Source organism: Phenylobacterium sp. (genome assembly GCF_037189685.1).
Taxonomy (GTDB): domain Bacteria; phylum Pseudomonadota; class Alphaproteobacteria; order Caulobacterales; family Caulobacteraceae; genus Phenylobacterium.
Genome location: NZ_JBBCIT010000007.1, coordinates 108,484 through 163,783, shown reverse-complemented (window position 1 = coordinate 163,783; position 55,300 = coordinate 108,484). Strand labels below are relative to the sequence as shown.

The window sequence follows — 55,300 nt, the reverse complement described above, 5'->3', positions numbered from 1 at the left end:
TCGCAGACGTGATCTCGGCCAACCTCCAGCGCTCGGGCCTGTTCCGGCCGCTGGACCCGGCCGGCTTCATCGAGCGCGACCTGTCGGCCAACGTCCAGCCGCGCTTCCCGGACTGGCGCGCGATCAACGCCCAGGCCCTGGTGAACGGCCAGGTGACGGTGGAGGGCGGCCGGCTGCGCGTGGATTTCCGCCTCTGGGACGTGTTCCGCGGCGAACAACTCCTCGGCCTTCAGTTCACCTCCAGCCCCGAGAACTGGCGGCGCGTGGCCCACAAGATCTCGGACGCGGTCTACGAGCGCCTGACCGGCGAGAAGGGCTATTTCGACACCCGCGTGGTGTTCGTGGCCGAGAGCGGCGCCCGCGGACAGGTGACCAAACGCCTGGCGATCATGGACCAGGACGGCGCCAACCCCAGCTACATCACCTCGGGCGACACGCTGGTGATGACGCCGCGGTTCTCGCCGACGAGCCAGGAGATCACCTACATGTCGCTGCGGCCGGACTCGGCCACGGTCTATCTGTTCAATCTGGAATCCGGCCGCCGCGAGAGCCTGGGCTCGTTCCAGGGCATGGCCTTCGCGCCGCGGTTCTCGCCCGACGGCGGGCGGGTGGCGTTCTCGGTCGAGCGCGGCGGCAACAGCGACATCTTCGTCATGAACCTGTCCAGCCGGTCCAGCACGCGGCTGACGTCCGACCCCGGCATCGACACCTCGGCCTCGTTCTCGCCCGACGGGGCGCGGATCGCCTTCAACTCGGACCGGTCCGGCTCGCCCCAGATCTACGTCATGGGCGCCGACGGCTCGGGCCAGCGGCGGGTCTCCTCGGGTGGCGGCAGCTACACCACGCCGGTGTGGAGCCCGACCGGCGAGTTCATCGCCTTCACCAAGCAGACCGGAGGCCAGTTCCACATCGGCGTCATGCGGCCGGACGGCACGGACGAACGCCTGCTCACGACCAGTTATATGGACGAAGGCCCCACCTGGGCGCCCAATGGGCGGGTCCTGATGTTCTCCCGCGAAACCCCTGGTGGGGCGCCGCGGTTATGGACGGTGGATGTGACGGGACGAATCCTCCAGCCGGTTCCCTATCCGGGAGCCGGATCGGATCCGGCCTGGTCGCCTTTGCTTAACTAATCTGACGCCCCAATCCCGCCCAATACCTCCCGATACTGATTCGCAACCTCGAAAAGCAGGAGAACCAGATGGTCGTACGCTTCACCGGCAGCACCGCACTGCGCCTCGCCCTTGTCGCGACGGCCGTTGCGTCGCTCGCGGCGTGCCAGAGCAAGCCCAAGCCGACGTACCCCACCGAAGCCCCGGCCCCCACCGCGCCGACGGCGCCGCCCGCCGCGCCAGGTCCGGTGACGGGCCAGCCGACCGCGCCGATCCCGGGTTCGGCCCAGGACTTCATCGTCAACGTGGGCGATCGCGTCTATTTCGACACTGACCGCCATGACGTCCGCGCCGACGCCGCGCCGATCCTCGACGCCCAGGCCGGCTGGCTCCGGACCTACGGCTCGGTTCGGGTCCGCATCGAAGGCAACGCCGACGAACGTGGCACGCGCGAGTACAACCTGGCCCTGGGCGCCCGCCGCGCCAATGCGATCCGCGACTACCTCGTGAACCGCGGGGTTTCGTCCGACCGGATCTCGACGATCTCGTTCGGCAAGGAACAGCCGATCGACACGGGCACGGGCGAGGAAGCCTGGCAGAAGAACCGCAACGGCCGCACGTCCATCGTCTCGGGCGCGCGATAGGCTCAGATGTTCCGACGACCGTTCCTGTTGGCCGCCGCCCTGGTCGTCCTTGCGACGGCCGGGCCGGCGGTGTCCCAGACGCCCCTGCCGCCGCAGGGGGCCGATCCGCTCGACGCCCGCGACGCGCGGCGGGTCGAGCGGATGGAGCGGGTGGTGCGCGAATTGCGCTCCATCGTCTTCCAGCTCCGGGATTCCGGGAAACCGGTCGTCGTCCAGCCAGCCGACACGGACGCCCGGATGGCCGAGATGGGCGAGCGGCTGGCCGACATGGAACAGACGCTGCGCGGCCTGAACAGCACGCTGGACAGCCTTACGCGCGACCTCGATCAGGCACGGCGCGAGAACATCACGCTGAAGGGCCAGGTCGATCGTCTCAACGAACGCCTGGCCTCCGCCGAGCAACAGGCCCCCGACGCGCCCAACATCACCGGCGGCCTCGGGGGCGGCCTCGGGGGCGGCCTTCCCAGCGGCGCCGGCGGCGCGGCGCCGGCCAGCGACCCGGCCGCCGACTTCGCCCAGGCCCGGCAGCTGATGCTGGCGGGCGACTACGACGCCGCCGAAGCGGCCTTCGCGGCCTATGTCCAGAACCATCCCGACGCCCAGAGGACACCCGAGGCCAACTACTGGTTGGGCAAGACGCTGGGCGTGCGCGGGGCCTACAACGACGCGGCGCGGGCCTATATCGGCGCCATCCGCGGCTGGCCACAGACGACCTGGGCGCCGGATGCGGTGGTCGAACTGTCACGGACCCTGATCGCGCTCAAGAAGCCGGCCGACGCCTGCCAGACCCTGGCCGAATTCTCCCGCCGCTACCCCAAGGCGCCCGCGCCGGTGGCCAGCCGCGCCGCCGCCGCCCGAACCCAGGCCAAGTGCGCGGCCTAGAGGCCGTCGCCGCCGAGGCGTTCGCCCGCCACCTGCGGCCGGAAGGATCCCGCCCCATCGCCGTCGCGCTTTCGGGCGGAGGCGATTCCCTGGCCTTGACGCTGATCGCCGACCGCTGGGCGCGGGCGCGGGCGCGTGACCTGCTGATCCTGACGGTCGACCACGGCCTGCGGGCCGAGAGCGCCGGCTGGACGGCGCGATGTGCGGCGATCGCCCATCGACTGGATCGCCCGTTCAAAGCCCTCGCCTGGATCGGCGACAAACCAGCGCGAGGCGCGCCCGCCGCCGCCCGGCGGGCGCGCCAGGCCCTGCTGGCCGACGCCGCCCGTGACGCCCGCGCGGCCGTCGTGCTGATGGGCCACACCGCCGATGACCTGGCCGAGGCCGCCGCCATGCGGACGGCAGGCTCGACCGTCCCGGCCCCGAAGGCCTGGGCGCCGTCCCCGGCCTGGCCCGAGGGCCGGGGGGTCTTCCTGCTGCGCCCGCTTCTGGACGCACGCCGGACGGACATCCGCGCCTGGCTGGAGGCCCGGGGCGAAACCTGGATCGACGACCCGAGCAACGAGGACCTCCGCTTCGCGCGCGCCCGTGCGCGGCGCACCCGGCCCGCACCCATCGCTCGTTCCGGGCCGACGCCGCTGGCTCTCGCCGACGAAGTGGTCGAACGGGCCGGGGTGTTCCACGTCCCGCGGAACGCTCTGCGAGCCGCCTCCCCGGAGGACGTGATGCGCCTGACAGGCCTGGCGGCGGTCTGCGCCGGCGGCGGGGCCCGGGCGCCCGCCCGCGAGCGGAACCATCGCCTCGCGACGGCGCTACGCACGACGGCGCCGGTCTTGGCCACCCTCGCAGGGGCTCGGATCGAGGCGGGGGACACGACCGTGGCCTTCATGCGCGAGGCTGGAGAGTTTCAGCGGGGAGGCCTGGCCGCGATCCAGGCGCCGGGCGTCTGGGACGGCCGCTTCGAGATCGACGGCGAAGGCGAGGTGCGGCGCCTGCACGGCGTCGCCAGCCGGCTGCCCCGCGACCAGAGGGCGGCGCTGCGCGAGATCCTTCCCGCGGCGCGAGGCGCCCTGCCCGCGCGTATCGGCCCCGACGGCGGCGTCACCTGTCCCGCGCTCACCGGGACTCCCAGCCTGGTCGGCGCGCGATTTCAAGCCGCCGCGGGACGGATTCAGCGCGAGCCGGCCTGAAGAACGAAATCCACGCCGCGAACGATGGCGTCGGCGTGGCGCGGCCCCAGCAGGTTGGCGTGCGAGGCCGGCGCGACATGCTCGATATGGCCGCGCCGGGCCTGCCTGGCGGCCTTCTCCTGGATGGCCTTCAGCGCCTCCCGGCCCCGATGAGGCCCGGCGGTTACCACGGCGACGGGCAGATCCTGGGGCATGTCCGCGGCGCCCGCCAACCGCGAGGTGTCGGGCCACGACATGACCTCGGCGGCGGCGGCATGGGCGTGCGAGGCCGAGGCGTGGATGCGGCGCTTCTCACGCGAAACCGGATGCGGCAGGCCGATCAGGTCGCCATTGATCATCGAGACGGGAACCATCACCCCGAACTTCGCGGCGTGGCTGGTCACCTGCAGCAGGCGGCCGAAGCCGCGGATCGCCTGGGAACCGCCGGGCAGGCTGAAGACGTCCGGCGTGACAGCGTCCACGAGCACCAGCCCCGACACCGGGAACGTGCGCTCGAGCACGAAGAGCCGAACCATCAGGCCGCCCATCGAATGGCCCGCCAGCACCACCGGCCCGGCGGCGTCCACGGCGGCCAGCAGAGCTTCGAGATCGTCGTTGATCGCGCGCCCGTCCCGCGGCGCTGGGCCCGGGTCGGAGTGGCCCAGGCCGGCCCGGTCGTAGGCCAGGCTGCGCAGCCCCCTGACGGCCAGCTTCTCCTGCACGACCGCCCAGTCCGAAGCGCACCCGAAGGCGCCATGCTCGCACACGATCAGGGGATGGGCGCTGTCTGTCGGCCCGGCGCGCACAACACGCAGGCGGCGGCCGCCGATATCGACCAGCTCGCCGCGGCAGGAAGCCGGAAGCGCCACCTAGAGGGCCAGTTGCGCCCGCGGCCGGCCGTCGGGGCCGATGGAGAGCGCGCGCAGGCCGTCGATCTTCTCGCCCTTGGCGGCGTCGCGCACCTGGCCTTCGAGATTGCGCTCGGCGGCGGCCAGGTCCTGGACGTCGGTGGTCTTGCGGCGCACGACGATCGTCCCGGCCTGGGGCGGCTCCATCAGGTGGCGCTTGCTCTCCGGAATGGAAGACACGTGGGCCATGCGGACGCGGCCCGAATAGCGCTTGGCCTTGTCCAGCGGCAGGTCGCCGGCTTCGGCGAAGGCCTTGCCCAGGAACATGGCCGGGTTCAGCGGCCGGCCCTGGGGGTCGCGGATCTCAAAATGCAGGTGCGGGCCGGTGGACACCCCGGTCGAACCGATGCGGCCGATCGGCTGGCCGGCGGCGACCGCCAGGCCCGGCTTCACCCCGGCCCCGATAGCCCCCAGATGGGCATAGAAGGTGGTCAGGCCCTCGGCGTGGCGCACGGCGACATAGCGGCCGTAGCCGCCCTTTTCCCCAGCTTCGACCACGACGCCCTCGGCGGCCGCGATCACGGGCACGCCGGAGTCGGCCGAGATATCCACGCCCTCGTGCAGGCGGCCGGAACCCTCCCAGGGAAGCTGGCGCAGGCCGAAGGGCGAGACCACGGCATGGCCGGGGACGGGCTCGCGGAAGGCGATGAGGATGTCGTCCTCCGCCTCGGCCACGACCGTGACCGGCGCCTTGGTGAGGGCGACGGCCTCCGGCTTCGCGACAGGCAGGGGCAGCAGGGAGGCGTGCGCGACGGCCACGGCGCTGAGGCCCGCGGTCGCGATGATCCCGGCTTCGGCCAACCGGCGCTGCATCGGCTTTTTCCGGCGTTCGGCCAAGGCGTCGCGCTCCCACGAAAATCCCGCCACCGCTCCCTTTGCGGGACCGGACGGCAGGCTGCCGGGCGTTCTAGGCAAAATCCGGGCCTGCGGCAAACCTGCGCGCCCAGGAGGCGAACCCGCGCATCTCGCCGAAAGCGGAGGACCGGCCGATCAGCCCCAGGATTCGACGGCGCCCTTGCGACGCACCGCGACAGGGCCGAGCGGACGCTCCACGCCGGGCAGGCGCGCCACCGGCTTCCCGAACAGCCAGCCCTGGCCGTAGTCCACGCCCAGCTCGCAGAGCCGCCGCGCCGCGTCCTCGGTCTCGACCATTTCGGCCACGGTCGTCATTCCCAGCTCCCGGCAAAGCGAGGCCAGCCGGTTGAGGATCACGGCGTCGCGGGGGCGGGCGGCCAAGGACTGGACGAAGCGCCCGTCGAACTTCACCACATCAACCTCGATCTCGCGCAGGTAGTCCATGGACGCTGCGCCGGCGCCGAAGTCGTCGAGGCAAACCAGATGGCCGCCACGCCGCAGCTTCTGGATCAGGGTGTTTGCGCGGGCGAGGTCGGCGATCTTGTGGCTTTCCGTGAGCTCCAGGTGGAGCCTCGGTCGCAGGCTGGGCGCGGCCTCGGTGACGGCCAGCAGGTCCTCCACGAAGCCGGAAGACTGGAGCGAATAGGCGCTGATGTTGGCCGCCACGCTGATGTCGGCGCGAGCCTCGGCCAGCACGGCCGCCACCGTGCGGACGACGGTCATGTCGAACTCCAGCACCAGGCCCAGCTCCTCGGCGAGCTGGATGGTGGCCGCCGGGCCTCCGCCGCCCTCGAACCTGGTCAGGGCCTCGTAGTGCCGCACCTCGCGCGAGGTCAGGGCGACGACCGGCTGGTAGACCAGCTCGAAGCGGCCGGCGCGCAGCATCTCCTTGAACCGCTCGGATTCCGTGACCGTCTGGCGCAGCGCCGCCTCGAAGCTGCGGGCGGCGGCCTGCGGCCCTTCGTCGATGCAGCGGTCCAGGGCGTAGCGGATCGCCCGCAGGCTCTCGCCGGGCGCATCGACGTCTAGGGTCAGCTCGCCGGACGAGACCTGCACCACGGGTCCGGCGTAGGCGCGCACCCGATCCAGCAACGCCGCATCGTCGCGCTGGCCGTCACGCAGGACCGCAAAACGCTCGTCGCCCAGGGCTGCGGCGGGCAGGCCGCCGTAGGACGCCGCCCGCAGGGTTCCGGCCAGCTTGCGACGCGCCGCCTCGGCGTCCGGCGCCGCCATCGCCTCCAGCGCCTCGGCCAGGCCGCCGAATTCCAGAAGGTCGACCCGGAGGGCCGCGCCGCTGCGCTCGGCCTCGCGCAGCATGACGGCCGCGGCGGCTTCGAAATCCTCGCGATTGGCCAGCCCGGTCTCGTCCACCGCCAGCCCGTTCACCGCCGGGGCGCAGAGGCTGAGCGCCGCCGCCGTGCAGCCTGGCCGCTGGGGCATCTGGAACAGCGAGAGGTTCACCGCCTGCCCACCGCCGGCCAGCTTCACCGTGAACGGGCCGCGCCGCTCGCCCGGCCGGAGGTCCGCCAGCGCGGCGTCCACCAGATCCACGTCCCCGTCCGCCAGCAGTTCCTGCCAGAGGTGGCCCGCCAGCGTCTCGGCGGTGCGCCCCAGCAGGCGGTGCACGGCGCCGGTCGCAAAGCCCACCCGCCCGCCGGGGCCGATCTCCAGGACCATGTCGGCGCTGGCGAAGACGAAGCCCACCAGCTGGCCCATCGTGGGACCCGCGGGAGCGGGACGGGCCTTGGCGATGGCGGTCTTGGGCGTGGTCGAAGTCTGCACTGAAGTCGGGGTTGAAGTGGGGGCGCTCACGGACGCCGTCTTCCTTGGTCTCGGGGAACCGCCGGCCGGTCCGCCAGCCGATCATTTTGCCGCACCGAGGTTGACCGACTGTTGATGCCACGCGCGCGCGCCGGGTCGCGAACCGACGCCTACTCGCCGCGTCCGGACGCCGTCCGCGCCATCCAGGCCAGGATTCCGCCGTTCAGCTCGCGCGGGAAGGCGTGGCTGAGGTCGTCCAGTTCGCGATAGGTCACGTCGGCGCCGGCGCGCGCCAAGGCGTCGGCGGCCTCGCGCGCCATGTCGACGGGAAACATCCAGTCGCGCGCACCGTGGGCGATGTGGATGGGCAGGCCCAGAAGCCGCTCCCGATCGGCGAAGGCCGCCATCATCGGGTGGAACGCGGCGGCGGCCGGCGCGAGGTGGGTGAAGGGCGAAGCCGGCTCCAGCCCGCTGACATAGCTGAACGTCCCCCCGTCGCTCATGCCCGACAGCAGCATCCGGGTCGGATCGATGGTCCATCGCGTCCGCACGACGTCCAGGATCGCCGCGAGGTTCGGCGTGTCGGCGTCGTCGCCCTGCAAGGCCCAGGTGCGGCCGACGGCGGTGGGCGCCACGACGATCGCGCCCCAGGTCCGCGCCTCGCGCAGCCAGCTCCAGAGGAAATCCCGGCCGTTTCCGCTGCCGCCATGCAGGGCGAAGACCACCGGCCAGGCCCGGTCGGGCGAATAGGTCTCGGGAACATAGGCCGACCAGCCGCCACGCGCGCCGGGCTCCCCACCCCCATGCAGGACACCCGTGTCGGGCGGGGGCGCGGCCCCCATCAGGGCGGCCGACAGTTCGGCATCGTCGCGCCGGGCGGGATCCAGGAAGAAGCGGCTGACGGGCGGCAGGGCGCGCGACAGGGGATACAGCGCCTCCAGCGCTCGCGGCTGTTCGCGCAACGCCCGGAACACCGGGGTCATCCCGTCGAGGTTGTCGGGCGCGGCGCGCAGGCCGGCGTAGGCCGCCAGCGTCGCATCGGCGGCCGTGGCGAGAGCGGCGCGGGCGTCGGCCAGGGGTTCCGGCCAGACGGCCAGCCTTGGGCGGAGAGCGGCCAGCGTCACCTCGGGCGCGCCGACCGCGGCCAGGAGTTCGCCGTAGTGCGCGGGATCGAAATACCGGGCCAGGAAGCCCAGGCGGTCCAGGGCCTGGAGCAGGGGCGGCAGGATCGCCACCACATCGTCGAGATACCGCTCGTCCATCGCGCCACCATAGGCCGCGCCGCCGCCCTGGCCACGGCCGATTGCCTCCACGCGCCGGGTTCGCGACAGTGATGGCAAGAACGAGGGAGGCGAGACATGCGGGCGACTTTGATCGCGATGGCGATCTGCGCGGGGTTGGGCGGCGCGGCGGCTCAGGCGGCCCCGATGGACTGGGATGTTCGCATCCGGCGTGACGAATGGGGCGTGCCACACATCAAGGGCAAGACCGACGCCGACGTCGCCTATGGCCTGGCCTGGGCCCATTCCGAGGACGATTTCGCCACGATGCAGGAGGCGGTGTTCACCGCCCGCGGCCGCCTTGCCGAGTTGAAGGGGCCGGAGGGGCTGGAGAGCGACGACCTCGTCCACCTGCAGGATGTGTGGGGCGCGGTGAACAAGGGCTACCCCGGCCTCCCCGCGCCGCTGCGCCGGGTGATGGAGGCCTATGCCGCGGGCCTCAACGACTACGCCGCGCGCCATCCCGACAAGGTCGCCTCCGGGCTGCTGCCGGTGACCGGCCGGGATCTCGTCGCCGGGACCACCTATCGCGGCCCGACGTTCTATGGGGCGGACGCCGTCTTCCGGCAGGCGATGCGCCCGAGCCCCCGCCCCGAGCCCAAGCCGGACGCGGCGAAGACCGCGTCCCTGGACCTGCCGATCGAGATCGGCTCGAACGGAGTCGCCGTGGGGCCGTCGCGCTCGGCCGACGGGGCGACGCGCCTGCTGGTCAATTCGCACCAGCCCTTCACCGGCCCGCTAGCCTGGTACGAGGCGGTGCTGGAGAGCGGCGAGGGCTGGCACGTGGCCGGCGGCTTCTTCCCGGGCTCCCCCTTCATGCTGCACGGCCACAACGCCCACCTGGGCTGGGCTTCGACGGTCAACAACCCCGACCTGGCCGACGTCTACGAACTGACGGTGAACCCGGCCGACCGCGACCAGTACCGCCTGGACGGTCGGTGGCGGCGTTTCGAGAGCCGCTGGGTCGAGATCAAGGTGAAGCGCCCCGACGGGACCTTCGAGACGGTGCGCCGCGAGGTGAGCCGCTCGGCGCATGGGCCGGTGGTGCGCTCGGACCGCGGCGTCTTCGCCATCCGCTTCGCGGGCCTGGGCGAGGTGCGCCAGAACGCCCAGTACTTCGCCATGAACAAGGCCCGCAGCGTGGCCGAGTGGAAGGCGGCCATGGCGATGGGCGTGCTGCCCTCGATCAACTACGTCTACGCCGACGCCAAAGGCAACGTGGGCTACGTCCACAACGGCCGCTATCCGGTGCGCAAGGACGGGTTCGACTGGTCCGGGACCGTGCCGGGCGACCGCTCCGACCTGATCTGGACCGCCCAGCTTCCGTTCGCCAAGGTCCCGCAGGTCTGGAACCCCAGGTCCGGCTGGACCTTCAACGCCAACAACACCCCGTTCCAGGCCACCGACCCGGACGACGACCTGAAGCCCGAGGCGTTCCCGCAGACGCTGGGTTTGCAGACGAACATGACCAACCGCGCCTGGCGGGCGCTGGAGACCTATGGCGCGGATACGTCGATCACCGACGCCAAGTTCGACGCCTACAAGTACGACCTGGCCTATAGCGAGAAGTCCGATCTGGCGAAGGGCCTGGCGCTGCTGCTCGCGCTCCCGGCCGATGGCGACGCCGACCTGGCCGCCGCCCAGGCGCTGTTCCGGGGCTGGGACCGCCGGACGAACGTGGAGAGCCGCGCCGCCGCGCTGGGCGTGCTGACGGTGCTGCGGCTCCAGCAGTCGCCCGACAGGCCGCCGGTCGAGGCGCTGAAGGCGGTGATGGCCGAGCTGAAGGCGAAGTTCGGCCGCATCGACCCGACCTGGGGCGAGGTCAACCGCATCCGCCGCGGCCAGGTCGACGTGGCGGTGGACGGCGGGCCCGACATCTTCCGCGCCATCTACGGCCGCCCCGACCCCGACGGGCGGCTGCGGGCGGTGGCCGGCGACACCTTCGTGATGTTCGTGACCTGGGACCGCGACGGCAAGCTCTCGTCGCGCAGCGTCCACCAGTTCGGCGCGGCCACCCTGGACGAGGCCTCGCCCCACTACGCCGACCAGACGCCGGTCTTCGCCGCCAGGAAGACCAAGCCGGTGAAGTTCACCGAGGCCGACCTGGCGGGGCACATCCGCCGCGATTACCGGCCGGGGGAGTGAGCCGGCGGGAGCAGCCGGGCCGCCTCAGGCCGCCGGGCGGAAGGCCAGGGTCTTGAGAGCGGTCCGGTCCTCGATGCGGAGCGCACGCTTCAGCTCGGCGATACGCGCCCGCTCCCCCGACAGGCCGATGTCGCCAGAGGCCAGGGCGTCCGCCAGCCCCCGATGGCCCATCCACACCCGGACGAAGGCTTCGAGGTCCGCGGCCACCACCACGTCGACGTCCCGCCCGGGGTCCTTGAGGCAGACCTCCACGTCGTCGACGCGCAGGATCATCCACCAGTAGCGGCGCGCGGCGTGGGCGCGGGGCAGGCCGCGGAACTCGAAACGCAGCACCACGTCGCGGCCGGGCAGTTCGCGCGGGTCGATCTGGCGCTTCATACCCCACATCAGGAGCGTGGGGTCCAGGTCCTCGTGGACGATGCGGCCCTGGCCGTGGCGCTGGCCCCAATCCGACATCAGGGCCACGAGTTCGCTCATCTGCTCGCCGGCCGGCGTCAGGCTGTAGAGCTTGCCCTGGGCGAGCGGCTCGGTGGCGACCACGCCCGCCGCCTCCAGTTCGGCCAGCCGCTGGACCAGCAGGGCGCGCGACATCAGCGGCACGCCCATGTGGATCTCGGTGAACCGGCGCGGCCCGAAGCAGAGCTCGCGGACGACCAGCGGCGTCCACCGCTGGGCGAAGACCTCGGCCGTCTTGGCGACCGGGCAGAACTGTCCATAGCCTTTCATGACGGCATGATGAGCGCCGGACACCGGCGTCCGACAAGTTCATTCTTCGAACTGGAGCGGCGGTGGCATCCTGGCCGATGAGGTCGTCCTCGATTTCCCGGAGGATGACCGATGACCATCAACGTGAAGGCGGAAGCCGTGGACTGGGTGCGCCGCGCCGAAGACCTGGGACCGCAGATCGCCGCCCGCGCCGCGGACGCCGACGCGGCCGACGCGTTCGTGGCCGACAACCTCGCGCTCCTGAAGGCGGAGGGGTTCCACGCCGCCGCCGTGCCGGCCGAACTGGGCGGCGGCGGCGCCAGCCACGCCGAGCTGTCGGCCGTGCTGCGGACGCTGGCCCGCCACTGCGGCTCGACGGCGCTGGCCTTCGCCATGCACACACACGCGGCGGCCCTGCCGGCCTGGCGGTGGCGGCGCACGCCCGAGGCGGTCGAAGGCCTCCTGAGGCGCATCGTGGCCGAGAAACTCACCCTGGTCTCGTCCGGCGGCTCGGACTGGCTGGACGGCTCATGCCGGGCGGTCCCGGCGGACGGCGGCTTCCGCGTGAACGGTCGCAAGGTGTTCGCCAGCGGCTGCCAGCAGGGTGACCTGCTCGTGACGATGGCGGTGCAGGACGGCCCCGAGGGACCGACGGTGCTGCACATGGCCATTCCCATGAAGGCCGAAGGCGTCGAGGTCCTCGACACCTGGCGGACGCTGGGCATGCGCGGCACCGGCTCGCACGACCTCGAGCTCACGGACGTCTTCGTGCCCGAGGCGGCGGTGACCGTGCGAAGGCCCGCGGGCAAGTGGCATCCGCTGATGCACATGGTGACCCTGATCGCCTTCCCGCTGATCTACAGCGCCTATGTGGGCCTGGCCGAGGCGGCGCGGGACAAGGCCGTGGAACTGACCCTCGCACGATCCCGCGGGCGGGCGCCCGTCGACACCGTCGCCGCGCTGGGCGAGGCCGAGACGCACCTGGCCGCGGCTCGCCTGGCGCTTGCCGACATGGTGGCCTGCGCGGCCACGGACGAGCCCGGGCCGGCGGCGACGAACCGGATCATGACCGGCCGGGTGCTCGCGGCGCGGTCGGCCATCGCGACGGTGGAACGCGCCCTGGCCGCCGCCGGCGGAGCCGGCTTCTACCGGGCGAACGGACTGGAGCGCATCTGGCGTGACGTCCAGGCGGCGCGATATCATCCGCTGCAGGAGCCCACGCAGGCGCGGCTGGCGGGACGCCTCGCCCTGGGACTGGACATCGACTGACCACCCCGGCGCGGCGGAGCAGGGTTCGCGTGGCGCGTGCGCTCGGTTTCCAGCGGCGCCGGCGCGACCCGAGGGCCTTCGCGCTCTATAGCATCTGCGGGATCACGCGATCGGGCGGTCGGTGGCCGTCCATCCAGGTCTTGATGTTGATGATGACCTTTTCGCCCATGTCGACGCGGGCCTCGACGGTGGCCGAGCCCATGTGCGGCAGCAGCACGGCGTTGGGCAGCTTCAGGAGCTTGGGGTTGATGCGCGGCTCCTGCTCGAACACGTCGAGGCCGGCCCCGGCGATCTTGCCGTCGTCCAGCAGGTCGGCCAGCGCCTGTTCGTCGATCAGGCTGCCGCGCGCCGTATTGATCACGATGGCGTGCGGCTGGAGCAGCTTCAGGCGGCGACCCGAAAGCAGATGGAAGCTGGCGGGCGTCGCGGGGGCGTGGACCGAGACGATGTCCACCCGCGCCAGCATCTGGTCCAGGCTGTCCCAGTAGGTGGCTTCCAGCTCGTCGGCCACCACCCGGCTGACGGGCTTGCGGTTGTGGTAGTGGATCTGAAGGCCGAAAGCCTTGGCCCGGCGGGCCACGGCCGAGCCGATGCGGCCCATGCCGACGATCCCCAGGCGCTTGCCGGTGATTCGCCGGCCCAGCATCCAGGTGGGCGCCCAGCCGGTGAATTCGCCGGCCCGGACCGCATTGGCGCCCTCGATCACCCGCCGCAGCGTGGCCATCATGAGGGTCAGCGTCAGGTCGGCGGTGTCCTCGGTCAGCACGCCCGGCGTGTTGGTGACGATGATCCCGCGGGCGTTGGCGGCGGCCACGTCGATGTGGTCGACGCCCGCGCCGAAATTGGCGATCAGCTTCAGGCCTTCGCCGGCCTTCTCGATCAGGCCGGCGTCGATCCTGTCGGTGATGGTCGAGGCCAGCACGTCGCAGCGGCCGACCGCCTCGATCAGCGCCTTGCGGCTGAGGGGCTCGTCCGTGAGGTTGAGCTCGGCGTCGAAGAGTTCGCGCATGCGGGTCTCGACCGAGTCCGGCAGTTTGCGCGTGACGATGACTTTCGGCTTGCGGGTGGGCATGCGCCTACGGGAGAAAGGGTCATGCGCCGCTCGGGCGCGTACGCGGATTTGCCGATTCCTTAGCAGGGGGGCCCGTCACGGCCAAGGCGACGCAGGGACAACACCGGCCGGCGGGCGCGACCGGACGGCGCGCGGAGCCGGACGGGGGACTGGCGGGTCGGCTGAGAGGTAGGGCGAAGGATTGAGTGTCCTGAAGCGAGGGGCGTACCGGCGGGCGGCCTTCCTGGCGACCCTGATCCTGGCTCTGCCGGCCACGGCGCAGGACGCCGGTCCGCGACAGGGGCCGTCGGGATATCCCGTTCCGCGCTACGTGACCCTGAAGTTCGGCGAGGTGAACGCCCGGGCGGGGCCTGGCGACGACCACCGCCTGCTGTGGATCTATCGCACGCGCGGCCTTCCGGTTCAGGTGGTGGCCGAGACCAGCGACTGGCGTCGGGTGTGCGATCCCGAGGGCGGAAAGGCCTGGGTGCACAAGCGCGTGACCGACGGCCGTCGGGCGGTGATCAACCTGGGGACACGGCCCCAGCCCCTGCTGCGCAAGCCCCGCGCAGGCGCCGAGACGGCGGCGTTCCTGGGCGCGCGGGCGCTGGCGTCGCTGGACCGCTGCGACAAGGGCTGGTGCCGCGTGAAAGCGGATCGCACGACCGGCTGGGTGCGCCAGGGCGCGCTCTGGGGCACGACGGACACCCCGCAATGCCGTTGAGGCTCCGTACGTCAACGTGCTAGGCCCGGCCCCTTCGGAATCTAAAGGCTCCTTCGAATGACCGACGCGGCGAACCGGCCCTCCAGCTTCACGCGCGACGAGCTCCTGGCCTGCGGGCGCGGCGAGATGTTCGGACCGGGCAACGCCCAGCTCCCGGCGCCGCCGATGCTGATGTTCGACCGTATCGTCGAGATCAACGCCACGGGCGGCGCGCACGGCAAGGGCCACGTCGAGGCCGAGCTGGATATCGCCCGCGACCTCTGGTTCTTCGACTGCCACTTCATCGGCGACCCGGTCATGCCGGGCTGCCTGGGCCTGGACGCCATGTGGCAGCTCGTGGGCTTCTTCCTGGGCTGGAGCGGCGCGCCGGGCCGCGGCCGCGCGCTGGGCGTGGGCGAGGTGAAGTTCACCGGCCAGGTGACGCCGGCCGTCCAGAAGGTGGTCTACAAGATCGACCTCAAGCGGGTGATCCTGCGCAAGCTGGTGATGGGCGTGGGCGACGGGGTTCTCCTCGCCGACGGCAAACCCATCTATGAGGCGAAGGACCTGCGCGTGGGCCTGTTCAAACCCGAAGACCTGGCGTGACGACGGCCAGGCGAGAGTTCGGAGGAGACTGACGGATGCGCCGCGTGGCCGTCACCGGGATGGGAATCGTCTCGTCCATCGGCAACAACACCAATGAGGTCCTGGCGTCCCTGCGCGAGGCGAAGTCTGGCGTCACCGCGGCGCCCGAGTACGCCGAGCTGGGCTTCCGCTGCCAGGTCCATGCGCCGCCGCGCCTGGACTGGGAGGCGATGGTCGACCGGCGCGCCGCCCGGTTCCTGGCCCAGGGCACGGCGTTCGGCCACATCGCGATGGAACAGGCGATCGCCGACTCCGGCCTGACCGAGTCCGAGGTCAGCCACGAGCGCACCGGCCTGATCGTGGGCTCGGGCGGGCCGTCGACCAAGGCCATCGTCGAGGCTGCGGCCATCGCCCGGGAGAAGGGGCCCAAGCGCGTCGGCCCGTTCGCGGTGCCCAAGGCCATGAGTTCAGGCGCCTCGGCCACGCTGGCCACCTGGTTCAAGATCCGCGGCCTGAACTTCTCGATCAGCTCGGCCTGCGCCACCTCGACCCACTGCATCGGCACGGCCTACGAGCAGATCCTGATGGGCAAGCAGGACGTGGTGTTCGCCGGCGGGACCGAGGAGCTGGACTGGACGCTGTCGGTCCTGTTCGACGCCATGGGCGCCATGAGCGCCAAGTTCAACGACCGGCCCGAGGTCGCCAGCCGCGCCTATGACGTCGACCGCGACGGCTTCGTCATCGCCGGCGGAGCCGGGATGCTCGTGCTGGAGGAGATGGAGCGGGCCCGGGCGCGCGGCGCGAAGATCTACGGCGAGATCGTGGGCTACGCGGCCAATTCCGACGGCTTCGACATGGTGGCCCCGTCCGGCGAGGGCGCGGCGCGCTGCATGCGCCTGGCCAATCCCGAGGGCCGCGCCATCGACTACCTGAACCCGCATGGCACCGGCACGCCGGTCGGCGACGTGAAGGAGATGGAGGCCGTGCGCGCCGTGTTCGGCGACAGGGCGCCGCTGATCTCGTCCACCAAGTCGCTGACCGGCCACAGCCTGGGCGCGGCGGGCGTGCAGGAGGCGATCTATTCGCTCCTGATGCTCAACAACGGCTTCGTCACCGAGAGCGCGCACATCGAGAACCTGGACCCGGCCTTCGCCGACATGCCGATCGTGCGCGAGCGGCTGGACCGTCCGCTTGAGACGGTGATGAGCAACAGCTTCGGGTTCGGCGGCACGAACGGCTGCCTGGTGATGGCGCGGGCCTGATGGCGGGGACCTGACCGTCGTGGCGGCCCCCGACCCGAAGATCCCGCGGCCGCCCGATCGGCCACAGGACTACGAGTGCTGCAAGCGCGGGTGCTGCCCCTGCATCTTCGACTACTACTACGACGCGCTGGAGCGCTGGGAGGCGCGTGTCGAGGCGATGGGTTTCGATCCGAAGGCGGTGCTGGCGCACCCTCCCGCCCCTTGATGGGGCGGGACAGGCGGGCGCAGCCGCCAGGGTGAAAGCGTGGGCCGGCGTGCGGAGGTCGGGGATGACCCCCGCTTCCCCACCCTGGCCGCTGGCGCGGCCTGTCCCTCCCCATTAAGGGGAGGGAGGAACAAGGGAGAACCGCCACGTGGCCGACGACTATCAGATGCCGACCGGAACCCTGATGAAGGGCAAGCGGGGCGTGGTGACCGGGGTCGCCAACCACCAGTCCATCGCCTGGGGCATCGCCAGCCAGCTCGCCGCGCAGGGGGCGGAAATGGCGTTCCTGCACCTTCCCGGGATGGAGCGGCGGGTGCAGCCGCTGGCCGAGAGCCTCGGGGTGAAGGTGCTGGCGCCCGTGGACGTGACCGACGACGCCTCGATGGACGCGGGCTTCAAGGCCGTCGAGGACGCGTTCGGCCAGATCGACTTCTTCGTCCACGCCATCGCCTTCGCCAACAAGGACGAGCTGAAGGGCAGCTTCGTGGACAACACCACCCGCGAGGGATTCCTGCGGGCGATGGACATCTCGGCGTTCAGCTTCGTGGACTGCGCGCGCCGCGCCGCGGCCCTGATGCCCGAGGCCGGCGGCTCGATCGTCACCCTGACCTACATGGGCTCCGAGCGGGCGATCCCCAACTACAACACCATGGGCGTGGCCAAGGCCGCGCTGGAGGCGTCGGTCCGCTACGCCGCGCGCGACCTGGGACCCAGGGGCGTCCGGGTGAACGCGATCTCGCCGGGCGCCATGAAGACGCTCTCGCTGGCGGGCATCTCGGGCGGCCGCGGCATGCTGGCCAAGGGCCGTTCGCTGTCGGCCATGAAGGAGGACACGGCGATGGAGGGGGTGGCGGGCTGCGCGCTGTGGCTGCTGTCGGACCTGGGCCTGTCGACCACCGGCGAATGCATCCATGTGGACGCCGGCTTCCACATCATGGGCTTCTCGGAGGACGAGGGCGGCGAGGGCTGAGCCTCCCCCGCCTACGGCGCGTAGGCCCGCAGGAAGCGATGGGCGGCTTCCCGCGCCAGCCGGTCGACGCGGAAGTCGTCGAGCGTGGTGTCGACGCCGAGCAGCGACGCCGTCTGGTACGAGCCCAGCACCATCCCGGCGAAGAACTCGGCCGCCTCCTGCGGGTCCGGGCAGTTCAGGCGGCCGGCCGCAGTCTCCAGCGCCAGGAACTGCGCCAGCTTGCGCCGGCTGGCCCGAGGCCCGGCCTCGAACACCGCCACCCCGAGGTCGGCCTGGCGCGTGGCGTCCAGCATCGCGGTGCGCATGAAAGCCGCCGCCCGGGGCGTCATGGCCGTCTCCAGCAGGATGCGGGCGAAGGCGGCCAGCGCCTCCCGCGGGTTCTCGACGGCGCCCGGCGTCTCGAGCGACGCGGTGATCTCATGCACCCGGCGCGCCATCAGGGCCCGGATGAGCTCGGCCTTCGAGCCGTAGTGATTGTAGACCGTCTGCTTCGAGACGCCGGCGCGGCGGGCGATCTCCTCCATCGAAGCGGCGACCCCGCGTTCGGTCAGCACCTCGACCGCGGCGTCCAGAATGGCCTCGTTCTTCGAGAGGTCGATCCGGCCGGCGACGCGGGGCATCAGCGCCCCCCGCCCGGCCGGCTCGCCGGGTTGGGAGCCGCGCCGGGCGCCTTCAGCCCGGCCGGCGCGGCGAAGAAGCCGATGGCCGCCGCAATCGCGGCGCCGACGGCCACCAGCGCGAAGGCGTCGATGTAGGCCAGCACCTGGGCGTCGCGCTGGATCATGAATCCCATCGCCTTGCGCGCGGCGCCGGCGGGATCGGCGACACCCAGCCCCTCCATCCGCGAGGTCATGCCCGCCAGGAAATCCTGGGCGCGCAGGCTCGCGCTGCTCACACCTTCGCTGAGGGCCTGGAGATGGGCGGCGCCCGTCTGGAAGAGGGTGGTGGAGATGATGGCGATGCCGAAGGCCCCGCCCACGTTGCGGATCAGGTTTATGAGGCCCGAGGCGTCCTTCATCATCGAGAGCGGCAGGGTGGCCACGCTCATCTGCGAAGCGGCGATCATGGCCACCATCGAGCCCAGGCCGCGGGCCGTCTGCATGCCGGCGAACTCCCAGAAGCCCCACTGATCGTTGACGTAGACCCCCTGCCACATGCCCCAGGCGGTGAGCGCCATGCCCAGCCCCAGCGAGAAGCGGAAATCCACCGCGCGAATGAACCGACCCAGCGCAGGCGTGGCGACGAACATCACCAGGCCGGAGACCAGCATCACATTGCCCACCTCCGCCGCGGAGTAGCCCCGGACGTGCGCCAGGAAGAGCGGCAGCAGGAACGTGCCCCCATAGAGCGCCGCGCCCGAGATGAAGGTGATCACGATGCCCAGGGTGAAGTTACGGTCCCGGAACGGCCCCAGCGACACGATCGGCTGGCGATAGACCAGCTGTCGCCAGATGAAGGCCACCCCGGAGATCACGGTCAGGACCGAGACCCAGAGCACGATGTCGTCCTGGAACCAGCTGTTCTCGGCGCCCTCCTCCAGCACGTACTGCATCGCGATCAGGAAGGTGGTCATCAGGCCCAGCCCCCACCAGTCGATGCCTTTGGCCATCCCGGGCTCCGGCCGGTCGAAGTCGAGGTAGCGGCCCACCAGGAAGAGGACCAGGAGGCCCGGGCCGATGTTGATGAAGAACAGCCAGCGCCAGCCCATCGCCTCCGCGATATGGCCGCCCATCGTGGGACCTATGGTGGGCGCCAGCGTCACGATCATGCTGACGATGACATTGGCCGAGAGCCGCTTCTCGATCGGGAAGACGGTCATGGCGATGGCGAAGGTGGCCGGGATCATGGCGCCAGCCGCCAGGCCCTGGAGCGCCCGCGCGAAGATCATCGTCTGGATATCGCCGGACAGGCCGACGGCGATCGAGGTGAGGATGAAGGCCACGGTGGTGACCATGTAGAACGGCCGCACCCCCCAGAGCTTCGACAGGTAGGCGCTGACCGGAATCGCGACCACCTCGGTCAGCAGATAGACGCTCTGGATCCACCCGATCTCGTCCGCCGTCGCGCCGATGCCGGCCTGAACCTCGGCCAGGGCGGCGGCCACGATCTGGATATCCAGCAGCGCCATGAACTGGCCCACGGCCAGACCCGAGAAGCCGAGGTAGACCTTGGTCCAGTCGACCGGTCGACCGTCGGCCCCCAGCGGTTGAGGACCGGCCGCCTGGGGATCCGTTGGAGCGGCCACGGCCGGCGCCCCCCCACCCGGACCCGCTGGCCCCGAACCGCCGGGCTCCCGCCCCGCCGGGACATCGGTCGAACTCACGGCCGGACCGCGCCTCCGGCGTATCGGGCCGGCGCCTGGGCGGCCTCGGCGAAGCTGGGGCCGGTGTTCTCACGCACGTCCACCTTCACCTCGACCGAGAGGCCCGGTCGCAACGCCGCCGCCAGGGGCTGGCTGCGGTCGACGGCGATCTTGACCGGCAGCCGCTGTGCGATCTTGGTGAAGTTGCCCACCGCGTTCTCGACCGGGATCAGGGCGAACTCGGCCCCTGTGGCCGGCGAGAACGACATCACATGGCCCTTGATCGGCCGGCCGCCGAAGGCGTCGGCCTTGATCTCCACCGGCTGGCCGATGCGCAGGCGCGCCACCTGGGTCTCCTTGAAATTGGCGACCACGAAGGCCTCGCCCAGGGGAACCACGGTCATCATCACCGCGCCGGGCCGCACGTACTGGCCGGGCCGCACGCCGCGGGCGCCGACCACGCCCGCGGCCGGCGCCTTGACCTCGGTGCGCGCGAAATCGATCCGCGCCTGCTCGACCGCGGCGCGGGCGGCCTGGGCCTCGGCGACGCTTCGCACACGTGTGGAACCCAGGCTGGCGGCGGTGCGCCGCTCCGCCTCCAGCGCGGCCGCGGCCTGGGCGACGTCGGCGTCGGCCTTCTCGGCGGCCATGCGGGCGTTCTGGGCCCGTTGCGACGACACGTAGCCCGACGTCGCGAGAGCGCCGTAGCGATCGAGTTCCGAGGCGGCGAAGCGGGCCTGGGCCCGGGCGCTGGCCACGGCGGCCGACCGCTCGGCGATCACCGCCTGGGCGAGACGGGCGCGGTCGTCCACCTGATTCACGGCCGCGTCCAGCGCCGCCGCATTGGCCTCGGCGGCGGCCAGGCGCGCGCTTATGGTCGCCGGGTCGATCCGCGCCAGCACCTGGCCGGCGGTGACCGACTCGTTGTCGTCCACCAGCACCTCGGCGACATAGCCTTCGACCAGGGGCGCCACAGACACGTTGTCGGCCTGGACGAAGGCGTTGTCCGTGGCTTCGTACCTCTGCTTGCCCATCCACCAGGCGACGCCCAGCGCGAGGACCGCCACCCCCGCGACGCCCGCGGCGGCGATCATGGCCAACCGGCTTCTGAGGAGCTGCATCATTCCGGGCGCGTCCCAACTGAAACTTGGACTCTACGGTCCATTCGCCGCCAGTAGAGGCCCGGCCCTGACGGGCGCCAAGCGAAAACTGGACCGGCGCGTCCATTCGCCTTGCGCTGGACGGGCGCCGGCTTTCGTGGCCTATCCCCGCCATGCCCGAGCCCCTCATGCCCGAGCCCGATACGCCAGCGACCGCCGACGTCGTCATCGCCGGGGCCGGGATCGCCGGGGCGACCCTGGCGCTCTCGCTGGCCCGAGCCGGGCTTCGACCCGTCCTGATCGATCCGGTGGCCTTCGACGCCCAGCTCGCGCCGACCTTCGACGGCCGGGCTTCGGCCATCGCCTATGCGGCCTATCGCCAGTGGCGGGCGCTGGGGCTGGCCGGGGCGTTGGACCCGCACGCCCAGCGGATCGAGCAGATCCTGGTCACCGACGGGACCGCGCCGGGCGCGGCGGCCGGGCCACAGACGCCCTTCTTCCTGCGCTTCGAGTCCGACGAGATCGCCGACCGGTCCGACGGCGAACCCCTGGGGTATCTGCTCGAGAACCGCCATATCCGCGCCGCCCTGGCCCAGGCGGTCGCCGACGCCGGCGTTCCCGTCCTGGCTCCCGCAAGGGTGGCAGGCGCCGTCTTCGGCGCACGAAGCGCCGAGGTCGCCCTGGCCGACGGCCGCACGCTGGAGGCCCCGCTGGTGGTGGGCGCCGAGGGCCGCGGGTCGGTGATCCGCGAGGCGGCCGGGATCGGTGTCGTCGGTTGGCCCTATGCGCAGGCCGGCGTGGTGGCGACGGTGCGACTGGACATCGACCACGAAGGCGTCGCCCACGAATACTTCCTGCCCGGAGGCCCGTTCGCGATCCTGCCCCTGACCGGCCGGCGCGCCAGCCTCGTCTGGACCGAGCCGGCGGCGCAGGCCGAGGCGCTGAAGACCGCCCGGGCCGAGGTGTTCCAGGCGCACCTCGAGCGCCGGTTCGGCGATTTCCTGGGCGGCGTCGCCGTGGAGGGGCCGGTCTTCACCTATCCTCTCAGCCTACAGCTCGCCGAACGCTTCACGGCTCCGAGGGCGGCGCTGCTGGGCGATGCTGCGCACGGGGTGCATCCGATCGCCGGCCAGGGCCTGAACCTGGGCCTGAAGGGCGCCGCGGCGCTGGCCGAGGTGGTGGTGGACGCCATCCGGCTGGGCGAGGACATCGGCTCCGAAGTCGTCCTCGAACGCTACGCCGCCTGGCGCCGGTTCGACACGGTCTCGCTGTCGGTCGGCATGGACGCCTTCGTCCGGCTGTTCTCCAACGACAACCCGCTCCTGCGCGCGGCCCGCGGCGTCGGCATGTCGGTGGTGAACCGGATCGGCCCGGCCCGGCGCTTCTTCATGCACGAGGCCGGCGGCGCTGTGGGCGACCTGCCCCGGCTGCTGAAAGGCGAGGCGCTCTAGCTACTCGCCCTCCCCCAGCTCGCGAGCTTCTTCCGGCAACATGATCGGCACGCCGTCCCGGATGGGGTAGGCGAGCCGCGCACCCTTGCTCACCAGTTCCGCCCTGTCCCGGTCATAGACGAGCGGCCCGTGGGTCACGGGGCACACGAGCACCTCCAGGAGGCGCGGATCGACGTCGGGCGTGGGGGCGGGCGTGGGGGCGGGCGAGGGCGCGGAAGCGGTCATGGCGTGCCCGTCTACTGGAGCCGATGGGGTTCGTCATCCGGATCCGTGGCGTCGATCTCCAGCAGGGTGGTCAGCACCTCGAAACGCGCCGGCAGGTTGCTGGCCTCCAGCAGCGCCTGCTTCTCGGCCGGCGCGAACGGCAGGCCCATGCAGAGGCTGTTCACCAGCGCCTCCAGCGGCGCCTCGTTGGCCGTTTCCCAGTCGATGTCGAGTTCGCGCTGGTTGAGATAGCGCTTGAGCGCCGTCGCGAAGCGGGCGCGGGCGGCCTCGCCGGCTTCGGCCTCCTCGTCGCGGCCCAGGTCGTCGCCGAAGCGGTCATAACGGGCGCGCACCTGGCGGTAGGGCAGGCGCAGGTCGAGCTCCTCCCCCGTATCGAAGCGGCAGAGGCCCGTCAGGGTGATCAGGTAGCGCCCGTCCGAGGTCTCGGCGTAGCTGGTGATCCGCCCCAGGCAGCCCACGTGGGCCAGGACCGGCCGGGACCGCGAGCCGCCGCGGGTCTGGATCATGCCGATCACCCGATCTCCCGCCATCGCGTCGTCCACCATGTTGAGGTAGCGCGGCTCGAAGATCTGCAGCGGCAGTTCGCCCCCCGGCAGCAGCAGGGCGCCGTCCAGGGGAAAGACCGGAATGAGCTGCGGCAGGTCGCTGGTCTGGCGGTAGGGCGCCATGCGCCTCCCTTCCTGAATGGCCTTCCCGAATGAGCCGCCCTGGCCGGACGCCTAGCTGAACAGGATCGCCGACAGCTTGCGGCGCCCCTGCTTGGCCACGTCCGACACCGGGCCAGCCGCCTCGAACACGGTCAGGAGCTGCTTTCGCGCCGCCTGATCGTTCCACTCGCGGTCGCGGCCGATGCTGTCGATGAGCTGGTCGACCGCCTCCATCATCCGGCCCGACGCGGCCAGCGCCGTGGCGTATTCCAGTCGCGCCTCATGGTCGTCGGGGTCTGCGGCGAGGCGGCGTTCGAACTCGGCGGTCTCGGACGGCGCCTCGGCGGCCAGGGCGAGGGCCGCGCGCACGGCGTCGATGTCGGGGTCCTTGGCGCCCTCGGGCGCCATCTCGAGCACCTCGGCGGCACGCTCGAGGTCGCCGGCCTGCTGGTAGAGGCGGGCCATCCCGCCGATGGCCTTCACATTGCCGGGATCCATCTGAAGCGCCTGGGCGTAGGCCTGGGCCGCGCCGCCCATGTCGCCCAGCTCCAGCGACTCCCGGGCCATGTCGAGCAGTTCGTCAACCGGCGAGGCGCCGGCGCCCTGCTTGGCCAGGCCATCCACGAACTGCTTCACCTGGCTGTCGGGCAGCGCGCCCATGAAACCGTCGACGGGGCGGCCGTCCACGAAGGCGAACACGGCCGGGATCGACTGCACGCGGAGCTGACCGGCGTAGGCGGGGTTGCGGTCGATATCCACCTTGACCAGCTTCACCGCGCCCTTCGCCGCGGTGACCGCCTTCTCCAGGGCGGGGCCCAGCTGGCGGCACGGTCCGCACCAGGGCGCCCAGAAATCCACGATCACCGGCTGGGTCTTCGACGCCTCGACCACGTCGGCCATGAAGGTCGCGTCGGTCGCGTCCTTGATCAGGTCGGCGGGATCGGGCCGGCCGGCCGGCTGGCCCGGGTTCTGGCCCGGATTCTGGCCTTGAATGTCGCCGATCAGGGTCATGCCCGCAGATTCCTTGTCCGATGGGTTCTCAACGTCGAGGCCCCCAAGATGGTCGCAATGCAGCCGGTCTTCAACGCGCCGGCGCCTCTTCGATCACGGCCATAGCCTCGAAATCCACCACCAGGGGCCGGACGTCCAGCGCCGACAGGAAGCCCCGGAAGCCGTCGCGCGTCACCGTCGTGGTCGCCGTGTTCGTCAGGGGATGGAAGTTCACGCGGTCGGCCTCGGCCAGGGTGCGGTCCAGGACGAAGCGCACGCGGCGCCCGACGTCGTTGATCAGGCCGAAGGCCGTGACCGACCCCGGCGTGACGCCCAGCGTCTCGAACATGAGCTCAGGGCTGCCGAACGAGAGGCGCGCCGAGCCGATCACGACGTGCAGGCGCTTCAGGTCGATGCGGGCGTGCCCCTCGGCGGAGATCAGCCAGAGCTGGCCCTTCGCATCCTTGAGGAACAGGTTCTTGGTGTGCGCGCCGGGAATTCGCGTCTTGATGTCCTCGCCCTCTCCCACCGTGAACACGGCCGGATGCTCGAACGTCCCGTGCGCGACGCCCAGGCGGTCGAGGAAGGCTTCCAGGTCGGGGCGCGTCTTCATGCGCCTGCGATAGCCGAGCCTGGCCACGGGCTGAAGACTCTCTCGCGACAGTTGCGGCGACGACGTTCAAAGAACATGATTTTTCTGCACTTTCGTCGAATACACGCCTGAGAGGCGAGGCGATTCGCCGCAGGAACAAAGTTAATGTATGGTTCCCGACGATGGGTCCGGAGTGGGCCCGCCGACTTTTCGGGGTGCAATATGAACAAGTTTCTAGCCGCGGCGTCCGTCGCCGCACTGGTGGTCGGGGCGGCGTCCTCGGCCAACGCCGTTGTCGTGATCACCACCGCTACCACCGCGGACGATCTGCTTGGCACCAGCCTTCTGCCTGGCCAGGTGATCCTCGAGGATTTCGACGCCATCAGCGACGCCAATGTGCTGTATGTCGGCAACGTCGTCACGACGACGCCCGACCCGATCACCAATTCCGCGCCCCCGCCCTGGTCGGGCGGCACCACCGTGGGCGGCGCCACGGTCCCGGTGGACGACACCAACTACGCCTCCGTGCAGGGCGGCACGACCGCCACGTTCTCGGCCCTGAACGGCTTCGCCTTCACGTCGTTCAGCTTCTACATGGGCTCGCCCGACGAGTATAACGAAGTGACCTTCAACTTCGTGGGCGGCGGCAGCCAGGTTTTCAGCGGCAATTCGATCTGGGGCGGCTCCCCCGCCGGCGACGGTGACCGCACCGCCGGCTATCGGATCTTCTACGACTTTGAAGGCAAGAAGGTGTCTTCGATCACGTTCGCCTCCAGCCAGGACGCGTTCGAGTTCGACGGTCTCGCCGGCTCGCTCGGCGTGGTTCCCGAACCCGCCACCTGGGCTATGATGATCATGGGCTTCGGCGCCGCTGGCACCATGCTCCGTTCGCGTCGCCGGGTGCTCGCCTAGGTTCGACGCTGCGGCGCCGGCGACGGCGTTGCGATGACACGAAGGCCCCGGCTGCGCCCGCAGCCGGGGCTTTTTCGTATCGCGCTCTCCCCCGCACTGGACGTCGGGCGAAACGGGAGCTTAAGGGTCGGGCGTCGAGCGCAACCCGCCGAGAGCCCCGAGCCAGCGAGAACCCATGGAACTGGAGTGCTATCCCACCGTCTCGCGCGACGTGACCCCGCCCGAGATCGTCCCTGGCCGCCCGCAGCGCGCCTGGATGGACAGCTTCATGGCGCGGCACCCCTATCGGTGCCTGCCGCTCAACATGGCCAACTCGTCCGGCTGGGAGCTCCTGTGCCCCGTCGCGTTCACCGCCGAATGGAACGGCGGCCTGATGCAGGAGGACATCAAGCTCACGCCCGACCGGCCCCACCCTCACTTCCACCACTATGTCTCCAGTCACTTCAGCCACGGCGTGGTGACGTTCCATGCGGGCTACATGTTCCGCACGCCCCCGGGGTGGTCGATGTGGGTCATGGGCGCGCCCAATCAGGTCAAGGACGGCATCCAGCCGCTGTCGGGCGTGGTCGAAACCGACTGGCTGCCCTTTCCCTTCACCATGAACTGGCTCTTCACGCGGCCAGGCCGGGTGCGGTTCGAGAAGGGCGAGCCCTTCTGCTTCATCAGCCTGCTGCAGGACCACACCCTGCACGAGATCCAGCCGGTGATCCGCCAGCTCGATTCCAACCCCGAGCTGCGCCACCAGTACGACGTCTGGGAGAAGCACCGCAGCGAGTTCAACAAGAAGATCTTCCGCGGTGATCCCGAGGCCACCAAGGAGGCCTGGCAGCGCTACTACTTCAAGGGCGAGTTCCCCGAGGAAGCCGGGGCGCCGAACCCGGAAGGACACGTCAACAAGCGCCGGCTGAAGGCCCCGAAATTCCGCTGAGGATTCTCCGCCCGGGACCGTTCGCAAACCCAGTTGCAAACCCAGGGGCGGTCTGCCATAAGGCCGCCTCTCGCAATCGGGACCGGCCACGGACCCGTCGGAGCGCGGGCGTAGCTCAGGGGTAGAGCACAACCTTGCCAAGGTTGGGGTCGGGCGTTCGAATCGCCTCGCCCGCTCCAAATTCGAGACATCCGGTGTCAAGGTGACGCTGCGTCCAGCGGACGCGGGATGGTCCTTGCGTCCAGCGGACGCGGGATCATCACTTTCGGCGTCCAGCGGACGCGGGGCGGCTTGCCGCTTTGCTGGGCCGCTCATCGTCCTGCCACCAAAGCGTAGCGGCGCCGTCATGCGACCCGGCTAAGGGACGGGCGAAAGGGGCCGCCCGCATGATCCATCCGACACTCGCGCCCAGCCGGCTGCCGGCCGCGGCGCGCGCCCTGCGCATCCTGTTCATCGCCAAGCATGCGCGATGGGACGGGGGCCTGCATCCGCAGGATGGCAACCACGCCCTCTATCACCGCGAGATGCGGCTGACCCTGGAGGAGATCGGCGTGAACCTCGCCCTCGCCGACCACGACAGCGCCCTGTTCGAGGATCCCCTGGCGGACTTCGTCTTCCCCCTGCTGAACCGGGGCGGGTTCCTCAACTCGGAGATGCTGCTGCCGCTCCTGTGCGGACGCCTGGGCCTGCCGTACCTGGGCGCGAGCCCGATCCTGCGCGGGCTGGCCGACGACAAGCACCTGGCCAAGCGCGTGGCCGTGGCCCACGGCGTGCCGACCGCGCCCTGGGCGATCTATCGCCGCGGCGCACCGCTCGACCCGGGCGCATGCCCCCGCGCCGACCGCTATGTGGTCAAGCCCAACGCCTCGTCCGCGAGCTGGGGAGTCGGCGACGCCGTCGACTGGCCCGGCGTACGGGCCGCCGTGCTGCGCCTGCACGACGAAGGCCACGACGCCCTGGTCGAGCCGTTCATGCCCGGCCACGACATCGAGGTTCCGGTCATTACATCGGGGGGCGCTCCCGCGCTGCTGCCTGTTCAGATCGTGGAACAGGCCGACCCCGAGGCGCTGCGGACCTACGCCGAGAAGCGCAGCCTGGCGTCCGGGCGGGCCGGAGGGCCCACCGCGGAACCGGCCTATGAGATCGGCCCCCTGGCGGACGGCGATACGCGCCGGATCGTGGAAGCCCGGGCGCAGCGGATGCTGGCCGAGTTCGGGCCGTTCGACTACGGCCGCTTCGAGTTCCGGACCGACGTGCGGACGGGAGAGATCCAGTTCCTGGAGGTCAACCTCAACTGCAACCTCTGGTCCCGGAAGACCATCGCCCTGGCGGCCGGCCAGATCGGCTGGAGCCACCGCGACCTGATCGAGACCATCCTGACCGAGAGCCTCTCCCGCCAGGGGCTGCTGGCCCGGACCTTCCATGTCGCGGCCTGAACCGACGTCGGAGACGCGGTTCACCGCCATCCTGCTGGCCGGCCAGCGCGCGGGCGTCGTCGACACCCTGGCCGCGGCGGCCGGCGTTCCCAACAAGAGCCTGGCGCCCATCTGCGGCGCGCCGCTGGTGGCGCACGCCGCGGCGGCGCTGCAGGCCACTCCCGGCCTGGCGCGGCTGAAGGTGGTGGCCGAGCCGGCGAACCTGGGCGCCGTGATGGGCGTGCTGGGTCGTGGCCCCGCGCCGGTGGAAGCGGTCGTCGCGGCGGGCAACCTGGCGGACAGCGTCCACGCCGCCGCGGCGGGGGTGGAAGGGCCCATCGTCATCACCACGTCCGACAACGTCCTGCTCACCCCTGGCGCGGTGCTGGAGATCCTGACGGCCCTGTCCCGGGGCGCCGATGTGGCCGTAGCGCTGGCGGCCGAGGCGGCGGTGAGGGCGGCGCATCCGGACGGCCAGCGGCGGTTCTACCGCTTCGCCGACGGAGCCTGGTCGAACTGCAACCTCTACGCCCTCAGCGGCCCGGCGGCGGCGCGGGCGGCCGAGAGCTTCCGGAGCGGCGGGCAGTTCGCCAAGAAGCCGTTGCGGATGCTCCTCCACCTGGGTCCGGCCAACCTGGCGCTCATGCTGCTGGGCCGTCTCACGCTGCGCGGCGCGCTCGGGCGGCTGGGCCGGCGGTTCCGGCTGCGGATCGAACCCGTGATCCTGGCCGACGGCGCCCACGCCATCGACGTGGACAATGCAAGGACCTACGCCTGCGCCGAACAGCTTCTGAACCGGCGCGCCTCGGCTTCCGCCGCGGCCTGAAGGGGTTCCCGGGACGCCTGCACCCTTCCGCCAAATCACGGTAAACGCGCGATTAACGGTCCCTGCCGCAAACAGGGCCCTCGACATCGTCTCGGAGGCCTTTGGGCATGGCGCGCGCGGCGCGGAAAACCGGCGGGGAGCTCGTCTTCCACATCGCGCGGCTGATCTGGGACCATCCGGCGGCGGCGCGGCTGCGGGGCGGCCTCGTGGCGGCGGCCGGCGTCGTGCTCGCAGTGGCGTTCGCGACCTACAATCCCGCCGATCCCAGCCTGAACGCCTCGGGTCCCGCCGCGCCGACCAACGCCCTGGGCGGAGCCGGCGCGGTCCTGGCGGACGCCGGCATCCAGTCGCTGGGCCTGGCCGCGGCCCTGGCGGCGCTGCTGCTGGTGGTGTGCGGCCTGGCCCGGGTGACCGATCCCGAGCCCGAGACGGCGCGACTGCGCCTGAGATTGCGCGCCGGGCTGGGCGCCCTGGGGCTGCTGGCCGTGGCCGCCGCCCTGGCCTGGGCGCCGATCCCCGCCGGCTGGCCGCTGGCCAAGGGCCTGGGCGGCTTCTGGGGCGACGGCCTGTTCACCGGGCTGGCGGGCCTGATCGCCTATGCGCGCATTCCGGCGGCCGCGCCGGTCGCCGGCGTGGCCTTCGCCGTCGCCGGCCTTCTGGCGTTCGGCTACGGCCTGGGCCTGTCGCGCCTGGATCTCCGCCGGATGGCGGACGGCCTGGGCCACGCGCTCACGCCCCGACCCAAGCTCAAGGCCCAGGCGCCCGAGCCCAAGCCGGCCCGCGTGGCCCGCCGGGGCCGGGGCGAGGCGCCGGCCGTTCCCGAGGCCGCCCCGGACGATCCCGTCCCGGGGTCCGCCCCGATCGCGGCCTCGGCAGCCGACGCGCCGGCGCCGCTGGTCAAGGCTCCCAAGCCGGCGCCCAAGGAGAGCGCGCGCGAGCAGAAGGAGGCGCAGGCCACATTCGCCTTCGCCCAGGACGGCGGATTCCAGCTTCCGGAACTGTCGATGCTGTCCAAGGCGCCGGCGCGGGCCGCCCAGTTCGACGAAGGCGCGCTGCGCCAGAACGCCCAGCTCCTGGAGAGCGTGCTGGCCGAGTTCGGCGTCCGCGGCCAGGTGGACCAGATCCGCCCCGGCCCCGTGGTCACCCTGTACGAGCTGGTGCCCGCCGCCGGCGTGAAGTCGGCCCGCGTGGTGGCCCTGGCCGACGACATCGCGCGCTCCATGAGCGTGGCCTCGGCCCGCGTCTCGGTGGTGCCGGGCCGCAACGCCATCGGCATCGAACTGCCCAACCAGCGGCGCGAGACCGTCTACCTGCGCGAATTGCTGGCCTCGGGCGAGTACGAGCGCGGCAGCCAGGTGGTGCCCGTGGTGCTGGGCGAGACCATCGGCGGCGAACCCTATGTGGCCGACCTGGCCAAGATGCCCCACCTGCTGATCGCCGGGACGACCGGCTCGGGCAAGTCGGTGGGCGTCAACGCCATGATCCTGTCGATCCTGTACCGCTTGCCGCCCGACCAGTGCCGGCTGATCATGATCGACCCCAAGATGCTGGAACTGTCGGTCTACGACGGCATCCCGCACCTGCTGGCGCCCGTCGTCACCGACCCGAAGAAGGCCATCGTCGCGCTCAAGTGGACCGTGCGCGAGATGGAGGACCGCTATCGCCGCATGTCCAAGATCGGCGTGCGCAACATCGCGAGCTTCAACGAGCGCGCCCGCGAGGCGCTGGCCAAGGGCGAGCACTTCGAGCGGACGGTCCAGACCGGCTTCGACGAGGCCGGCCGCGCCACCTACGAGAGCGAGAAGATCCGGCCAGAGCCGATGCCCTACCTCGTCGTCATCATCGACGAGGTGGCCGACCTGATGATGGTGGCCGGCAAGGACATCGAGGGCGCCGTCCAGCGGCTGGCCCAGATGGCGCGCGCGGCGGGCATCCACCTGATCATGGCCACCCAGCGGCCGTCGGTGGACGTGATCACCGGCACCATCAAGGCCAACTTCCCGACCCGGATCAGCTTCCAGGTCACCTCCAAGATCGACAGCCGCACCATCCTGGGCGAGCAGGGCGCCGAACAGCTCCTGGGCCAGGGCGACATGCTCTACATGGCCGGCGGCGGCCGCATCACCCGCCTGCACGGCCCCTTCGTCAGCGACGGCGAGGTCGAGGCGGTGGCCCGGTTCCTGCGCGACCAGGGCCAGCCCGCCTATCTGGAGGAGGTGACGGCCGGCGGCGACGAAGACGGGGAAGAGGGCGACCCGGGTTTCGGCGGGGAATCCGAGAGCAACGACCTCTACGACCGGGCCGTGGCCGTGGTGACCCGCGACGGCAAGGCCTCGACCAGCTACATCCAGCGCCGCTTGCAGATCGGCTACAACCGCGCCGCCTCGCTGATGGAGCGGATGGAGCAGGAGGGCGTCGTCGGTCCCGCCAACCATGCCGGCAAGCGCGAGATCCTGGTGAGCGCGGCGCCCTGACCGCAGCGGGCGTGCGCCAGCGCCCGGCCGCTGCGGCCAGGGGAGCACGTCGGACGGCGCCAGCGGGAACCAGGCTTGAACGCCGCGCGTAGGCGTCTCCCGCCGCAGCGCGACGGCCTCAGCGGCGGGGCGGGCCGGTGGATCGGACGCCGCCTGGCCGGAAGCCGGGGGAGAGGCCCGGAAGGCCCGATCCGTCGGGCGGGCGGGGCGACAGGGTGAGGGCCGCGGTCCCACCCGAGAGTCGGGCGCGCAGCGCGCCGCCGGAAGACGGCTGGGCCGAAGGCGATCGGGGCGAAGGCGGCGGCGCGGCGACCGACACGGACGTCGGCGGCCCGGACGGAGCGCCGACCCGGTCGAGCAGCTCGCGCAGGCCCGGAAGCTCGGCGGCCTGCGGCGTCAGCGTCCCGGCGTCGTCGGCGACGCGCGCCAGGGTGCGCAGCAGGATGGGCAGGCTGACGCGCTCGGCCTCGCGGTCCCGGTCGCGCTCGTCATAGGTGATCCGCTCGGGCGGCTCAGGAGAGTCCGGCGGCTCGGGCCGGTCCAGCGCCTCGGGGCGCTCCGTCCCAGGCTCGCGCCGGGCGGCTTCCGCCAGGGCCGACGGGGACGGCGGGGGCAGCCGCCCCTCGCGCCGCACCCGCATCGCGAGCGCGATGGCCAGCCGGACCGAGGCGAAGCTGCGGTTGAAGGCCTCGAACAGCCGGAGCCTGCGATCCAGGTCGCCCTCGGCCTCGGCCGCGCGCGCAAACCCCATCCCGAGACCGAACGCGGCCTCACGCATGGCGTCGAGCTGGCGGGTCTCTGCAGACATGAGAACAAATATAGAACATCTAGCATGTGACGTCAAGACCGAGGCGCCGCCGCTCGGGTCACGCGGTCCAGGGCCGAAGAACGTGGGACCAGCCAAATTGCCGCCGTTCTGGCGCGGTACAGGTTCGGCGAGCTACGGAGTCCGCATGAGACCGACACGACGCCACATAGCCCTTGCCCTCGCCGCCGCGCCCTTCGCCGGCCCTGCCGCCGCCCAGACCGGCCTCGCCCCCGCCGACAAGGCGCTGGTGGACCGCGCGGTGGCTTATCTGGAGGGCCTCAGCGAAGCCAAGGCGCGCTTCGTGCAGACCGACGCCCGCGGCCGCCTGACCACCGGCCAGCTCTTCATGAAACGTCCCGGCCAGGCCCGGTTCGCCTACGATCCGCCGTCGGGCCTGCTGGTGGTTTCGGACGGCCGGGTGGTCTCGGTGCAGGACAAGCGCCTGAAGACCTTCGACCAGTATCCGCTCTCGGCCACGCCCCTGTCGCTGTTCCTGGCCCGCACGATCCGCCTGGACCGGGGCGTCACGATCACCCGGGTGGCGCGCGCCGCGGACGGCTTCTCCATCACCGCCCGCGACGGGAAGAAGGAAACCGCCGGCCAGATCACCCTGACCTTCACCGACAATCCCCTTGCGCTTGCAGGCTGGGCGGTTACTGATGCTCAAGGACGACCTACGCGTGTGCAACTCCAGGGTCTGGAGCGCGCCTCGGGCCTGGATCGGTCGCTGTTCGTTCTGAAAGATCCCCGCCCGAAGGCTCCTGGACGCGGAAAAGTCTGACGCGCGCGTCGAAAGTGCGCCTTTTCAGACACACGCAAGCTTTACCGATAAAGTCCTTTGACATTTTGTCATACTGTGGCGATATTATCACTACGTCGTCGGCGCACGGTTGCGCTGGCGGGTCCGTGCCGGAACCTATCCCCTCCCGGCGGCGGCATGAGAGACGACTAACGACCCGGACGCTTTGCCGCGTCCGGGTCTTCTTTTGCCCCCATTTGCCTTTCCACACGGCGGCCGGCATCCGGTAAGACATCGCATGCGCCTTCGAATCTGCACGTGGAACGTGAACTCGGTCCGGCTACGCGCCGAGCAGGCCGCCCGGTTCGTCGCCGAACAGGCCCCCGACGTCCTGTGCCTGCAGGAGATCAAGTGCCGCGAGGGCGAATTCCCCGTGAACGCCTTCAAGGAGATGGGCCTGCCCCACCTGAAGATCGCCGGCCAGAAGGGCTGGCACGGGGTGGCCATCGCCTCGCGCCTGCCCCTGGAGGACGCCCGGCCCCTGGACGTCTGCCGCGAGAAGCACGCCCGCTGCGTCGGCGCGACGGTGGCGGGCGTCGAGATCCACAACTTCTACATCCCGGCCGGCGGCGACCTGCCCGACCGCGAGCTGAACCCCAAGTTCGACCACAAGCTGGACTTCTACGAGAAGTTGACGGCCGACCTAGCGCAGCGCGATCCCAGGGCGCCGCTGGCCATCGTCGGCGACCTGAACGTGGCGCCGGGCGAGTTCGACGTCTGGAACCACAGATACATGTCGAAGGTGGTGAGCCACACGCCGGTGGAGGTGGAGGCCTTCCGGGCGATGGAGGCCGCGGGCCAGCTCACCGACCTGACCCGCTCGACCACCCCGGAACCCGAGAAGCTGGCGTCGTGGTGGAGCTACCGGGCCGCCGACTTCCGCCAGTCGAACCGCGGCCTGCGCCTGGACCACATCCTGGTCAGCCCCGGCCTGCGCGACGCCGCCTGGCGCCTGGGCGCGCCGGCCAGCCGGGTCCACGACGACGTGCGCGCGTGGGCGCGGCCGTCCGACCACGCGCCGGTCAGCGCCGACCTGGTGCTCTGAGGCGCCCGTGCCGGTCCGCAAGACGCCCGTCCGGAAACGACTCAAGCCGGCCGAACAGGCCCGGATCGCCGAACTGTTCGACCGCTTCGAGCGCGAGGAGACCGATCCGCGCACCGAGCTGGACTACGACAGCCCCTACACCCTGGTGGTCGCGGTCGCCCTCTCGGCCCAGGCGACCGACGTGTCGGTGAACAAGGCGACGGCGAGGCTGTTCTCGGTGGCCGACACCCCCGACAAGATGCTGGCGCTGGGCGAGGCGGGCCTGAAACCCTTCATCTCGTCGATCGGCCTCTACAACATGAAGGCCAGGAACGTGATCCGGATGGCCGAGATCCTGCTGGCCGACTACGGCGGCGAGGTTCCGATGGTGCGCGAGCAGCTCCAGGCGCTGCCGGGCGTGGGCCGCAAGACGGCCTCGGTGGTGCTGAACGAGCTGCGGATCGAGCCGGCCATCGCCGTCGACACCCACGTCTTCCGCGTCTCGCACCGCCTGGGCCTGTCCACGGGCAAGACCCCCGACAAGGTGGAGGCCGACCTGATGGCGGTGGTCCCCGAGCCCTATCTGACCCGCGCGCACCACTGGCTGATCCTGCACGGCCGCTATACCTGCGTCGCGCGCCGGCCCAAATGCGAGGCCTGCCTGGTCGCCGATCTCTGCCCCAGCCGGCACCTGTTCGTCCATTGAACGGACGCGGACGGGCGGGCGCCCGGAACCGCCTCCGCATCCCTCCCCGTCACGCCCGGCGCGCGCCCCGGATCAGAGCTTCGCGGCCTGGCGTTCGCCATCCAGGGTGGGGGCCGGCGGATCCTCGGCCGGCGTCGCGCCGTCGGCGCCGTGGGCCCAGTGCTTGATCAGGAAGCTGAGCGCCACGAACGCCACGCCGCAGCCGACCCCGGCCCAGCCCAGCTTGTTGAAGCCGTCCATCGAGGTGGCGAAGGCCGCCGCGGCGTCCAGCACCTGGCCGCCCACCGTCTCGGTCCCCATCGCGCCGGCGATCAGGCCCCCCACGTACTGGGCGATGGACGAGGCCAGGAACCAGACCGCCATCATGAACGAGACCACCTTGGCGACGCTGAGCTTGGTGATCTGCGACAGGCCGACCGGCGAGAGGAACAGTTCGCCCGTGGTGTGCAGCAGGTAGAGCAGCGCCAGCATGAACAGCGGCATCCGGTAGTCGACCGCCAGGCCCTGGCCCCACACCACCACCAGGAAGCCCAGCCCCACCTGGATCAGGCCCAGGCCGAAGGTCAGGGTCGGGTTCAGGCTGCGCCCACGCCGGCCCAGCCACGCCCACATGGCCGCGAAGATCGGCGCGAAGATCAGGATGAAGCCCGCGTTGAACGACTGGGTCTGGCCGGCGGTGACCGGCCCCAGGTCGACGTTGCGCGCCGCGAACAGGTTGAGCGAGGTGCCGGCCTGCTCGAACAGGGTGAAGAAGACCACCGAGCCGAAGATCAGCACCAGCGCCAGCAACATCCGCTCGCGCTCGACCTTGTCGATGGTGGTCAGGAACCAGACGATGAACCCCAGGGCGGCAAGGGTGGAGGCGATCAGCGCCACGCCCACGATGTCGTTCCGCTGGACCAGGAACCAGACGGGGATCACGCCCAGCAGGCCGCCCAGGTAGATCAGGCTCTCCCGGCTGAGCGGTCCGGCGACCCTGGCCTTCAGCAACTCGGGATCCGGCGGCTCGCCCTTGCCCTCCAGCAGCGGCTTGCCGAGGATGAAGACGACGAGGCCGGCCGCCATGCCGAGGCCGGCCAGGCCGAAGCCCGCCCACCAGCCGAACTCCAGCCCCAGCCAGGCGCAGAGCACCGAGGCCCAGAAGGCCCCCAGGTTGATGCCGTAATAGTAGAGGGTGAAGCCCGAATCCCGCCGCGGGTCGCCCTGGGGATAGAGCTGGCCGACGATGGTGGAGATGTTGGGCTTCAGGAAGCCGACGCCCATGATGATGAGCGAGACGGCCAGATAGAAGGCGTTCTGGCCCAGGGGGTCGATCTGCTTCGTCAGCTCGTACTCGCCGGCGGGCAGTTCGGCCGGCAGGGGCGCGTCGGCCGGCAGGCCCTTGATCGCCAGGCCGCCCGCGGACGTGGCGGCGAACTCGTAGGGCTGGTCGGCGACCATCAGCCGGACCTGGCGCGCCTCCATCCGGCCCTCGACGGCGACCGGATAGCTCTGGCCCGCGTAGACCAGGGTCTGTTTCGTCGGTGCGCCCTCGACCGCCATCGTGAGATGCCCCGCCACCAGCAGGATGGCGCCGAAGGCGACGGCCTTGCGGGTGCCCAGGTAGCGGTCGGCGAGCAGGCCCCCGATCAGCGGGAGGAGATACACGAGCGAGGTGTAGGAGCCGTACTGCGCGCCGGCCTTGCCGTCGTCGAACAGCAGGTGCTGGGTCAGGTAGAAGATCAGGATGCCGCGCATCCCGTAGTAGGAGAACCGCTCCCACATCTCGGCGAAGAAGAGGATGATCAGGCCGCGCGGGTGGTTGCGCAGCAGTTGCATGAGCACGGGCGCGCCGGTGACGAGCGTCACCACGAGGCCGATGAGAAAGATCGTCGGCATGTCGAGGGGGTTCCGGTTTCCCTGGGCTCGTGCAGGCGGATGGCGGACGATGCCCGCGCCGCGGATTCTGCGGCGAGAAAATCATGGGGAAACCGCCAGCACAAGCGGGCCTGGGCCGGCGCCCCGGACCAGCGTTCTGGACCGGCGTTCTGGACCGGCGCGCCGGGACCTGACACGGGCGGCGGCGATCCCTTATGATTGCAGCCTCCGGCGATCCTGCGCGTTTGGCCCGCAGGACGGGCGCCGCGGAGGCGCCGCCCGGAACGCGTCGCCCTGCCGAGGCATCCTTGGCGGGGCGCCCGAAAGGAGCCGCTCATGACCCAACCCGATCCGAACCATCCGATCACGGTGGCGCCGGCGATGACGCGCTGGCGGGCGGTCTTCGCCGGGCATGTGATCGCCGATTCCGCCGACGCCCTGGTCCTGAACGAAAAGGCCTATCCGCCGGTGATCTACTTCCCGCGCGAGGACGTGGAGATGGCGTTCCTGTCGCGCACCGACCGCCACACCCACTGTCCGCACAAGGGCGACGCGGCCTACTACACCATCGCGCGGGACGGACGGATCGCCGAGAACGCGGTCTGGACCTATGAAACGCCCTATGCCCACGTCGCGCCCATCGCCGGACGCCTGGCGTTCTACCCCGATCAGGTGGAGCTGCACGCGGTGGACGACGCGGCGGTCAATCCCCATCACCGCGAGACCGACGTGGACGCCATCGTCCAGCATACCGACGCCGGCGACGGCCGCTCGCAACGCGAGCACTGGCCGGCCAACGTGGAGACTCCGGGACTGGACGGCGGCGGACGATAGGCGGCGCGGCGGCCGCCCCGGAGGCCCCTAGGCCTTCAGGTCCTGCGCCGAGGTGGCGAGCGCCAGGCGGGCCCCGGTGTACTCCACCTCGTCGGTCACCTCGCGGACGCACCAGCCCGGCACGTCGAACTTCATCGCCGCCATGCGGTTGGTCGCCTCGCACTCGGCCGTGAGCAGGCCCTCGAGCGCGCCTTCGAACACGTCGATGGTGAAGGCGCCGACCTTGTGGCGCAGCTTGGACAGCCGCTTGCCCGGCAGGACGCTCAGAACCTCGTATTCCTCGGCCGAAAGGTAGAGGTTGGTCATGGGGCCGATCAGCGGGTTGTCGGGCGCGTACTTCTTGGCGAGCTTGTACGTCATCTCGCCGGTGGCCAGGTCGGTGGTGCGCCGGAGCCTGAGGCGGCCTCCGTCCACGTACAGGTCCTCGATGCGGCGCGCGCGGCCGGGGTCGAGCGCCGGCACGCTTCCCGCGTCCACCAGGAAACGGCGCTCAGCGACCCAGTGGGCGTACTTCGGCAGCTTGACGGGCATTTCAGTCCTCACGCGGCCCCGGCCGTTCGGGGGCGACCCTCGCCGGAGCACACGCTCATCGTCAAGCCGTCGCCTGCACGGAACGGGGACCCCTGCGGAAAACCCTTCAGTAGGCGAAGTCCTCGAAGACCGGGTCCACGCTGCGGTTCCAGCGGGTCTCGTACAGCTCGAGCAGGCGCTCCGCAGGCGTCACGCCCGTCTCGGCGATGTGCTCCAGCTCGGCCAGGTAGCCACTCTCGTCCACCATCCCGCCGGAAAGGCGGTTGCGGTTCTTCAGGCCCTGCTTCGCGATGGCCAGCAGGTCGATCGCCACGTCCTGGACGGTGCGCCCGGCGATCCCGGCCTTCAGGCCCCGGCGGGCCACGTCGGCGCGCAGCCGCTCGTGGTCCTCGATCGCCCAGTCCTTGCACAGGTCCCAGGCCGCGGCGAGCGCGGCCCCGTCATAAAACACGCCCATCCAGAGCGCGGGCAACGCGCAGAGGCGGCTCCAGGGACCGGAGTCGGCGCCGCGCATCTCCAGGTACTTCTTGAGCCGCACCTCGGGGAAGATGGTGGTGGTGTGGTCGGCCCAGTCCTTGATCGTCGGCCGCTCGCCGGGAAGCTCGGGCAGCCGGCCGTCCATGAAGTCGCGGAACGAACGCCCGGCGACGTCGATGTAGCGGTCGCCGCGCTTCACGAAATACATCGGCACGTCCAGCGCGTAGCGAGCATAGGTCTCGAAGCCGAAGCCGTCGCGGAACACGAAGTCCAACATGCCCGTGCGATCCGGATCGGTGTCGGTCCAGACATTGGCGCGGCTGGAGACGAGGCCCGACGGCCGGCCCTCGACGAACGGCGAGTTGGCAAACAGCGCCGTGGCTATGGGTTGCAGGGCGAGCGACGTGCGGAACTTCGCCACCATGTCGGCCTCGTCGGCGAAGTCGAGGTTCGCCTGCACCGTGCAGGTGCGGAACATCATGTCGAGGCCCAGCCCGCCCACCTTGGGCATGTAGCGGCGCATGATGGCGTAGCGGCCCTTGGGCATCACCGGAACCTGCTCGCGGGTCCAGTTGGGCGTGAAGCCCAGGCCCAGGAACCCCAGCCCCAGCTCGTCGGCCACGGCCTTCACCTCTTCCAGGTGCTGGCCCGTCTCCTCGCAGATGTCGTGGACGGTCTCGAGCGGCGCGCCCGACAGCTCGAACTGGCCGCCCGGCTCCAGGCTGACATTGGCGCCGCCGCGCTCGAGCGCGATGACGTTCTCGCCCTCGTACACCGGCGCCCAGCCGAATCGCGTGAGCCCGTCCAGCAGCGCCTTGATACCCTGTGGCTCGTAGGGGACCGGCGAATGGTCGGCGAGGCGGAAGACGAACTTCTCGTGTTCGGCGCCGACCCGCCACTGGCTGGCCGGCTTGGCCCCGTCGGCCATCCAGCGCACCAGGTCCTCGAAGACCAGGGGTCTATCGTCGCAGGCGGCCTCGGCCATGCATTTCCTCCGCGGCCAACGCCGTCCCGATCCCGGGGAGATGTGCGTCCCCGAGCGCCCGCGTCTTTACGCCGTCAGGATAGGTGGGCGCAATTCCGCGCCGCTCAAGCCCCGCCCGCGGATCAGGCCCGGGCCCGCCCGGGGCGCGGAACAGGAAATCAGGCCCGCCAGTCGCCCGCCGCGGCTTGCCACAGGGCCATCGCGGCGATGGCGGCGGTGTCGGCGCGCAGGATGCGCGGCCCCAGCGTGGCCGGCGTGGTGAAGGGAAGGCTTCGCAGAGCTTCCCGCTCGCGCGGCGAGAAGCCGCCCTCCGGCCCGATCAGGATGGCCCATGGCGCGCCCTCGCTGTCGGCGACCGCCTCCAGGATCGGCCGCGCATCGCCCGCCTCGTCGCAGAACAGCAGGCGGCGGCCGCCCTCCTGCCCCTCGGCCCAGCCGGCCAGCAGGCGGTCCAGCCTCACCGGCTCGGTCACCTGGGGCACGTCCAGGCGGCCGGTCTGCTCGGCGGCCTCGGTCGCGATGACCTGCAGGCGATCCACGCGGGTGTGGTCGGCGTTGGTCCGCTCGGTCGTGACCGGCCGGATCCGCCGCGCGCCCAGCTCGGCCGCCTTCTCCACGATGGTCTCCAGCCGCGCCCGCTTCACCAGCGCGACGACCAGATCGAGGTCCGGACCGAACGCCTGCGGCCGGGCCAGGGCTTCCGCGCGCAGGCGCACGACGCGCTTGGCCACGGCCTCCAAAACCGCCCGCCACTCGCCGTCGCGGCCGTTGAACACGGCCACCGCGTCGCCGGCCGACAGCCGCATCACCGCCGCCAGATAGCGGCTCTGGCCCTCGTCCAGCTCCAGCGCGGCGCCGGCGGAGAGATCGTGGGGAACGTGCAGCCGGATCATTGTCCCCTCCTTACGTTCCGGCGCATGGTGTCGTCATGGCCAAAGACGACGACGACATCGAAGCCCTCCAACTCGCGCTGGTCCGCTTCCAGCAGCATGCGATCCAGGCGGGCGAGCGCGACCTGGTGATCTTCGAGGGCCGCGACACGGCCGGCAAGGACGGGGCGATCAAGCGCATCGTCGAGCACCTGTCGATCCGCGCGACACGCGTGGTCGCCCTGCCCAAGCCGAACGACCGCGAACGGACGCAGTGGTACTTCCAGCGCTATGTGGAGCACCTGCCGGCCGCCGGCGAACTCGTGATCCTGAACCGCTCCTGGTACAACCGGGCGGGCGTCGAGCGCGTGATGGGCTTCTCCACGCCCGACGAGCAGGAGACGTTCCTGCGCGACGTTCCCGTGTTCGAGCAGATGCTGAGCCATTCCGGCGTTCAGATCGTGAAGCTGTGGCTCGACATCTCCCGCGGCGAGCAGGGCCAGCGGCTGAAGGCCCGCACCACCGACCCGCTGAAGGCCCTGAAGGTCAGCCCCCTGGACGCCGTCGCCCAGGAGAAGTGGAGCGACTACTCCGCCGCCCGCGACGAGATGCTGAAGCGCACCCACACCGCCGAGGCGCCGTGGACCGTCGTGCACACCGACGACAAGAAGACCGCCCGCGCCAACATCATGCGCCACCTGTTGAAGGTGCTGGCCCCGCCGGACATCGCCGACAAGGTCGAGCCGCCCGACCCCAGCGTGGTGTTCCCCTTCGAACCCTCGGCGCTGGCGGACGGCCGGCTGGAGCCCTGAGCGGCCCTCCGTTGCGGCCCTCCGTTCGCGCGTTCCGCAGGCTTCGGCCCGAACTACGGATAACATCGATACGCAATTGCCGGGTTCCGGTTTCGTGCCGCCGCGCCCGAGGGGTTAACCCTGTCGCTTAACCCTGTGTTTACGTTCGTTGTTCTTTCTTCGTTCACCCTGTAGGCTGCCGGGCGACATCGGCGCGATTCCCTCCGGAGACCCATGGCGCGCACCATCCTGACGGCGGCCGAGGCCCGCCGGATCGCCCTGGCCGCCCAGGGTTTCGGCGACAAGGGCCTCGGCGGCGACCGCGAGACGCCCGTCGACCGTCGCAAGCTGACGCGCCTCGTCGAGCGGCTGGGCGCGGTCCAGCTCGATTCCGTCAACGTCGTCTCGCGCACCCACTACCTGCCGGCCTTCTCCCGCCTGGGCGCCTATCCGCGCGAATTGCTGGAGGAGATCGCCTGGGGCCGGAAGCGGCCGCTGTTCGAATACTGGGCGCACGAGGCTTCGCTGCTGCCGCTGTCGGCCCAGCCGCTGCTGCGCTGGCGCATGGCCGACGCGCGCGAGGGCGTCGGGATCTGGAAGGGGATCGGCCGCTTCCTGCGCGAGCGGCGCGAGTTCGTGGACCGGGCGCTGGGCGAGATCGCCGCCCGCGGGCCGCTGGCCGCCTCCGAACTCGACCTCGGCCACCGGGGCGACGGCGGCTGGTGGGGCTGGAGCGAAGGCAAGCGGGCGCTGGAGGGCCTGTTCTGGGCCGGCGAGCTCACCACCGCCACGCGCCGCGGGACGTTCGAGCGGGTCTACGGCCTGCCGGAGAAGGTGCTGCCCCGGGCGATCCAAGACGCGCCCACGCCGCCGCGCGACGCGGCCCAGCGCGGCCTGCTGGACATCGCCGCCCGGGCCATGGGCGTCGCCACCGAGCGCGACCTGCGCGACTATTTCCGCATGGGCGTGGCCGACACGCGGGCGCGCCTGCACGAGATGGTCGAGGCCGGCGGCCTGGTCCCGGTGTCCGTCAAGGGCTGGCGCGAGCCGGCGTTCCTGCACCCCGAGGCGCGGCGGCCGCGCCGGATCGAGGCCACGGCGCTGCTCTCGCCCTTCGACAACCTGATCTGGTTCCGCGAGCGGACCGAACGGATGTTCGGCGTCCGCGTGCGGCTCGAGATCTACACCCCGGCCGAGAAGCGCACCCACGGCTACTATGTCCTGCCGTTCCTGGAGGGCGACGCCATCACCGCCCGCGTCGACCTCAAGGCCGACCGCAAGGCCGGCGTCCTCCTCGTCCAGTCCGCCCACGCCGAACCCTGGGCCACGCCGCAGACGCCTGCGCGGCTGGCGGAGGAACTGAAGCGGATGGCCGGGTGGCTGGGGCTGGAGCGCGTCGAGGTGAAGCCCCGCGGCGACCTGGCCGAGCGGTTGGGCGCTTCGATGTCGTGAGGTTCCGGCTCGCGCCCCCTCCGTCTCGGCCTTGCAGGCCGATCCACCTCCCCCGCCGTGCGGGGGAGGACCTGAATGTGCCCGCGATCCCGGTTCCTCCCCCGCACGGCGGGGGAGGTGGCCGGCGACCGCGTCGCCGGACGGAGGGGGCGTAAGGCCGCCGATGAGATCCCCCACCCCAACGCACGCCTTCGCCAGGAAGCTGCGCCAGGATCTCAGCCTGCCGGAGACGCTGATCTGGGTGCGCATCCGGCGCCGCGAACCCGGCCGGCCGGCCTTCCGCCGCCAGCATCCGATCCGGCCCTATGTCCTCGACTTCTGCTGCTCGCCCGCCCGCCTCTGCGTCGAGATCGATGGCCAGGGCCATGGTTTCGGCGACCGACCGGCCCGCGACGAGAAGCGGGACGCCTTCCTGCGATCGGTCGGGATCGAGGTCGTGCGGATTCCCGCGTCTTCCGTGCTGGACGACCCTGAGGCGGTGGTCGAGTGGATGCTGGAGATGGCCCGCGAGCGTCTCGGGTCGCGGCCTCGCGCCCCCTCCGTCTGACGGCTTCGCCGCCAGCCACCTCCCCCGTTTTACGGGGGAGGAGCGTGGATTCGCGACCTCCGCTCCTCCCCCGCGAGGCGGGGGAGGTGGATCGGCCTGAAAGGCCGAGACGGAGGGGGCGCGGGGGCCGGAACTCTACCCCACCCCCTCGGTCACCGCGTGCAGCCGCGCATAGGGGCCGCCGCGCGTCACGAGGTCGGCGTGGCGGCCTTCCTCCACGATGCGACCTTCGTCGAACACCAGGATGCGGTCGGCGCCGCGGATGGTGGACAGGCGGTGGGCGATGACGATGGTGGTGCGGCCCACCATCAGCTCCTCCATCGCCGCCTGCACCTGGCGCTCGGTCTCGACGTCCAGCGAGCTGGTCGCCTCGTCCAGGACCAGGATCGGCGCGTCGGCCAGGAAGGCGCGGGCGATGGCCACCCGCTGCCGCTCGCCGCCCGACAGCTTCACGCCCCGCTCGCCGACCAGGGTGTCGTAGCCCAGGGGCAGGCGGCCGATGAAGTCGTGCGCCCGCGCCCGGCGGGCGGCCAGCACGATCTCGTCCATCGTGGCGTCCGGCCGCGCATAGCTGATGTTGTCGGCCAGCGAGCGGTGGAACAGCGCCGGATCCTGGGGCACCACGGCGATGGCGCGCCGGAGCGACCCCTGGCTCACCGCCGCGATGTCCTGGCCGTCGATCAGGATCGCGCCCGCCTGGATGTCGTACAGCCGCTGGATCAGTTTCACGAAGGTGGACTTGCCCGAGCCCGTGGGCCCGACCAGCGCCACCCGCTCGCCCGGCGCGATGCGCAGGGTGAAGCGGTCGTAGAGCGGCCCGGCCGCCGACTTGTAGGCGAAGGTCACCCGATCGAAGACGATCTCGCCCAGGTCGGCCCGGAAGGCGGGCGCGGCCGGCCGGTCCAGCACCTGGGGCGCGGTCTGCGCGTAGCGGGCCACGTCCTCGATGTCGTCCATCCCCTTCTGCGCCATGCGGATGTTCTCGCCGATGTTGCGCAGGTAGCCGCTCATCAGCATGAAGGCCGTCACGGCGAAGGTGATGTCGCCGACGCTGGCGCGCCCCTGGACCCACTCGCGCAGAAGCAGGCCGGTCAGGCCCGCCTGGAGCGCCACCAGCATCAGGTTGTGCAGCAGCCACAGGTCGGTGAACCGGCCCCAGGTCTTCATGGTGGCCTTGCGCCACATCTCGGTGACGCCCGCGATCCGTCCCTCCTCGCGCGCTTCGGCGCCGAAGGTCTTCACCGTGGCGTTCGACGATATGGAGTCGGCCAGCGCGCCGCCGATGCGCGAGTCCAGCGCCACCGAGCGCAGGTTGGCCGGCCGCGCCCACAGCGCCGTCAGGAAGATGTTGGACAGCACGTACAGCACCGTGACCACGCAGGCGAAGGCGCCGACCGCTGGCCAGCGGACCAGCATCATCACGCAGAGGCCGCCCAGCACCACGGCCGCCGGCCCGAACCAGATCAGCACGGCGTCGGTGACCGTGTCGTAGCCCCACATGGCCCGGCTGAGCCGCCGCACCGTGGCGCCGGCGAAGGTGTCGGCGTGCCAGTCGGACGAGAAGCTCTGGACCCGGCGGAAGCCGTCGTCGGTCATCTCCTTCATGTTGGTGGCCGAGAAGGGGATCAGGAAGCGCATGGCGGTGTTCCGGATCACCGAGAAGGCCAGGTAGACGCCCACGAACAGCGCCCAGGCCCGCCAGGCGGGATCGGCGTTGGCCGGCCCGCCGGCCACGGCGTCGACCATCCGGCCGGCCGCCCAGGGCAGCATCAGGTCGAAGCCGATGGCGACCAGGGTGAGCCCGATCGTCACGGTCATCAGCCAGGGCCGGCGGCGCCAGTAGGTGGAGATGAACTCCAGGACCTTGCGGTTCGAGAGCTGGCGCTCGCGGGTCTCTTCTTCGTCCTCGTAGTGGTCGGTCATGAGAAGTCTCGGATACGGGGCGTGGGACCGGGCGCCGTGCAGGGCGCGCGCAGGTCCGGCGCGGATGTCGATGGAAGGTCGTGAAGCGGAGGCGCCGGGCCGGAGAGGCTCGGCGGGCCACGTATTCGCGGTGGGCCACGTATTCGCGGCGGGTCGGGCGCGCGCGGCGTCGCTTCGGGGCGGGAGCCTGTCAGGCCCCGCGGCGAAGCGGTTCGGGCGACTTAACGGTGCGGCGGCGGCCCGAGGCGGAACACGCGGGAGAGGTTCTTTGCGGCAGATGTCATTCTGACGGACCTCCCTCGTCTGCTGGCCTCGAAGACCCGGAAGCTAGGGGGAGCCGGAACGTCGGTCAAGGAAAGGCAGGACTCTACGTCGTCGGGGCCGGCCGGGGTTGCGCCGCGGCCACAGTCATCGGGCCTTCCGCCTGGCGCTTCATGTGCGCCAGGACACGCCGGTTGTTGGCCTGGATGGCCAGCCGCGCCATGGGCTCCCAATAGGGGACGGGGTCCAGCCGCAGGACGTGGGCGGAGCGGATCGTCAGCCGCGTGCGGCCGCCGGGCGAAGGGGCGAGCTCGAAGCTGGTCTGTAGCGTGTGGAAATAGCCGACGGCGTGCGGCGCGTGGACCGTCGGCCACGGGCTGAGCTCGCGCATGGCCGGGGGTGTCTCAAGCACCTCGAAGGTGAGCCGCCGGCCCGGCTCCCAGGCCGTGACGCGCTCGCGCGACACGCCGGTCGAGAAGCGGCCGATCCGTTCGGCGCCGACGCCCTCGCCACGCAGCTCCGACGCGATCGGGTAGCCGAGGCCGAGCCGGAAGGGCGCCGGTGGCGCGGGCCCGATCTCGCCGTCCGCGGTCACGGCGCGCCAGACCTGGACGGGAGAGGCGTCGATATCGACGGTCTCGACGCTGGCGAGGCGGAGTTGCGAGGGGACCGTCGCCTCGATCGCAAGCACCAGGGGCAGTATGGCGACGCTGAACGCCGCGGGATGTCCTCCCCGCCCTCGCCGGATGGCCATTTCGCGCCCGATGGCGCCGCCTGCGCCGGCGCAGGCCAGGGCCAGCGGCGCCGCCATGATCAGGCAGATTATCCCTTCGAGCGCGAACGCCACCAGCATGAAGCCGCCGAGGATCGCGGACAGAAGAGCGAGATTCATGGTGCTTCGTGCGCTCAGATCCGCCCGCCTGTTCGCCATGTAGCCCGTCACGAGTCCCATCAGGACCGGGGCGAGGACGAAGACCCCATAGCCATAGATTCCGAAGACGAGCGCGGAGACCGCGACGGCGAAGACGCAGAGCCCCATCCCGGCCACGACGCCGACGACCGCATCGGCCAGGCTCGCTCCGCCCTCCTGCCTTGGGATCGGAGAGGCCGCCGGCGGTAGCAGGCTCAGCGCCAGGATGGCCGGGACCTGCGCCCCCGGGATCAGCGTCAGCGCTGCGAAGACGTAGCCGCCGCCGGCGTCTCTCGCCCGCAGGATGGAGAGCCACGCCGCCGCTCCGGCCGACAGGATCGCGCAGAGCAGCGCGACCGGGACGCCCGCAGGATGGACGTCGGGAAGACGCGCGAACACCCGGAGAGGCGCCAGCCAGAACTCGGCGTCGGCCTTCAGGACCGCGCCGGCGCTCCAGTACGCCCAGACGAGCACGACGTGCTGGGAGAGGACCGCGGCGGAGGCGGCGAGCGCATACCAGAGGCGGCCGAGGCGGTGGGGCGTTCCGGCCATGGCTCAGCTCCGGACGGTCAGTCGGCGTCTCAGCGGACAGCCGCATGCCTGGGCGCGCACCTGCCGGAGCGCGGGACGATAAGGAAGCTGTTCGGGCGTCACGATGTCCCAGGCGAGCCCCAGACGCTCCAGCGCCTTGATAAGGTTCCAGCCAAGGTCGGCCTGGCCCGGATGCAGGCCCAGCTTCGCCGAGCCCGGAAAGGCGTGATGATTGTTGTGCCAGCTCTCGCCCATGCTGATCAGGCCGGCGATCACGACGTCGTGGCCCTGCACCGCGGCGCCCTCCACGACATAGGTCTGCGGCCCCTCGCGATGGGCGTAGTGCCCGACCAACCAGTGTCCGGTCACGCCCACTGTCACCCGCGCACAGACTCCCCAGACCACCCAGCTCCAGCCGCCCAGGACGAAGAACAGAACGGCCCACGGAAGCTGCTGCAGCATCCAGGTCCGTTCCATCCAGGCATAGACCCGATCCGCCGCCAGCCGTAGCTCGGGCCGGAAGCCCGGCGGGCGGTCCAGCGTCAGCTCGCAGTGCATCTGCCACCACGCGTCGCGCCAGAAGCCGGCGCGGTGGCCGAAGTAGCTATGGCAGTCGGGCTGGCGCTGCGCCCAGTCGCGCAGGTCGTGCAGCCGGACCATGCCGATCGGCCCAGCCATACCCACCAGCACGCCCAGATAGACCAGAAGGTATTCCAGCCAGAGCGGACACTTGAAGCTGCCGTGGATCAGGCGCCGGTGCATGCCGACCGAGTGGCCCGCGCACAGCGTGATGGCGGTGGTCGCCAGGAAGAGCGCAAAGGCGTCCCAGGCGAAGAACAGGGGGCCGGCGATCAGCGCCGTCGCGGTCATGCCCCCGATCCAGAGCGATTTCCGCGGCGCCCATCGGATCCGGCCCGGGACCGGGTCCGCGCCGTCTCCCTCGATCCGCTCCGAGCCCGGGACCAGACGCATCGCTATCCCTCCCGTCCATTCCTGATCCGCGCGCTCTCCTTCTTGAGGGGCGCGGCCACCGGACAGACGTTCTGGACGAAGCCGTTCAGGGTGTTGACGAGGTTCTCGCGGACCAAGGCGTACCAGACGAACTGGCCCCGCTTCTCGCTGGTCACCAGTCCCGCGTTCTCCAGAATCTGAAGATGCTTGGAGATGGCGGGCTTGCTCATCTCGAACTTCGCCGCGATCTCGCCGGCGGTCAGCTCGGCTTCCGACAGATAGGCCAGGATCTTGCGCCGGGGCGTCGAAGCGAGAGCCTCGAAGATCTTCTCCATCGGACTAATTTCCTAATTAACTTCCGAGTTAATTGACTAAATGCCAGCCGCGTTGTCAACCCGGCGGCGATGACCGAGCCAAGGGCGACCTCCACCACCCCCCTGCCCGACGCCGCGCCGACCAACTGGGTGGACCGGTGGGCGCCCGCTTCGCTGCGGCCGTGGCTGAAGCTGGGGCGGTTCGACCGGCCGGCGGGGATCTGGCTTTTGATGCTGCCGGGGTGGCAGGGGATCGCGCTGGCCGGGGCCATGCAGGGGCGGTGGCCGGACCCGGTTCTGCTCCTGCTGTTCTTCCTGGGCGCGGCGCTGATGCGGGCGGCGGGCTGCGCCTACAACGACATCGTCGACCGCGACATCGACGCCCAGGTGGCGCGGACGGCGGCGCGGCCCGTGGCCTCGGGCCAGATCACGGTGAAGCAGGCCTGGGCGTTCACGGCCGGCTGCTGCCTGGCGTCGCTGGCGATCCTGGTCATGCTGCCGCCCCTGTGCTGGCTCCTGGGCGTACTCTCCCTGGGCCTCGTGGCGGCCTATCCCTTCATGAAGCGGATCACCTGGTGGCCGCAGGCCTGGCTGGGGCTGACCTTCAACTGGGGGGCGCTGATGGGGTTCGCGGCCGCCACGGGCCACCTCTCGCTCCCCGCCCTCCTGCTCTATGCCGGCGGCGTCTTCTGGACCCTGGGGTACGACACGATCTACGCCATCCAGGACCTGGAGGACGACGCGCTGGCCGGCGTGAAGTCGTCGGCCCGGCGGCTGGGCGCGGCGGCGCCCGGCGCGGTGATGGGCTTCTACGCCGTGGCCGCGGCGTTGGCCGCGACGGCGGGGGCGACGGCGGGCCTGGGGCCGCTGTTCTGGGCCGGGCTCGCGGTCTACGCCGCCCACCTGCTGGCGCTCCAGGGCCTGCGCGTGAAGGTGGACGACCCGGCGCTGGCGCTCAGGCTCTTCCGGTCGAACAGCCTGGCCGGCCTGATCCTGTTCGCCGCGATCGTGGCCGGGGGCGCCTGACCGCAGGCCCCTGCGTCAGCGGCGGCCGGCCCATCCCGGCAACTGCATCTTCTTCACCTTGGCGGGCCTGGTCTTCGCTTTGGCGGGTCTGGCGTTCCGGCCAAGGCCCAGCATCCTCATCAGTCCCGCAAGCATCACGCACCTCCACACACCCTCCGAGTCTGGCGGCGTTTGATGGCCGACCGGTGACGGCTCGGTGGCGAATCGGGGAACGGGCCCGCGACCAAAGCGCGCAGGCCGCATCCGCCGGCGGCGAGGCGCCGCGCACGAACGCTTGCGCGTGCATCTTGTATGACATACAAATAACGCCGTGACGAACGTGCAACCCCTTCCAAAGGCCCGGCCCACGGACGCCCCGGTCCCGACCTCGAGGGCCGTCCGCGAAACCGGCAAGCGGATGCGCTCGCGCCTGCTGGACGCGGCGGTCGAGCTGTTCAAGGCCAAGGGGCTGGCGGCGGTGTCCGTGGCCGAGATCGCGGCGGCGGCCGGCGCCTATCCCAGCCAGGTCACCTACTATTTCCGCACCAAGGAGGCGCTGTTCGTCGAGGCCGCGTGCCGCGAGGTGCTGTACGTGGCCCGCCAGGCCGAGGCGGCCGCGGCCGGCGCGCCCACGGGCGCCGACTACAACCACCGCCTGGTCGAGACGGTGATCGGCTCGCCCGGCCTCGCCCTGTTCGTCGAGGCCCTGTCGCTCACCCGCCGCCGCCAGGATCTCTCGCCCCTGGTCGAACGCACCTTCGAGCGGCTGCACGCCGAGGGCGACCGCGCCTATGCCGACACGCGCCGCAGCCGCGGCTGGTCCAGCCCCGAGGACCCGGCCACGGTCGCCCGGCGCTTCTGGACCCTGGCCCTGGGCGTCGCCCTGCGCGAGGGCGCCACCGAGGCGACGGTAGCCCAGGCCGTGGAGGAGATGACCGCCCTGCTGCGCGCCGCGCCCATCACACGCGAGCCCGCGAACTTTCTCCCAGGAGACGCCTGATGGCCGCCGCCGCCCGTGTCGCCCCCAAGGATTATTTCACGCCGCAGGAATGGGCGCCCCTGGCGCACAAGTCGGCCTGGAAGGGCCCGGCCCTGATCGCGCACGCCTGGATCGTCATCGGCCTGGCCGCGGCCCTGGCGATGGCGTTCCCGATCGCCATCCCGCTGGCGGTGATGATCATCGGCGGCCGGCAACTCGGCCTCGCCATCCTGATGCACGACGCCGCCCACGGCGCGCTGCACCCGAACCTGAAGGTCAACGACTGGCTGGGCGAATACCTGACGCCCGGCGGCCTCGTGCAGTACCGCACCTACCACCTGGGCCACCACAAGTACGCGCAGCAGGCCGAGGACCCCGACCTGGGCCTCTCGGCGCCGTTCCCGATCACCCGCGTGTCGCTGCGGCGCAAAATCGTCCGCGACCTGACCGGCCAGACCCACTTCAAGCAGCGCTGGGCGCCGCTGTTCAAGCGGATCGCCCAGCGAAAATCGGGCGAGAGCGCCCTCAAGATCGTGTGGACCTTCATCCGCCACCGCCCGCGGTTCTTCATCGGCGCCGCCGTGACGATCGCGGCCACCGCCCCGTTCGGCTTCTGGTGGGCGTGGTTCGTGCTGTGGTGGCTGCCGTCGGCGACGTGGCTGCCGCTGATCACCCGCCTGCGGAACATCGCCGAGCACGCCTGCGTGGCCAAGGACGAGCCCGACCCCTTGCGCCACGCCCGCACCACCCGCGCCGGCTGGATCGCCCGGGCGTTCCTCGCGCCCTACTACGTGAACTACCACTGCGAGCATCACATGTTCATGCATGTGCCCTGCTACAACCTGCCCCGCGCGCACCGCCTGCTGCGGCGCAAGGAGGTGCTGCCCGGCATGCTGACGGCGCCGGGCTACTGGGACGTGCTGCGCATGGCCTCGTCGAAACCCGCGCGCCGGGACGCCGGACGCGGCCCCACGCCGGAAGAACGTGGCGTGGAGCAGGCGGCCATCCGGGCGCTTCAGTAGGCCTGGCTCAGAGAGGGCGGGCGACCAACCGCTTCGGCGCCGCGAGCGCCCAGCTCGACCTCAGCCGCGCCTCCACCAGCGCCCAGTCCACGGCGTCATCCGCCAGGGTCACCGCCACCCAGCCCGACGGCCAGAGGTAGGCCGGCTTGCTGTAGGTCTGCGGGTCGGCCTCCCAGAGCATCTCCTGCTCGTCGCGGCCGGAGGTCTTCACGCAGACGACCGTCATGCCGTCGCCGTGATGGTCGTGCCGGAAGTAGGCGAACATCTTGCCAGCGACGTCGAAGGCGGGGATGCCGTGGCTGATCCGCTCGCCGGTCTCGGGCAGGGCGAGGCACAGGCCGCGGACGCGCTGTTCGACGGCGGCGGGATCGGCGGCGAGCATGGCGTCCACCCTAAGCCCTCCGCTACAGAGGCGCCATGATCACCGACCGGCGGCAGTTCATCCTCGACAACACCCGGCTCCAGCAGCCGCCCCACACGCCCGAGCTGGTCCTTCACCTGGCCGACGAGGTCACGCCCATCTGGCGGCTGACCGAGGAAGCGCTGGAGGAGATCGGCCTGCCGCCGCCGTTCTGGGCCTTCGCCTGGGCGGGCGGCCAGGCGCTGGCGCGCTACGTCCTGGATCGCCCCGAGGCCGTGGCCGGCCGGGGCGTGGTCGACTTCGCCTCGGGCTCGGGGATCGTCGGCATCGCGGCCATGAAGGCCGGGGCGGCGCGGGTGCTGGCGGCGGACATCGACCCCTTCTGCGGCGCGGCCCTGGCGCTGAACGCCCAGGCCAACGGCGTGGCCTGCGGCTTCACCGACGCCGACCTGCTGGGCGCCCCGCCGCCGGCGTGGGCTGAGGTCATCCTGGCGGGCGACATCTGCTACGAGAAGCCGCTGGCCGACCGGGTGATGGCCTGGCTGGGCGCGGCCCGCGACGCCGGCGCCACGGTGCTGATCGGCGATCCGGGGCGCAGCTACTTCCCGCGCGAGGGGCTGGCGAAGCTGGCCGAATACCAGGTGCCGACGACGCGCGAGCTGGAGGACATGGAGGTCAAGAGGACGGCGGTCTGGACTCTCGCGTGAGGCGGCGGTATTTTGGAACAAATAGAGAACTAAAGGAGGCACGACGATGCGCGAGGACGGCCAGATCGACTATGTGGAGCTGCCGGGCGGCGACCTGTCCGCCAGCAAGGCCTTCTACGCCGCCGCGTTCGGCTGGGCCTTCACCGACTACGGCCCGACCTACGCGGCCTTCGCGCAGGGGCTGGACGGCGGCTTCCAGGCCGACACGGGCGAGGCGGCGGGCCGGCCGCTGGTCATCCTCTACGCCCGCGACCTGGAGGCGATGGAAGCGAAGGTGCGCGCGGCGGGCGGCAAGGTCGTGCGGCCCATCTTCGCCTTCCCCGGCGGCCGCCGCTTCCACTTCCGCGACCCGGCGGGCAACGAGCTGGCGGTGTGGAGCGAAGGGTAGACGGCAGCCTGGCGCTGGCCTCAATGATCGGGGTTGTAGTTCTGGGGAGAGACGCCGGATGCGCATTTGGGCGACAATTGTCGCAAGCTTGATCTTGGCCGGGCCGGCCGCCGGGGCGGAACGGCCTTGGGACTTTGCCGTGTCGCAACCTGTGACCGTGACGCCTCTAATGTCAGGTTCGACTCCAAGATCCGTGTCCATGGTCCGCGCATTCGTCGAGATGACGGAAGGACAGCCCTGGGCCGAGATCACGGCGTTTGATCTACCACCGCGACGCACCATCCTTCACTGGCAGAGCGGGCCGGGCGAACTGGCGGTCGAGAACCTGGCGACCGAGTTTTCGCGGATTCTGTCGGCGTCCGGATTTGCGACATCGAAGCGAGCCCTTTTTGAGACGGAGTCGGCCGCAGATTTTCAGGTCGGCGCGATCATAAGCAGGCTCGGCGGGCGGCTCTGTTCAGGCTGTGGTTTGAATACGCCCGCCAGCCACTATCGTGGTGCGGTGACCATGTCGGTCGAGTGGCAGGTCTACTCACCGCGGGATCGCCGCGTCGTCGCGACGGTGACGACCAAGGGCGGTTTTGACGGCAAAGAAAGCCGATTGGGCATCGCTCACCTGTTGAACGAGGCCTTTCGCGAGAACACGCGTCAGCTCCTCAATACACCTGAATTTCGCAATGTGATCTTGAGTGCGCCGACGGCGCCGACGCCGTCAAGCCACGCGCCGATTACGCTTCGGTTCGTGCCGGACACTAAGATGAGGATCGAGCAAGCCACTCAATCCGTGGCCTCGATTTTCTCGAATTCGGGCCTGGGCAGCGCCTTTTTGGTGTCGGCTGATGGATATCTGCTCACCAACCAGCACGTGGTCGGAGACTCCCGCTTCGTGAAGGTACGCTGGGCCGACGGGGCGGAAACCGTCGGCGAGGTGGTCCGGTCGGACCGCCGACGCGATGTCGCAGTGCTGAAGGCCGATTCGGGCCAGCGACAGCCACTTGCGCTGCGCTCGACCGCAGCAACGCTCGGGGAAGCCGTCTACGCCATCGGCACGCCGTTGGACGCGCGCTTCCAAGGGTCGGTGACGAAGGGGATCGTCTCGGCGATGCGCACCTACGACGGGCTCCCGTTCATCCAGAGCGACGTGACCATCAACCGCGGCAACAGCGGCGGGCCGCTGCTGGACGAGGGCGGCGCCGTGATCGGAATCACGGTGTCGGGCATGAGCGTCAGTGGCGCGCCGGTCGGCGTGAACCTCTTCGTCCCCATCGACGACGGGCTGCGCACGCTGGTGTTGGTTCCAGAGGCGCACGCCGCCGCGGCGCCCTGAAGCCGGAACTGCCGCTCGCGGCCAGGACCATCGCGCGTCGCGCTGCATCTGCTACACCTCGGCGCCCGCCACCGGAGCCCGCCATGCGCCGACGCACGTTCCTGGCCGCCCTGCCCGCCGCCGCCGCGGGGCCGGCGCTCGCCGGCAGCCGGGCCGAGAATCCCAACCGCGACCGGCCCGACGTCCGGGCGGGGGACCGGGTGGACGGCGCCACCTTCGCCAGCCGGTCGGCGGCGTGGGGAACCCATGGCGCGGCGGCCACGGCGCATCCGCTGGCCACCCTGGCGGCGCTGGACATGCTGCGCGCCGGTGGCTCGGCCGTGGACGCCGCCATCGCGGCCAATGCGGTGCTGGGCTACGGCGAGGCCATCGCCTGCGGCATCGGCGGCGACTGCTTCGTGCTGCTGTGGGACCCGAAGGCGCGCAAGGTGGTGGGGCTGAACGGCTCGGGGCGCAGCCCGCGGGGCCTGGCGCTGGAGACGGTGCGCGCCCGCGCCACGCCCCGGGGGACGATCCCGTCGCACGGCGCGATCTCGGTGAGCGTACCCGGCTGCGTCGATGCGTGGTGGACGCTGCACGGACGCTACGGCCGGTTGCCGTGGAAGGACCTGCTCCAGCCGGCGATCCGGGCCTGCGAAGAGGGGACGCCCGTCGTCCAGAACATGGCCTTCTACCTGGAGGCCTCGCACCGGAACTTCGCGAAGAACCCCGCCATCGAGGAGATCGGCAACTTCCGGGCGGTCTGGGCGCCCGGCGGCCGCACGCCGCGCGAGGGCGAGCTGTTCCGCAACCCCCAACTCGCCCGCACCTACCGCCTGATCGCCGAGGGCGGCGGCCGCGCCTTCTACGAGGGCGAGATCGCCGAGGCCATCGAGCGCTACTTCCGGCGCATCGGCGGCTGGATGACCCGCGCCGACCTGGCCGCCCACCGCACGGAATGGGTCGAGCCGCGCAGCGTGCGCTATCGCGACACCGACGTCTGGGCCCTGCCGGCCAACACCCAGGGCTACGTCACCCTGCAGATGCTGGCGATGCTCAACGAATTCGACGTGGCGGGCATGGGCTTCCAGTCGGTCCCGGCGATCCATCACGGGGTCGAAGCCAAGCGCCTGGCCTTCGAGGACCGCGCGCGGTTCTATGCCGATCCGGCCTTCTACCGGCAGCCCATCGACTGGCTCCTCTCCGCCGACTACGCCCGCGAGCGCGCCAAGCTGATCCGGCCCGACCGCATCCTGCCCGCGGCCTTCCCGGGCCGCGTCCCGAGCCAGGGCGACACCACCTATTTCACCACCGCCGACGCCGACGGGATGATGGTGTCGATCATCCAGTCCAACTATCGCGGCATGGGCTCGGGCCTCATGCCCGACGGCCTGGGCTTCATGCTCCAGAACCGGGGCGAGATGTTCGCCCTGGCCGACGGCCACCCCAACGTCTACGCGCCCGGCAAGCGGCCCTTCCAGACCATCATTCCCGGCTTCGCCACCCGCGGCGGGGAGCCCTGGCTCAGCTTCGGCGTCATGGGCGGCGGCATGCAGCCCCAGGGCCAGGCGCAGGTGATCTCGAACCTCGTGGA

At 71.1% G+C, this 55,300-nt stretch carries 54 protein-coding genes and 1 tRNA gene (2 of these 55 running past the window's edge); 32 read left to right on the top strand and 23 right to left on the bottom strand.

From position 1 onward, the window contains the following. The 4 genes from tolB to tilS form a co-directional block, all read left to right on the top strand. Positions 1–1,133 carry the 3' portion of a Tol-Pal system beta propeller repeat protein TolB gene (gene tolB / locus WG212_RS04335; RefSeq protein ID WP_337186058.1) on the top strand. 148 nt of this gene lie to the left of the window's left edge, so only the last 1,133 of its 1,281 coding nucleotides appear in the window; its start codon lies off the left edge, out of view; its stop codon occupies positions 1,131–1,133. Positions 1,134–1,201: 68 nt separating this feature from the next. Next, positions 1,202–1,756 (top strand): peptidoglycan-associated lipoprotein Pal, encoded by a 555-nt coding sequence (pal, locus tag WG212_RS04330; RefSeq protein ID WP_337185837.1) that lies wholly within the window; start codon positions 1,202–1,204, stop codon positions 1,754–1,756. Between the two features lie 6 nt (positions 1,757–1,762). Beyond that, positions 1,763–2,638, top strand: coding sequence for a tol-pal system protein YbgF (ybgF, locus tag WG212_RS04325; protein ID WP_337185836.1), 876 nt, complete (start codon positions 1,763–1,765; stop codon positions 2,636–2,638). A gap of 32 nt (positions 2,639–2,670) precedes the next feature. Continuing rightward, positions 2,671–3,828 (top strand): tRNA lysidine(34) synthetase TilS, encoded by a 1,158-nt coding sequence (tilS, locus tag WG212_RS04320; protein ID WP_337186057.1) that lies wholly within the window; start codon positions 2,671–2,673, stop codon positions 3,826–3,828. Here tilS and WG212_RS04315 read toward each other — a convergent pair. From WG212_RS04315 to WG212_RS04300, 4 genes are all read right to left on the bottom strand, one after another. After that, positions 3,810–4,676: an alpha/beta fold hydrolase gene (locus WG212_RS04315; RefSeq protein WP_337185835.1), complete on the bottom strand. Its 867-nt coding sequence runs from the start codon at positions 4,674–4,676 to the stop codon at positions 3,810–3,812. The genes tilS and WG212_RS04315 overlap by 19 nt on opposite strands. Further along, positions 4,677–5,528: a M23 family metallopeptidase gene (locus WG212_RS04310; protein WP_337185834.1), complete on the bottom strand. Its 852-nt coding sequence runs from the start codon at positions 5,526–5,528 to the stop codon at positions 4,677–4,679. Positions 5,529–5,705: 177 nt separating this feature from the next. Then, positions 5,706–7,352 carry an EAL domain-containing protein gene (locus tag WG212_RS04305; RefSeq protein ID WP_337185833.1) on the bottom strand — a complete coding sequence of 549 codons (1,647 nt, stop codon included), beginning with the start codon at positions 7,350–7,352 and terminating at the stop codon, positions 5,706–5,708. Positions 7,353–7,501: 149 nt separating this feature from the next. Further along, positions 7,502–8,644, bottom strand: coding sequence for a dienelactone hydrolase family protein (locus tag WG212_RS04300; RefSeq protein WP_337185832.1), 1,143 nt, complete (start codon positions 8,642–8,644; stop codon positions 7,502–7,504). A gap of 45 nt (positions 8,645–8,689) precedes the next feature. On the opposite strand from WG212_RS04300, the gene WG212_RS04295 reads away from it, so the two are divergent. Continuing rightward, the gene (locus WG212_RS04295; RefSeq protein WP_337185831.1) at positions 8,690–10,756 is read left to right on the top strand and encodes an acylase; all 2,067 of its coding nucleotides are present in this window, start codon (positions 8,690–8,692) and stop codon (positions 10,754–10,756) included. 24 nt (positions 10,757–10,780) lie between these two features. On the opposite strand, the gene WG212_RS04290 is transcribed toward WG212_RS04295, so the two are convergent. Next, a complete protein-coding gene (locus WG212_RS04290) occupies positions 10,781–11,482 on the bottom strand; it encodes a helix-turn-helix domain-containing protein (RefSeq protein ID WP_337185830.1) in 702 nt (233 codons plus the stop codon). Between the two features lie 111 nt (positions 11,483–11,593). Here WG212_RS04290 and WG212_RS04285 point away from each other — a divergent pair, with 111 nt between their 5' ends. Beyond that, positions 11,594–12,730: an acyl-CoA dehydrogenase family protein gene (locus WG212_RS04285; protein ID WP_337185829.1), complete on the top strand. Its 1,137-nt coding sequence runs from the start codon at positions 11,594–11,596 to the stop codon at positions 12,728–12,730. 85 nt (positions 12,731–12,815) lie between these two features. Here the strand turns inward: WG212_RS04285 and WG212_RS04280 are convergent, their stop codons facing one another. Further along, positions 12,816–13,802, bottom strand: a complete 987-nt coding sequence (locus tag WG212_RS04280; RefSeq protein ID WP_337185828.1) for a D-glycerate dehydrogenase — start codon at positions 13,800–13,802, stop codon at positions 12,816–12,818. Positions 13,803–13,983: 181 nt separating this feature from the next. Here WG212_RS04280 and WG212_RS04275 point away from each other — a divergent pair, with 181 nt between their 5' ends. From WG212_RS04275 to WG212_RS04255, 5 genes are all read left to right on the top strand, one after another. Further along, positions 13,984–14,505, top strand: coding sequence for an SH3 domain-containing protein (locus WG212_RS04275; RefSeq protein ID WP_337185827.1), 522 nt, complete (start codon positions 13,984–13,986; stop codon positions 14,503–14,505). A 57-nt stretch (positions 14,506–14,562) separates the two neighbouring features. Further along, on the top strand, positions 14,563–15,090 hold the full coding sequence (gene fabA / locus WG212_RS04270) for a 3-hydroxyacyl-[acyl-carrier-protein] dehydratase FabA (RefSeq protein WP_293382561.1): 528 nt from the start codon (positions 14,563–14,565) through the stop codon (positions 15,088–15,090). A 35-nt stretch (positions 15,091–15,125) separates the two neighbouring features. After that, positions 15,126–16,331, top strand: a complete 1,206-nt coding sequence (fabB, locus tag WG212_RS04265; RefSeq protein WP_337185826.1) for a beta-ketoacyl-ACP synthase I — start codon at positions 15,126–15,128, stop codon at positions 16,329–16,331. A gap of 19 nt (positions 16,332–16,350) precedes the next feature. Then, entirely contained in the window at positions 16,351–16,536 is a 186-nt protein-coding gene (locus WG212_RS04260; RefSeq protein WP_337185825.1) for an oxidoreductase-like domain-containing protein, read from the top strand. Positions 16,537–16,684: 148 nt separating this feature from the next. Next, on the top strand, positions 16,685–17,506 hold the full coding sequence (locus tag WG212_RS04255) for an enoyl-ACP reductase (protein WP_337185824.1): 822 nt from the start codon (positions 16,685–16,687) through the stop codon (positions 17,504–17,506). An 11-nt stretch (positions 17,507–17,517) separates the two neighbouring features. Here WG212_RS04255 and WG212_RS04250 read toward each other — a convergent pair whose 3' ends face one another. From WG212_RS04250 to WG212_RS04240, 3 genes are all read right to left on the bottom strand, one after another. Then, a complete protein-coding gene (locus tag WG212_RS04250; RefSeq protein ID WP_337185823.1) occupies positions 17,518–18,126 on the bottom strand; it encodes a TetR/AcrR family transcriptional regulator in 609 nt (202 codons plus the stop codon). Continuing rightward, positions 18,126–19,751: a DHA2 family efflux MFS transporter permease subunit gene (locus WG212_RS04245; RefSeq protein WP_337185822.1), complete on the bottom strand. Its 1,626-nt coding sequence runs from the start codon at positions 19,749–19,751 to the stop codon at positions 18,126–18,128. The genes WG212_RS04250 and WG212_RS04245 overlap by 1 nt, the downstream gene beginning before the upstream one ends. A 74-nt stretch (positions 19,752–19,825) precedes the next feature. Beyond that, positions 19,826–20,902, bottom strand: coding sequence for an HlyD family secretion protein (locus WG212_RS04240; protein ID WP_337185821.1), 1,077 nt, complete (start codon positions 20,900–20,902; stop codon positions 19,826–19,828). 179 nt (positions 20,903–21,081) lie between these two features. Between WG212_RS04240 and WG212_RS04235 the strand changes: the two genes are divergently transcribed. After that, the gene (locus tag WG212_RS04235) at positions 21,082–22,359 is read left to right on the top strand and encodes a UbiH/UbiF/VisC/COQ6 family ubiquinone biosynthesis hydroxylase (RefSeq protein WP_337185820.1); all 1,278 of its coding nucleotides are present in this window, start codon (positions 21,082–21,084) and stop codon (positions 22,357–22,359) included. Here WG212_RS04235 and WG212_RS04230 read toward each other — a convergent pair whose 3' ends face one another. The 4 genes from WG212_RS04230 to WG212_RS04215 form a co-directional block, all read right to left on the bottom strand. Continuing rightward, positions 22,360–22,584 carry a Trm112 family protein gene (locus tag WG212_RS04230; protein ID WP_337185819.1) on the bottom strand — a complete coding sequence of 75 codons (225 nt, stop codon included), beginning with the start codon at positions 22,582–22,584 and terminating at the stop codon, positions 22,360–22,362. 11 nt (positions 22,585–22,595) lie between these two features. Beyond that, positions 22,596–23,252, bottom strand: a complete 657-nt coding sequence (locus tag WG212_RS04225; protein WP_337185818.1) for an LON peptidase substrate-binding domain-containing protein — start codon at positions 23,250–23,252, stop codon at positions 22,596–22,598. A gap of 51 nt (positions 23,253–23,303) precedes the next feature. Continuing rightward, positions 23,304–24,242 (bottom strand): co-chaperone YbbN, encoded by a 939-nt coding sequence (locus tag WG212_RS04220; protein WP_337185817.1) that lies wholly within the window; start codon positions 24,240–24,242, stop codon positions 23,304–23,306. 70 nt (positions 24,243–24,312) lie between these two features. Then, entirely contained in the window at positions 24,313–24,834 is a 522-nt protein-coding gene (locus WG212_RS04215) for a YbaK/EbsC family protein (RefSeq protein ID WP_337185816.1), read from the bottom strand. A 201-nt stretch (positions 24,835–25,035) separates the two neighbouring features. Here WG212_RS04215 and WG212_RS04210 point away from each other — a divergent pair, with 201 nt between their 5' ends. The 6 genes from WG212_RS04210 (at position 25,036) to WG212_RS04185 (ending at position 31,368) form a co-directional block, all read left to right on the top strand. Beyond that, positions 25,036–25,725 carry a PEPxxWA-CTERM sorting domain-containing protein gene (locus WG212_RS04210; RefSeq protein ID WP_337185815.1) on the top strand — a complete coding sequence of 230 codons (690 nt, stop codon included), beginning with the start codon at positions 25,036–25,038 and terminating at the stop codon, positions 25,723–25,725. A gap of 175 nt (positions 25,726–25,900) precedes the next feature. Then, on the top strand, positions 25,901–26,653 hold the full coding sequence (locus WG212_RS04205) for a DUF6065 family protein (RefSeq protein WP_337185814.1): 753 nt from the start codon (positions 25,901–25,903) through the stop codon (positions 26,651–26,653). Positions 26,654–26,757: 104 nt separating this feature from the next. Next, positions 26,758–26,832: transfer RNA gene (locus WG212_RS04200), tRNA-Gly, on the top strand. 207 nt (positions 26,833–27,039) lie between these two features. Then, entirely contained in the window at positions 27,040–28,089 is a 1,050-nt protein-coding gene (locus WG212_RS04195; protein ID WP_337185813.1) for a hypothetical protein, read from the top strand. Then, positions 28,076–28,894 carry a hypothetical protein gene (locus WG212_RS04190; protein ID WP_337185812.1) on the top strand — a complete coding sequence of 273 codons (819 nt, stop codon included), beginning with the start codon at positions 28,076–28,078 and terminating at the stop codon, positions 28,892–28,894. Before WG212_RS04195 ends, WG212_RS04190 begins: the two co-directional genes overlap by 14 nt. A gap of 107 nt (positions 28,895–29,001) precedes the next feature. After that, the gene (locus WG212_RS04185) at positions 29,002–31,368 is read left to right on the top strand and encodes a DNA translocase FtsK 4TM domain-containing protein (RefSeq protein WP_337185811.1); all 2,367 of its coding nucleotides are present in this window, start codon (positions 29,002–29,004) and stop codon (positions 31,366–31,368) included. A gap of 118 nt (positions 31,369–31,486) precedes the next feature. On the opposite strand, the gene WG212_RS04180 is transcribed toward WG212_RS04185, so the two are convergent. Continuing rightward, positions 31,487–32,176: a hypothetical protein gene (locus WG212_RS04180; protein ID WP_337185810.1), complete on the bottom strand. Its 690-nt coding sequence runs from the start codon at positions 32,174–32,176 to the stop codon at positions 31,487–31,489. Between the two features lie 145 nt (positions 32,177–32,321). Here WG212_RS04180 and WG212_RS04175 point away from each other — a divergent pair, with 145 nt between their 5' ends. The 3 genes from WG212_RS04175 (at position 32,322) to nth (ending at position 34,705) form a co-directional block, all read left to right on the top strand. After that, the gene (locus WG212_RS04175) at positions 32,322–32,957 is read left to right on the top strand and encodes an outer-membrane lipoprotein carrier protein LolA (RefSeq protein ID WP_337185809.1); all 636 of its coding nucleotides are present in this window, start codon (positions 32,322–32,324) and stop codon (positions 32,955–32,957) included. A 256-nt stretch (positions 32,958–33,213) separates the two neighbouring features. Further along, entirely contained in the window at positions 33,214–34,020 is an 807-nt protein-coding gene (locus WG212_RS04170; RefSeq protein ID WP_337185808.1) for an exodeoxyribonuclease III, read from the top strand. A 7-nt stretch (positions 34,021–34,027) separates the two neighbouring features. Continuing rightward, positions 34,028–34,705 (top strand): endonuclease III, encoded by a 678-nt coding sequence (gene nth, locus WG212_RS04165; protein WP_337185807.1) that lies wholly within the window; start codon positions 34,028–34,030, stop codon positions 34,703–34,705. Positions 34,706–34,777: 72 nt separating this feature from the next. On the opposite strand, the gene WG212_RS04160 is transcribed toward nth, so the two are convergent. Further along, a complete protein-coding gene (locus WG212_RS04160; protein WP_337185806.1) occupies positions 34,778–36,583 on the bottom strand; it encodes an oligopeptide:H+ symporter in 1,806 nt (601 codons plus the stop codon). Positions 36,584–36,898: 315 nt separating this feature from the next. On the opposite strand from WG212_RS04160, the gene WG212_RS04155 reads away from it, so the two are divergent. After that, a complete protein-coding gene (locus tag WG212_RS04155; protein WP_337185805.1) occupies positions 36,899–37,396 on the top strand; it encodes a DUF427 domain-containing protein in 498 nt (165 codons plus the stop codon). A gap of 27 nt (positions 37,397–37,423) precedes the next feature. On the opposite strand, the gene WG212_RS04150 is transcribed toward WG212_RS04155, so the two are convergent. The 3 genes from WG212_RS04150 to WG212_RS04140 all read right to left on the bottom strand — a co-directional run bounded on the left by WG212_RS04150 (position 37,424) and on the right by WG212_RS04140 (position 40,282). Further along, complete coding sequence (locus tag WG212_RS04150; protein ID WP_337185804.1) at positions 37,424–37,927, bottom strand: hypothetical protein; 504 nt, start codon at positions 37,925–37,927, stop codon at positions 37,424–37,426. A 106-nt stretch (positions 37,928–38,033) separates the two neighbouring features. Then, a complete protein-coding gene (locus WG212_RS04145; RefSeq protein WP_337185803.1) occupies positions 38,034–39,389 on the bottom strand; it encodes a glutamate--cysteine ligase in 1,356 nt (451 codons plus the stop codon). 158 nt (positions 39,390–39,547) lie between these two features. After that, the gene (locus tag WG212_RS04140) at positions 39,548–40,282 is read right to left on the bottom strand and encodes a 16S rRNA (uracil(1498)-N(3))-methyltransferase (RefSeq protein WP_337185802.1); all 735 of its coding nucleotides are present in this window, start codon (positions 40,280–40,282) and stop codon (positions 39,548–39,550) included. A gap of 35 nt (positions 40,283–40,317) precedes the next feature. Between WG212_RS04140 and ppk2 the strand changes: the two genes are divergently transcribed. The 3 genes from ppk2 to WG212_RS04125 all read left to right on the top strand — a co-directional run bounded on the left by ppk2 (position 40,318) and on the right by WG212_RS04125 (position 43,048). Beyond that, positions 40,318–41,070 (top strand): polyphosphate kinase 2, encoded by a 753-nt coding sequence (gene ppk2, locus WG212_RS04135; protein WP_337185801.1) that lies wholly within the window; start codon positions 40,318–40,320, stop codon positions 41,068–41,070. Between the two features lie 213 nt (positions 41,071–41,283). Continuing rightward, positions 41,284–42,501 (top strand): winged helix-turn-helix domain-containing protein, encoded by a 1,218-nt coding sequence (locus tag WG212_RS04130; protein WP_337185800.1) that lies wholly within the window; start codon positions 41,284–41,286, stop codon positions 42,499–42,501. 163 nt (positions 42,502–42,664) lie between these two features. Further along, positions 42,665–43,048, top strand: coding sequence for an endonuclease domain-containing protein (locus WG212_RS04125; RefSeq protein WP_337185799.1), 384 nt, complete (start codon positions 42,665–42,667; stop codon positions 43,046–43,048). A gap of 135 nt (positions 43,049–43,183) precedes the next feature. Here the strand turns inward: WG212_RS04125 and WG212_RS04120 are convergent, their stop codons facing one another. The 4 genes from WG212_RS04120 to WG212_RS04105 form a co-directional block, all read right to left on the bottom strand. Next, the gene (locus WG212_RS04120; RefSeq protein ID WP_337185798.1) at positions 43,184–44,971 is read right to left on the bottom strand and encodes an ABC transporter ATP-binding protein; all 1,788 of its coding nucleotides are present in this window, start codon (positions 44,969–44,971) and stop codon (positions 43,184–43,186) included. 367 nt (positions 44,972–45,338) lie between these two features. After that, positions 45,339–46,694, bottom strand: coding sequence for an SRPBCC family protein (locus WG212_RS04115; protein WP_337185797.1), 1,356 nt, complete (start codon positions 46,692–46,694; stop codon positions 45,339–45,341). A 3-nt stretch (positions 46,695–46,697) separates the two neighbouring features. After that, on the bottom strand, positions 46,698–47,645 hold the full coding sequence (locus tag WG212_RS04110) for an acyl-CoA desaturase (protein ID WP_337185796.1): 948 nt from the start codon (positions 47,643–47,645) through the stop codon (positions 46,698–46,700). Positions 47,646–47,647: 2 nt separating this feature from the next. Continuing rightward, positions 47,648–47,959, bottom strand: coding sequence for a metalloregulator ArsR/SmtB family transcription factor (locus WG212_RS04105; RefSeq protein ID WP_337185795.1), 312 nt, complete (start codon positions 47,957–47,959; stop codon positions 47,648–47,650). Between the two features lie 69 nt (positions 47,960–48,028). Between WG212_RS04105 and ubiA the strand changes: the two genes are divergently transcribed. The 3 genes from ubiA to WG212_RS04090 all read left to right on the top strand — a co-directional run bounded on the left by ubiA (position 48,029) and on the right by WG212_RS04090 (position 50,944). Continuing rightward, a complete protein-coding gene (ubiA, locus tag WG212_RS04100) occupies positions 48,029–48,964 on the top strand; it encodes a 4-hydroxybenzoate octaprenyltransferase (RefSeq protein WP_337185794.1) in 936 nt (311 codons plus the stop codon). Positions 48,965–49,274: 310 nt separating this feature from the next. After that, positions 49,275–49,943, top strand: coding sequence for a TetR/AcrR family transcriptional regulator C-terminal domain-containing protein (locus tag WG212_RS04095; RefSeq protein ID WP_337185793.1), 669 nt, complete (start codon positions 49,275–49,277; stop codon positions 49,941–49,943). Beyond that, positions 49,943–50,944 (top strand): fatty acid desaturase family protein, encoded by a 1,002-nt coding sequence (locus WG212_RS04090; protein ID WP_337185792.1) that lies wholly within the window; start codon positions 49,943–49,945, stop codon positions 50,942–50,944. Before WG212_RS04095 ends, WG212_RS04090 begins: the two co-directional genes overlap by 1 nt. Before the next feature lie 7 nt (positions 50,945–50,951). On the opposite strand, the gene WG212_RS04085 is transcribed toward WG212_RS04090, so the two are convergent. After that, on the bottom strand, positions 50,952–51,326 hold the full coding sequence (locus WG212_RS04085) for an MmcQ/YjbR family DNA-binding protein (RefSeq protein ID WP_337186056.1): 375 nt from the start codon (positions 51,324–51,326) through the stop codon (positions 50,952–50,954). 35 nt (positions 51,327–51,361) lie between these two features. On the opposite strand from WG212_RS04085, the gene WG212_RS04080 reads away from it, so the two are divergent. The 4 genes from WG212_RS04080 to WG212_RS04065 all read left to right on the top strand — a co-directional run. Beyond that, a complete protein-coding gene (locus tag WG212_RS04080; RefSeq protein WP_337185791.1) occupies positions 51,362–52,012 on the top strand; it encodes a methyltransferase in 651 nt (216 codons plus the stop codon). 46 nt (positions 52,013–52,058) lie between these two features. Then, positions 52,059–52,400, top strand: coding sequence for a VOC family protein (locus tag WG212_RS04075; protein ID WP_337185790.1), 342 nt, complete (start codon positions 52,059–52,061; stop codon positions 52,398–52,400). Positions 52,401–52,599: 199 nt separating this feature from the next. Then, entirely contained in the window at positions 52,600–53,727 is a 1,128-nt protein-coding gene (locus tag WG212_RS04070; RefSeq protein WP_337185789.1) for a trypsin-like peptidase domain-containing protein, read from the top strand. An 83-nt stretch (positions 53,728–53,810) separates the two neighbouring features. Beyond that, positions 53,811–55,300, top strand: partial view of a gamma-glutamyltransferase family protein gene (locus WG212_RS04065; RefSeq protein WP_337185788.1) — the 5' portion only. Its footprint extends 271 nt past the window's final position; only the first 1,490 of its 1,761 coding nucleotides appear in the window; its start codon is at positions 53,811–53,813; the stop codon falls past the right edge of the window.

Bases quoted from the DNA above. Each gene is read 5' to 3' on its own strand.
- WG212_RS04175 (WP_337185809.1), top strand. From the start codon at position 32,322: ATGAGACCGACACGACGCCACATAGCCCTTGCCCTCGCCGCCGCGCCC.
- WG212_RS04130 (WP_337185800.1), top strand. From the start codon at position 41,284: ATGGCGCGCACCATCCTGACGGCGGCCGAGGCCCGCCGGATCGCCCTG.
- WG212_RS04145 (WP_337185803.1), bottom strand. From the start codon at position 39,389: ATGGCCGAGGCCGCCTGCGACGATAGACCCCTGGTCTTCGAGGACCTG.
- WG212_RS04140 (WP_337185802.1), bottom strand. From the start codon at position 40,282: ATGATCCGGCTGCACGTTCCCCACGATCTCTCCGCCGGCGCCGCGCTG.
- WG212_RS04310 (WP_337185834.1), bottom strand. From the start codon at position 5,528: ATGCAGCGCCGGTTGGCCGAAGCCGGGATCATCGCGACCGCGGGCCTC.
- WG212_RS04215 (WP_337185816.1), bottom strand. From the start codon at position 24,834: ATGAAGACGCGCCCCGACCTGGAAGCCTTCCTCGACCGCCTGGGCGTC.
- WG212_RS04220 (WP_337185817.1), bottom strand. From the start codon at position 24,242: ATGACCCTGATCGGCGACATTCAAGGCCAGAATCCGGGCCAGAACCCG.
- WG212_RS04110 (WP_337185796.1), bottom strand. From the start codon at position 47,645: ATGCGTCTGGTCCCGGGCTCGGAGCGGATCGAGGGAGACGGCGCGGAC.
- fabB (WP_337185826.1), top strand. From the start codon at position 15,126: ATGCGCCGCGTGGCCGTCACCGGGATGGGAATCGTCTCGTCCATCGGC.
- WG212_RS04160 (WP_337185806.1), bottom strand. From the start codon at position 36,583: ATGCCGACGATCTTTCTCATCGGCCTCGTGGTGACGCTCGTCACCGGC.
- WG212_RS04235 (WP_337185820.1), top strand. From the start codon at position 21,082: ATGCCCGAGCCCCTCATGCCCGAGCCCGATACGCCAGCGACCGCCGAC.
- WG212_RS04280 (WP_337185828.1), bottom strand. From the start codon at position 13,802: ATGCCCACCCGCAAGCCGAAAGTCATCGTCACGCGCAAACTGCCGGAC.
- WG212_RS04115 (WP_337185797.1), bottom strand. From the start codon at position 46,694: ATGGCCGGAACGCCCCACCGCCTCGGCCGCCTCTGGTATGCGCTCGCC.
- WG212_RS04080 (WP_337185791.1), top strand. From the start codon at position 51,362: ATGATCACCGACCGGCGGCAGTTCATCCTCGACAACACCCGGCTCCAG.
- WG212_RS04210 (WP_337185815.1), top strand. From the start codon at position 25,036: ATGAACAAGTTTCTAGCCGCGGCGTCCGTCGCCGCACTGGTGGTCGGG.
- WG212_RS04070 (WP_337185789.1), top strand. From the start codon at position 52,600: ATGGTCCGCGCATTCGTCGAGATGACGGAAGGACAGCCCTGGGCCGAG.
- WG212_RS04290 (WP_337185830.1), bottom strand. From the start codon at position 11,482: ATGAAAGGCTATGGACAGTTCTGCCCGGTCGCCAAGACGGCCGAGGTC.
- WG212_RS04105 (WP_337185795.1), bottom strand. From the start codon at position 47,959: ATGGAGAAGATCTTCGAGGCTCTCGCTTCGACGCCCCGGCGCAAGATC.
- fabA (WP_293382561.1), top strand. From the start codon at position 14,563: ATGACCGACGCGGCGAACCGGCCCTCCAGCTTCACGCGCGACGAGCTC.
- WG212_RS04250 (WP_337185823.1), bottom strand. From the start codon at position 18,126: ATGCCCCGCGTCGCCGGCCGGATCGACCTCTCGAAGAACGAGGCCATT.
- WG212_RS04190 (WP_337185812.1), top strand. From the start codon at position 28,076: ATGTCGCGGCCTGAACCGACGTCGGAGACGCGGTTCACCGCCATCCTG.
- WG212_RS04285 (WP_337185829.1), top strand. From the start codon at position 11,594: ATGACCATCAACGTGAAGGCGGAAGCCGTGGACTGGGTGCGCCGCGCC.
- WG212_RS04170 (WP_337185808.1), top strand. From the start codon at position 33,214: ATGCGCCTTCGAATCTGCACGTGGAACGTGAACTCGGTCCGGCTACGC.
- WG212_RS04075 (WP_337185790.1), top strand. From the start codon at position 52,059: ATGCGCGAGGACGGCCAGATCGACTATGTGGAGCTGCCGGGCGGCGAC.
- WG212_RS04240 (WP_337185821.1), bottom strand. From the start codon at position 20,902: ATGATCGCCGCCGCGGGCGTCGCGGGGGTGGCGGTCCTCGCGCTGGGC.
- WG212_RS04205 (WP_337185814.1), top strand. From the start codon at position 25,901: ATGGAACTGGAGTGCTATCCCACCGTCTCGCGCGACGTGACCCCGCCC.
- ybgF (WP_337185836.1), top strand. From the start codon at position 1,763: ATGTTCCGACGACCGTTCCTGTTGGCCGCCGCCCTGGTCGTCCTTGCG.
- WG212_RS04150 (WP_337185804.1), bottom strand. From the start codon at position 37,927: ATGCCCGTCAAGCTGCCGAAGTACGCCCACTGGGTCGCTGAGCGCCGT.
- ppk2 (WP_337185801.1), top strand. From the start codon at position 40,318: ATGGCCAAAGACGACGACGACATCGAAGCCCTCCAACTCGCGCTGGTC.
- WG212_RS04125 (WP_337185799.1), top strand. From the start codon at position 42,665: ATGAGATCCCCCACCCCAACGCACGCCTTCGCCAGGAAGCTGCGCCAG.
- WG212_RS04180 (WP_337185810.1), bottom strand. From the start codon at position 32,176: ATGTCTGCAGAGACCCGCCAGCTCGACGCCATGCGTGAGGCCGCGTTC.
- WG212_RS04295 (WP_337185831.1), top strand. From the start codon at position 8,690: ATGCGGGCGACTTTGATCGCGATGGCGATCTGCGCGGGGTTGGGCGGC.
- WG212_RS04120 (WP_337185798.1), bottom strand. From the start codon at position 44,971: ATGACCGACCACTACGAGGACGAAGAAGAGACCCGCGAGCGCCAGCTC.
- WG212_RS04230 (WP_337185819.1), bottom strand. From the start codon at position 22,584: ATGACCGCTTCCGCGCCCTCGCCCGCCCCCACGCCCGCCCCCACGCCC.
- ubiA (WP_337185794.1), top strand. From the start codon at position 48,029: ATGACCGAGCCAAGGGCGACCTCCACCACCCCCCTGCCCGACGCCGCG.
- WG212_RS04090 (WP_337185792.1), top strand. From the start codon at position 49,943: ATGGCCGCCGCCGCCCGTGTCGCCCCCAAGGATTATTTCACGCCGCAG.
- pal (WP_337185837.1), top strand. From the start codon at position 1,202: ATGGTCGTACGCTTCACCGGCAGCACCGCACTGCGCCTCGCCCTTGTC.
- WG212_RS04195 (WP_337185813.1), top strand. From the start codon at position 27,040: ATGATCCATCCGACACTCGCGCCCAGCCGGCTGCCGGCCGCGGCGCGC.
- WG212_RS04155 (WP_337185805.1), top strand. From the start codon at position 36,899: ATGACCCAACCCGATCCGAACCATCCGATCACGGTGGCGCCGGCGATG.
- WG212_RS04225 (WP_337185818.1), bottom strand. From the start codon at position 23,252: ATGGCGCCCTACCGCCAGACCAGCGACCTGCCGCAGCTCATTCCGGTC.
- WG212_RS04085 (WP_337186056.1), bottom strand. From the start codon at position 51,326: ATGCTCGCCGCCGATCCCGCCGCCGTCGAACAGCGCGTCCGCGGCCTG.
- WG212_RS04185 (WP_337185811.1), top strand. From the start codon at position 29,002: ATGGCGCGCGCGGCGCGGAAAACCGGCGGGGAGCTCGTCTTCCACATC.